This is a genomic window from Campylobacter concisus (assembly GCF_002165785.1).
GTDB classification, from domain to species: Bacteria; Campylobacterota; Campylobacteria; order Campylobacterales; family Campylobacteraceae; genus Campylobacter_A; species Campylobacter_A concisus_W.
In genome coordinates this window covers 230,686-288,356 of sequence record NZ_NDYO01000006.1, presented here as the reverse complement: position 1 = coordinate 288,356, position 57,671 = coordinate 230,686, and the positions used below count along the sequence as shown (strand labels likewise).

Genomic DNA, 57,671 nt, shown 5'->3' with positions numbered 1-57,671 from the left:
GTTAAGCCCCAAAAATAGGGGCTTGAAGTATTAGTTTTCTTTGATTTTTACTTTTTTATCCTTATAAAAACCAGTTCCAACTGGGATCATACGTCCAAGGATGACGTTCTCTTTTAGATCCTCAAGATAGTCAAATTTAGCAGCAATCGATGCTTCTGTTAAGACTTTAGTTGTCTCTTGGAACGATGCAGCAGAGATCACGCTATCACTTCCGATAGCTGCTCTTGTAACACCAAGGAGGATCGGTTCAGCGATAGCTGGTTCGCCACCCATGTTCATGATGCGCTCGTTCTCTTCTTTAAATTTATTTCTTGATACCATATCGCCAACGATGAAATTTGTATTTCCGCTATCAACGATTTTAACTTGGCGAAGCATTTGAGAGACGATGATCTCGATATGTTTATCTGCGATCGCAACACCTTGGCGACGATAAACTTGCTGAATTTCACTGATCAAATAGTAGTGAAGTGCCTTTTCACCAAGAATTCTTAAGATATCGTGGCTTGAGATAAGTCCGTCTGTTAGTTTTTCACCAGCATGAACAAATTCGCCGTCTCTTACTTGGATCTGGCGGCTCTTTTCGATCAAATACTCAGCTGTCATGCCATCTTCTGCTTGGATGATGATGCGCTCTTTTGAGCGAAGTGGCTTGTCAAATCTAACAACGCCATCGATCTCTGCAACGATAGCTGTATTTTTAGGGCGTCTTGCTTCAAATAGCTCACTAACTCTTGGAAGACCGCCAGTAATGTCTTTTGACTTAGCAACAGCTTTTGGAGTCTTAGCCAAAATGTCAGCTTGAGCTACTTCGTCGCCACTTGACACAAAGATCGCAGTTTTTGGATCAAGCGGATACTTGATCAAATGTCCGCTCTTTGTAGTGATAATAATCGCTGGTTTTACGCCACTTGGCAAATACTCGTTGATAACAAGACGTCTTTGACCAGTTGCCTCGTCAACTTGCTCAGTCGCGCTATATCCTGGCTCAACATCCTCAAAGCTAACCACACCAGCCTCTTCTGCGATAGTTGGAGTTGAGTATGGATCCCACTCAGCGATTATTAGCTTGTCATCTTTTTCAGGTAGTGAGACCACTGTCGCTCTTTCTACCGCATCATTATCTGATACTTGGATGATAGAATTTCTTGGGATATAATGGCGAACTGCTTCACGTCCATCTTTATCAGAAACAACTACAAAGAAACCTTTTTCAGTTACCTTGTGACCTTTTTTGATATCTTTAACCCTATCAAGATAATCACCCTTTAATATGAAAAATTTAACCACACCATTTGCGTCAGCTAAAATTTTACGAGTTACAGGGTCTCCGTCTGAAATTTTAAGTTCACTAGCGTATGGGATACGATTTGGGATATTCCAACCCTCTTTTATGATCTCAACGATACTTTCATTCTCTTTTACTTTATCGCCACTTACATAAGGTATATACATCTTTCCTTCGATCTTTCCGCTAACACCAGCTAATTCATTTGGCTTAGCAAGATCGTTTCTTCTAATTGTATATTTAACCTCTTCTTTTTTACCTTTTATCACGATATTTACATCTTCGTGGGCATATTCGATCTCTATTTTACCGTCAATCGTTGATTTAATCTTTGGTTCAACAAGTAGTACAGCCGCACTTCTTCTATTTGCAACGATCTTCTTATCACCGTTATCATAAGTATTAAGGTTGTAATATCTGATAAAACCTTCTTTTTGGGCGATTACTTGACGATCTTGTTGCTCAGTAGAAGCCGTACCACCGATGTGGAATGTTCTTAGCGTTAGCTGAGTACCTGGCTCACCGATAGACTGAGCTGAGATAATACCAACTGCTTCACCTGGCTTTACAAGTTTGCCCTCGCCCAAGTTTAAGCCATAGCATTTTGCACAAACGCCTTTAGGTGCTTTGCACGTAATAGGTGTTCTAATACTCACTGATTTTATACCAGCCTCAGTTATAGCTCTAGCTTTTTCTTCATCAAGGAGCGTGCCTTCGCTAAATAAAATTTCATTTGTTATAGGATCGATCACATCATCTGCTAAAACACGGCCTAATACTCTTTCTTCAAGGCTTTCTATTAGCTCGCCACTCTCTGTAATATCTGTGATTTCAACACCCTCGTGCGTACCGCAGTCATGCATTGTAACCTTAACGTTTTGAGCTACGTCGATTAGCTTTCTTGTTAAGTAACCAGCGTTAGCTGTTTTTAGCGCGGTATCTGCAAGTCCTTTTCTAGCTCCGTGGGTAGAGTTAAAGTACTCCATTATATTTAGACCTTCACGGAAGTTTGAAATGATCGGCGTTTCAATGATCGAACCATCAGGTTTTGCCATAAGACCACGCATACCAGCTAGCTGACGAATTTGTGCTGCACTACCTCTCGCACCTGAGTCCGCCATCATATAAATTGAGTTAAATCCGCCTTTATCATTTTGGATAAGCTTCATCATCTCGCTTGCAACGCTGTTGTTTGTGTCTGTCCAGATATCAATGATCTTGTTGTATCTCTCACTATCTGTTAAAAGACCAGCGCCGTATTGCTTTTGAATTTCACGAACTTTTTTCTTAGCTTCGTCGATATATTTTTGCTTGCTATCTGGTACGATGATATCTGCGATAGAGATAGAAATTCCCGCTTTTGTCGCATATCTAAAGCCTAAATTTTTAAGCTTATCAAGGAAGTCAGCCGTTACTTCAAGACCGCCATTTCTATAAACATAATCAACCAAATTTGCAATATCTTTTTTCTTCATGATCTTATTCCACATATTATCAGGAACAAAATCAGGTAGTATTGCTCTTAGTATCAAACGACCAGCCGTCGTAAAGATGATCTTGTTATCAACCATTGTTTTGATTTTAGCGTGAAGGCCAAGAGTGTTAGCCTCTTCAGCAATCATTACTTCATCAACGCTTGAGAAAATTTTATTTGCACCTTTTTCGTCATTTCTCTCTAGGCTTAAATAATAAATTCCTAAAACCATATCTTGTGAAGGGACTGTAATAGCCTTACCGCTTGCAGGAAGCAAAATATTCATTGAGCTAAGCATTAAAATTTTGCACTCAGCGATAGCCTCTTGTGATAGTGGCACATGAACAGCCATTTGGTCACCGTCAAAGTCTGCGTTGAACGCCGCACAAACTAGTGGGTGAAGTTGGATAGCCTTGCCCTCAACAAGCACTGGGTGAAACGCTTGGATAGAAAGCTTGTGAAGTGTCGGAGCACGGTTTAGCATAACTGGATAGTCTTTAACGACCTCTTCTAGACACTCCCAAACCTCATTTGTCTTATCCTCTATCATCTTTTTAGCTTGCTTAACAGTTGTCGCATAGCCCTTTTCTTCAAGGCGAGCAAGCAAATGTGGCTTAAATAGCTCTAGAGCCATCTTCTTTGGAAGACCGCACTGATCCATTTTTAGCTTTGGACCAACGACGATAACAGAACGTCCAGAGAAGTCAACACGCTTACCTAGCAAATTCTGACGGAATCGGCCTTGCTTACCTTTGATGATCTCACTTAGTGATTTTAGTGGACGCTTATTTGCGCCTTTTACTGCATTTGCTCTGCGGCCATTGTCAAATAGTGCATCAACAGCCTCTTGAAGCATTCTCTTTTCGTTTCTGATAATGATTTCAGGCGCATCAAGCTCAAGTAGACGTTTTAGACGGCTGTTTCTGTTTATTACACGGCGATATAAGTCGTTTACGTCCGAAACAGCAAATTTACCACCATCAAGGCTGACTAGCGGCCTAAGATCAGGCGGAAGAACTGGTAAATTTGTTATCATCATCCACTCTGGGCGGTTACCTGAATTTAAAAAGCTCTCAATAACTTTTAGGCGTTTTACGATAGTCTTTTTCTTAGCCTCAGAGTTTGTAGCCTCCATCTCTTCTTTTAGTTGATTTAGGATTTGCATCAAATCAAGTTCAGCTAGCATATCATAGATGACCTCGCCACCCATTCTAGCCGTAAAGCCAGTCTCTTCATATCTTGAAGCTAGACTTTGATATTGCTCTTCATTTAAAACGTCGTATTTTTCAACTTTTTTAGAATTTTCATTGTCGTAATAAGCCTCACCAGCATTATCAACAATGTATGCCTCATAATAAAGTACGCGCTCAAGATCTTTCATCTTAATACCAAGAAGTGCGCCAATACGGCTTGGTAAGAAATTTACATACCAGATATGAGCCACTGGAGTTACAAGCTCAATGTGACCCATGCGAGAGCGGCGAACTTTAGATGTTGTTACTTCAACACCGCACTTTTCGCACTTGATGCCTTTATAACGCATCTTTTTATATTTGCCACAAAGGCACTCGTAATCACGGATCGGTCCAAAAATTTTCGCACAAAATAAGCCGTCACGCTCAGGTTTTAGCGTACGGTAGTTGATAGTCTCTGGTTTTTTAACCTCGCCATAACTCCAAGATTTTATCTTCTCAGGACTTGCTAAACGAAGTTGAAAAGCTTCAAAATCACGAGGTCTATGCTCTTCTTTTATCTCAACTGGTTTTAAATTAGTTAGTTTCATTTGTCTCATCCTCATCATATACTTCTACATCAAGAGCTAGTGATTTTAGCTCGTTTGTTAGAACAAAGAACGTCTCAGGGATACCAGTCTCAGGAACGTTTTCACCTCTTGTTAAAGCTTTATAAGCAGATAGTCTTCCCTCAACATCATCTGATTTTACAGTTAGCATCTCTCTTAGTGTATGAGCGGCACCATAAGCCTCAAGTGCCCAAACCTCCATCTCACCAAACCTTTGACCACCAAATAGCGCCTTACCGCCAACTGGTTGCTGCGTAACAAGGCTGTATGGTCCAGTACTTCTTGCGTGAACTTTCTCATCAACCAAATGGTGAAGTTTTAGCATATACATACAACCAACATTAACGCGCTCTCTTATCTTTGAGCCTGTACGTCCGTCATATAGCTCAGTTTTACCATCGCTATCTATCTTTGCCATCTCAAATAGCTTTGCAAATTCGTCAGCCTTAACGCCTTCAAAAATCGGAGTTGCAAATCTTACACCATTGCTCCAATCTTTTGCATACTCAAGAAGCTTCTCATCACTCATCTTGCCAAGAGCTTTTTTAGCATCCATTAGCTTAGCAACGCCTGCTATCTCTATCATCTTGGCTCTTAGCTCTTTTATCCACTCGCCTTTTTTGGTCTCAAAAATTTCATTGATCTGCTCGCCTAAGCGGTAACCAACAAGACCAAGGTGGCTCTCTAAAATTTGACCGATGTTCATACGGCTTGGAACGCCAAGTGGGTTTAGCACGATGTCTACGATCTGGCCGCTTGGAAGGTAAGGCATATCGACTTCTCTTACTATATTTGAAACAATACCTTTGTTACCGTGACGTCCAGCCATCTTATCGCCAACTTTTAGTTTGCGTTTTGTAGCTATATAAACTTTTACAAGTTTTACAACACCGCTTGGTAAAATATCATCTTTTTCTAAAATTTCTATCTTAGCATCGTGCTCTTCTTTGAACTTTTTCTTCTCATTTTGGAAGTAATTTTTTAACTCGTCATATTTCTTTTGGATATCTTTTGAAAAGCTTTTAACGATAGCATTTAGGGTAAATCTATTTATATTTTCAAGATCAGCCTTATTGATCTTTGAGCCCTTCTTATACTCTTTTTTATTTACCTCTTGATCGCTCGCTAGCGGGTTCTTAGAAAGAAGCGCTGTAACTTTTAGCATCTCTTCACGGTCAAGCATAAGCAGTCTATCATGATGCTCTTTTTCTAAAAGCGTCTTCTCCTCTTCATAAGCCTTGTTTGTTCTGCTATCTTTTTCATAACCTTTTTTAGTGAAAATTTTAACATCAACAACCACGCCTTCCATCGAAGCTGAAGCGTATAGCGATTTATTTACCACGTGACCAGCTTTTTCGCCAAAGATCGCACGCAAAAGTCTTTCTTCTGGGGTTGGTTTAACTTCGCCTTTTGGAGATACTTTACCAACAAGGATCATGCCGGGCTTGATCTCTGTACCAATTTTGACAATACCACTTTCATCAAGGTGTATAAGCTCCTCTTCTTTGACGTTTGGTATATCTTTTGTTATCTCCTCAACCCCGTCTTTTAACTCACGAGCTTCGATCTCTTTTTCATAGATATGGACACTTGTAAAAGCATCTTCACGTATCATTTTTTCACTAATGACGATCGCGTCTTCGTAGTTGTAGCCATTCCAAGGCATAAATGCGATTAGTGCGTTTTTACCGATAGCTAGCTCGCCTTTTTCCATACTTGGACCGTCAGCGATTATTTGACCAGCAACAATCTCATCGCCTTTTTTAACGATCGGATGTTGTGAAAAAGTCGTATTTTGGTTTGTTCTTAAATTTTTCTCTAATGAGTAGTGATCGATATATGGACCAGCTTCATCTTCACCTAAAATAAATATATTTTTATTATCAACCTTCTCAACCACACCACTACGTCTTGCCTTTACGCTTTCCCATGCATCTCTTGCAATAACGCTTTCCATACCTGTTCCAACAATAGGAGCAGTTGAGCGAAGTAGTGGTACTGCCTGACGTTGCATGTTTGAACCCATGAGAGCACGGTTAGCATCATCATGTTCTAGGAATGGAATAAGTGAAGCCGCAACACCAGCTATCATACCAGAACAAAGGTCGATCAAAGTAACATCTTCTCTACGGGCAAGCATCATCTCGCCATCTTTTCTAACCTCAATCAAGTCCTCAACGATGTGTCCATTTTCATCAAGTTTAGTTGATGCTGGAGCTATAACATTGCCCTCTTCTTGAGTTGCGGTTAAATAAACTATCTCATCAGTCACTTTGCCATCTATAACTTTTTTGTAAGGAGCTTCAACAAAGCCAAGATCATTTACTTTTGCATAGGTTGAAAGCGTATTGATAAGACCAATATTTTGACCTTCTGGAGTCTCAACCGGACAAATTCTGCCGTAGTGGGTTGGGTGAACGTCACGCACCTCAAAGCCAGCACGCTCTTTTACTAAGCCACCCTCGCCAAGCGCAGATAGACGGCGCTTGTGAGTAACTTCGCTAAGTGGGTTTGTCTGATCCATAAACTGGCTTAACTGTCCGCCTGTGAAAAATTCCATAATTGTGGCAGTAATCATTTTTGGATTAATGAGATCGTATGGCATAATCTCTTCGGTATTATTACTTAAACTTGTAAATTTATCGCGGATAGCCTTTTGCATCTTTACAAAACCGAGGTGAAGTTCGCTAGCAAGTAGCTCGCCGATTGACCTTATACGGCGGTTGCCAAGGTGATCTCGGTCATCAATGTGACCTTGTCCATTTTTAACTTTTATAAGATATTTTGCAGTTTTTATGATATCTTCACTTGTTAGTAAAGTAACATATTCTGGTACATCAAGTGAGAGCTTATGATTCATTTTCATACGACCAACTTTTGTTAAATCGTATCTCTCAGGGTTAAATAGCATATCATTTACAAAACTCTTTGCGGCCTCTTTTACAACTGGCTCTCCTGGTCTCATAACCTTATAAATTCTAATAGCCGCAAGATCATTTTCATCATCAATGCCCTCAGTTTGTTTTAAAACCTTAAGCATATCGTTGTCAGCTATGAAAGAATTTATAATCGCATCATCAACACCAGCAGCAGAGTTATTTATAATCTCAATACTTTCATACTCAGCTAAAATCTTCGCAAGTTTATTCTCGTCAAGAGCAGATAGTGTATCATATAAAATTTCTCCACTCTCTGTATTTATTACAGGGTTTGCCAAATATCTACCAATAAGTGCTTCAACTGGGTATTCAACAAATTTTACTCCATCCTCGATCAACTTGTCAGCTTTTTTCTTAGTAAGACGCTTGCCCGCTTGGTGAAGAATTTCTCCATCTTCGTTTTTTATATCATATTCAACTCTTCCCAAATAATCTTCAGGATTAAAAAGAGTTAAGAATTTGTTATTTTTAATAACTAAATTTTGTATTGGATAAAACAACTTAATAATGTCTTGTTTTTTATATCCAAGCGCCCTAAATAATATAGTTACTGGCACTTTTCTACGTTTATTTATTCTAACATATAAAATATCTTTTGTGTCATATTCAAAATGTAGCCAAGAGCCACGATCAGGTATTATTTGAGCTGTATAAATTAATTTATTTGCAACAGTCGCGCTCTCTTCTTGTTTAAAAATAACACCTGGGCTTCTATGGAGTTGATTTACAACAACGCGCTCAACACCATTTATAATAAATGAAATTCTATCAGTCATTAGTGGAATTTCGCGTATAAAAATTTCTTGTTCTTTTATATCTTTAACACCGACTTTATCACCTGTCTTATCATCTTTCTCATGAACGATAAGACGTATTTTCATCTTTAAATTTACAGAGTATGTAAGACCTCTTTCTATACACTCTCTGATCGTATATTTTGGTTTTCCAATTTCTGAGCCAACATACTCTAAAGTCAAACGATTTTGCGGATCATGTATAGGGAAAATCGACTTAAAAACTTTTTCGATACCGCTTTCAGTTTGATTGTTATTTAGATTTAAAAAATTATCAAAGCTCTTTTTTTGTAGTTGTAGTAGGTTCGGAACGTCTATCTCTTTAACGACATTAGAGAAGTCAACCCTAAGACGATTTCCTGAGTATAAGCTATTTAACATTGCATCTACCTCGTGGTAATTTTGAAAGAAAAGTATAGCCTTTTAACAAGGCATCTAAAATTTAAAAAAGAGAGAGCCTGTGCCCTCTCTTGAAATATTAAGCTCAAATAATAAAAAATTATTTAAGTTCAACCTTAGCACCAGCTTCTTCAAGCTCTTTTTTAGCTGCCTCAGCCTCATCTTTGCTAACACCTTCTTTAAGAACAGATGGTGTTCCCTCAACTGCGTCTTTGGCTTCTTTAAGACCAAGACCAGTAAGCGCTCTAACAACTTTAATAACGTTGATTTTCTTATCACCAGAATCAACCAAGACAATGTTAAATTCTGTTTTTTCCTCTGCTGCAGCTGCTGCACCGCCTGCTGCAACAGCACCACCAGCTACCATTACAGGAGCTGCGCTAACACCAAATTTCTCTTCGAACTCTTTTACAAGTTCACTAAGTTCAAGTACAGAAAGATTAGATATAAACTCTAATACATCTTCTTTAGTAATTGCCATTTTTAATCCTTATTATTTTTTTTAATTTAAATTAAGCTGATTGTTCTTTTTTCTCTTTAAGCGCATTCAAACCAATTGTGAAATTTTGAATTGGCGCATTCCAAACTTGTAAAAGCATCGCAATAAGTTCATCACGGCTAGGCATTTTAGATAGAGCTTTAACTTTATCAACGCTAGCAACTTCGCCATCAATATAAGCTGTTTTTATTTTGAAAAGATCAGCATTAGACTCTTCAAATTTTGCGGCCACTTTAGTTACTGCCAATTGATCTTCGCTCCAAAGATAGATATTTGTATCTTTGAGTTCCATTCCGACTTTATCAGAATTTTTAAGAGCAATATTTGCAAGAGTATTTTTAATAACTTGAACTTTTACATTTTGTTCTTTAGCAGAATTTCTTAAAACTTCAAGTTTCTTTACTGAAAGGCCACGATAGTCACAAACTACAATAGCTTCAGCAGTTTTAAATTCACTCTCTAATTTTGCAACAACTTCAGTTTTTTCGTTACGTGTCACTTTTTCTCCTTTCCGACCGGTAATTTCAAGCAGAGCGGGTCGAATCAATTAAGCCCAATGGCCTCGGCTATCTCCAATCTAAGATATAAATTTTAATTTTTAGTTTTATTTTAAGTCCATAACTTCTTGAGTATCAAGAGCTATAGATGGGCTCATTGTCAAAGACAACGAAGCATTTTTAACATATCTACCCTTTGCGGTTGCAGGCTTATGTTTATTGATCGCTTTAATAAATGTTGAAATATTTTCATTTAATTGTTCTTTAGTAAAATTAACTTTACCAAGACCTGCATGTATATTTCCTTGCTTATCAACACGAAAATTTACTTGACCGCTTTTTGCATTATTAACAGCTTGTGCAACATCCATTGTAACTGTGCCAGTTTTTGGGTTTGGCATTAATCCTTTTGGTCCTAAAATTCTACCGACCTTACCTACAAGACCCATTAAATTTGGAGTAGCTATAAGAACATCAAAATTCATTATACCTTTTTGAATATCTTCGACCAAATCATCTGCGCCAACAATATCAGCACCAGCTGCTTTTGCCTCATCAGCTTTAGTATCTTTAGCAATAACAGCAACTCTTACAGTTTTACCTGTACCAGCTGGTAAAACAACTGAGCCACGGACCATTTGATCAGCATGTCTTGGATCAACATTTAATTTTAATGCAATCTCAACTGTTTCATTAAATTTAGCAGAAGCTAAAGTTTTGACCGTATCAATAGCCTCACTAAGATTATAAATTTTATCTTGCTCTACTTTTTTGAGCAATTCTTGAAATCTCTTGCTAGTTTTTCCCATAAATTTCTCCGCATATATATTGCTTCCGTCTTTTGCTAATCAACCTGACGGTAAAGGCTTTAGTCTACTACTTCGACACCCATTGAGCGAGCTGAGCCAGCAATAATCTTGGCTGCTTGCTCTTTATCGTTTGTATTTAAATCAATAAGTTTTTTCTCAACTATTTCTAGAACTTGAGCTTTTGTTAATTTGCCTACTTTATTTTTTAAAGGATTATCAGTTCCTTTTGTTATACCTGCAGCCTTTTTAATAAGATCTGTAGCAGGAGGCTGTTTTGTGATAAATGTAAAACTCTTATCAGCATAAACAGTTATAACAACTGGAATATTAAACCCAACCATGTCTTTTGTTCTTTCATTAAAGGCTTTACAAAATTCCATAATATTAACACCTTTTTGTCCAAGAGCTGGACCAACTGGTGGACTAGGATTTGCTTTTGTTGCAGCAATTTGTAATTTTATTTCACCTATAACTTTTTTAGCCATTTCTTGCTCCTTAAATTATCTTCTCAACTTGTGAATACAAAATATCAACAGGGGTGCTTCTACCAAAAATAGAAACATTAAGCCTAAGTTTGCCATGTATCATGTCATATTCTTCAACAATACCTGTAAAGTTAGCAAAAGGACCTTCTGTTATACGAACACTCTCACCATCCTCAAAGAATATCTTAGGTTTTGGTGCAGCCCTTTTTTGAACTTTTTCCAAAATAGTATTTATATCTTTTTCAGATAATGGCGTAGGTTTTTTGGCCTCGCCAATAAAACGTCCAACTTTTGGTAAAGATTGAATCCTGTGCCAAAGAGCTGTATCAAGGTCTAAGCATGCAAAAGCATAACCTGGATAAAGAGTTCTTTCGTTGATTTTTTGCTTACCATTTTTTATTTCTATTACGTCTTCTGTAGGAACTATAATTTCTTTTAGTTGATCTTCTATTCCATGATCTTTTACTAAATTTTCAATTCCTCTCTTTACTGCCATTTCGCTTCCAGCGTAAGTCTGTATAGCATACCATTTATGTGACATTACTTTTTCCTTATATTATATAACTTTAGATAAAACAAAGGACATAATAACATCAACAAGAGCTAAAAAAAGTGATACAACAGCAACTACGATAAAAACTGCAAAAAAAGCATTTCTAATTTGTTCTTTTGTAGGATAAATAACCTTCATTATTTCCAATTTAGAAAGCCTAATATAATTTATAATTTTTTCCATAATCTTAACCTTAGTCGTGGCAGGGCAAGAGGGATTCGAACCCCCAACCATTGGATTTGGAATCCAGCGCTCTACCGTTGGAGCTATTGCCCTAATAGCTTCTTAATTAACTTTTTAATTTAACTTCTTTATGAATAGTATGTTTTTTTAATCTTGGGCAATACTTTTTAAGTTCAACTTTATCCGTAGTAGTTTTACTATTTTTAGTTGTTGTATAATTTATATCACCACTTTCGGAGCATTTTAAACCAATTTTAATTCTCATATAAGTCCTTATTAAGATATCAAAGGGATATCCTCCCTTTGACAAATTTTTATAAATTAACCAAGTATTTTTGAAACAACACCTGAACCAACAGTCCTACCACCTTCACGGATAGCAAAACGAGTGCCTTCTTCAAGTGCTACTGGAGCAATCAATTCAACAGAAATTCTTACATTATCACCTGGCATAACCATCTCTGTTCCTTCTGGGAGCGTAATTGAGCCAGTAACATCAGTTGTTCTTACGTAGAATTGTGGTCTATAGTTATTAAAGAAAGGAGTATGGCGACCACCTTCTTCTTTTGTCAAAATATAGACTTCGCCTTCAAATTTTGTATGAGGGGTAATTGATTTAGGTTTGCAAAGAACCATACCACGCTCGACATCCTCTTTCTTGGTACCACGGAGAAGAACGCCGACATTATCACCAGCTTCGCCTTGATCCATCTCTTTTCTAAACATTTCAACACCAGTAACTGTTGTTGTTTGAGTTGGCTTAATACCAACAATTTCAATTGTGTCACCGACTTTTATAACACCTTTTTCAATTCTACCAGTTACAACTGTACCACGACCTGAAATCGAAAAAACATCTTCGATTGGCATAAGAAGATCTTTATCTGTTGCACGAACTGGAGTTGGAATATAGCTATCAACTGCGTCCATTAATTCCATAATTTTTGCTGACCATTCGCCATCTTGACCAGCTTTTGCCTCTTCAAGAGCTTTAAGTGCTGAACCAGAAACAATAGGTGTATCATCGCCTGGAAAATTATACTCATTAAGTAATTCGCGGATTTCCATTTCAACCAATTCAAGTAGCTCAGCATCATCAACCATATCAGCTTTGTTCATGAAAACAACAATGTATGGAACACCAACTTGGCGTGATAACAAAATATGCTCTCTAGTTTGTGGCATTGGACCATCAGCTGCAGAAACGACTAGAATAGCTCCATCCATTTGCGCAGCACCTGTAATCATATTTTTTACATAGTCGGCGTGACCAGGGCAGTCAACGTGGGCATAGTGGCGTTTCTCTGTCTCGTACTCAATATGTGAAGTAGCAATTGTAATACCACGCTCTTTTTCTTCTGGAGCATTATCAATATTATCATAATCTTTTAGCTCAGCAAGTCCTTTGCGTGAAAGAACAGCAGATATTGCAGCTGTTAATGTAGTTTTACCATGATCTACGTGACCAATAGTACCTATGTTTACGTGCGGCTTGTTACGTGAAAATTTTTCTTTAGCCATCTTTTCCTCCGTATGTGATATATGTCTTTTTTACCAAATTTGTATAATCATAATAAAATCATATTAACCAGTGGAGCTCATAGCGGGACTTGAACCCGCGACCTCTTCCTTACCAAGGAAGTGCTCTACCTCTGAGCCATATGAGCGAAAAACGCTTGGCAGAGATGATTCCAATTAAATAATACAAACAACTAAAAATTTTGAAAATAAAGTAAGGAATAACTGTGTTTAGTAAAATCTAGATACAGCTCCCAGTTTATTTTCCCAAATTTTGGAGCGGGAAACGGGGCTCGAACCCGCGACCCTCAGCTTGGAAGGCTGATGCTCTAGCCAACTGAGCTACTCCCGCATAACAATGGTGGTGAGACGTGGATTCGAACCACGGAAGACATAGTCAGCAGATTTACAGTCTGCCCTCGTTGGCCGCTTGAGTATCTCACCTTAAACATTAATAAACTATTTTGGTATTTTCTGGTCAAACACTGTTACAAAAATGGAGCTGGTGAACGGACTTGAACCGCCGACCCACTGCTTACAAGGCAGTAGCTCTACCAACTGAGCTACACCAGCACCTGTTTTGTGAAGTGGCAATTATATATCAAAACAAGGTAAAAGTCAAGGGAAATTTAAAAAATTTTCATAAAAATTAAAATCATAAAATATAACCATTTAAGAATACAAATTTTTATTACATTTAAATCCGTAATGCATTATTAAGTATTTATAAAATATGTATAATTTTTATGGTTTTATTTTTTTTAAAAGCTAAAATTTCTATAATTACAAAAAATATATAAGGATTTAATATGCAATTTTTACCTTGGGCGATAATTTTATTACTAATTTACGTAATTTATTTTTTAATGATACGTTATGAGAAAAGAATATCAACTCTTAGCAAATTAATTGAACAAAATAGCGATGGCATTAAAGAAAATAGGGATTTGATTGGACAAAATAGATCACTTATTGAAAAAAATAAACACGATATCGAAAAAAATACAAAAGACATCATAACAAATGTTGAAAAAGTAGATATCGATTTGGAAGACTAAAGTTTCTGATTTCTTATCTCGGCTATTAATAAATTTGCTAGAATTTTTTATTTGAGATTTTAGCAAATTATTTTTTATTTGAAAATTTTATATTTATTGTATTCTTCAGCTAGTAAAAGTTGTATATGTATTTCTTTATGGGCGCATGTATAAAAATTTATAGTTTTTGACGAAGAATCTTATTTTTTCAAAAAACAAGTCAAGATTTTATGCGTCAAGCTGCTTCATCAAAAGCACAAGCCCTATTCTATCCTTTACATTTAGCTTACTATAAATCGAGCTTGTATGTGCTTTGACTGTTCTTAGTGTAATACCTGTTTTTTCTGAAATTTCATTATTTGTTAGACCCTGATAGATTAAATCTACAACTTCTCTTTCCCTTGAACTAAGTTCAGAGAGGTCAGTCCTTTTATCTGCCTTTTCACTTTCACTATTAATATATGAGCCGGTTAGCTCACTAATCATTGCCTGAACAAATTCTTGGTAAAGCCATATATTTCCATTAAAAATAGCTTCAAAAGCATCTTCAAAGTGTGTCTTTCTCATGTGAGAATTTGCATAGCCCTTGATTCCAAGCGTAAGCAGATGCTTGCCTTCGTTTATCGTTGGTCTATTTGAGAGTATGAGTATTTTTATATTTGGGGAATTTTCAATTATATTTTTTATAACATCATCAATATTATCTTTAAAAACATCAATATCAATGCCTATAATATCAACATCATCATTTATATGAGAAAAAAACTCTTTTCTATTATGTATAAATTTCACATCGCTATTGCCAGTAAAATAGCTTCTCCAAATATTGTTTAATGCACTATTTTGTGTAAATAAAATGACTTGCATTACCTTTCCTTGGATTATTTATATGATTCTTTCATAAATTTTTTTACTATTTATAAAAAATTCTATATGACGACTTTCGCCGTTTTTGTATATCTTGTAATCTATTGATGAGAAAAATTTAGTAACCACAGAAGGTTTTTCTTCTAAAAAAATAGTCATTTCAAAAAAATATTGTGATATAGCATATTTATAAGGAGTGTTTAAATTTAAAATTCCAGGATCAAAGTCAAATTTATCCAAACTCTGGTCATAGCCTTTTATTAAAATTTTAATATTTCTTACTATATCATCTTGAATTTTTATATTTTCAAATAGTTTTTTATGTCTACTAGCAACATCTACTAATTGTAAAAAATCCATTTCACAATCACTAAATTTAAATCGTTCAATTTCATCATTAACTATATCGCAGCAATGATCATCTTTTATGAGATAGAAATTTTGTAAATCTTGAAATTTTTCAATCTCATATTCACCAAATTTCTTATCATAAAAAGCGATCTTGCCCATTACCTCTCCGTTAAGGCATTTTGTTTTGCCTTTAAAATAGGCTTTAATAAATAATCAAGTATTGTCTTTTTGCCGGTAATGATATCAGCTGAGACTATCATACCAACTTTTATTCTAAGCGGTTTTTCTTCGCTACCAAGATAATTTTTCTCAGTTTCTATCCTGACTAAATAATAGCTCTCGCCAGTTTTTTCATTAGTCTCCGTATCGGCACTAATCTGCGTTACTTTGCCTTTTAAACCACCGTAAATACTAAAATCATAAGCCGTAAATTTAACCATCGTATCAAGTCCAGGCCTCAAAAATGCAACATCAGCTGGTTTTACTTTTACTTCAGCAACCAATTTATCCTCAAGAGGAACGATCTCGGCAATATTTTCGCCAGGCTTTATAACTCCCGATACGGTATGAACCATCATTTTGCTGACGATACCATTTACTGGAGATCTTACATATGTTCTTTCCACTCTATCACTTAGGCTGATTTGTGATTCATTTATCCTTGCGATCTCTGCTGAAACTTCATTTAGCTCTTTTTTGCATTGTTTTTAAATGCGAGTTTTGCTTCTTCGATCTTATTTTTAGCTTCTTTTATAGTTGATTCAACTCTTGGTACAGCAAGAACGGCAGCATCGAGCTCACCTCTTAGATCATTTACGCGTCTTTGAAGCTGGATGTATTCAACCTCACTAACAAGACCTTTTTTAAAGATTGGCTCCATAATGGCCTTTTCTTTTAGAACAAGATTATAGCTATTCTGAGTTTGAGAAATTTTATTTTTTAGTTCGACCAACTCACTCTGGCGTTGATGAATTTGCTCTGTTAAAATTCCTATTTGTTCATTTAAATGATCAATATTTGAATTATGCAGACTTAGCTCATATCTTATGGCCTTGCTATTGTTTGCATCTCTAGCTTCGTCATAGTCAAATTCCTTATCATTCGCCTCAGCATCAAGTCTCATAAATTTTGCTTGAAGTTCATCAAGTCTTAGTTTTGACTCACCATAACTACTCGTAAAATTTTTATTATCTAGCCTTATTAGAATTTGATCTTTCTTGACTTCATCGCCCTCTTTTACAAAAATTTGATCGACTATACCGCCTTCAAGATTTTGTATCGCTTGGTTTTTTCCAGACGGGATGATCTTACCACTACCTCTTGTGATCTCATCTATTTGTGCCCAAGAGGCCCAAATAAGAAGCCAAAACATAGTTATAGCAACTGTATAGAGTATCTTTTTAGATGTTGATGGGGCTTTAGCCAAAACAGCCTCAGAAAGACTTGACATAAATTTCAAATCATAAGCATCATAATTTTTTGTTTGAAGATTAGACTTTATATCATCTACACTATTTAAAATTTTATTACTAGTTTCCTCTTGTTCTTTTATGTTATTTTCAGAAATTAATCTTTTTTCAGTTTTTGGATTTTCATTTTGTTTATTCTTGATATCTTCTTGCATGATCACTTCCCACTAAGTCTTGCTAAAACTTCATCTCTTGGTCCGTCCAATAAAATTTTGCCATTGTCCATAACTATAAGTCTATCAACAAGATCTAGCATTGACGTCCTATGCGTGACAAGCAGCATCGTTTTATTTGCTGTATTTGTCTTTAAATTTATTTTTAACTTATTTTCAACTGTATTATCAAGAGAATTTGTTGGCTCATCAAGCAAAATAATAGGACTATCTAGCAAAAATGCCCTAGCCACAGCTATACTTTGACGCTGTCCGCCACTTATGCCGTCACCTCTTTCAAAAACTGGCATGTCAAATCCAAGTGGATGAGCATTTACATATTCATCAACTCCACTTATTTTGGCTGCTTTTATAATCTGAATATCATCAACATATGGTGCTTTTTGAACAATATTTTCTCTAACCGTTCCTTTAAAAAGCACAACATCTTGCGGAACGTAGCCGATGTTTCGCCTAAGATCGGCTGGATCGATTTGGTTAATATCAATACCATCAATTAGCACTGAGCCTTCAGTTGGTGAGTAAAGTCCCAAAATGAGCTTTTGTAAGGTAGTTTTTCCAGAGCCATTTTTGCCTATAATGCCAACTTTTTCACCTGGCTGAATAACAAAATTTATCCTATCAAGCGAACCTTTTGTGGTATCTGGATAAGTAAAGCTTACATTTTTAAACTCGATCTTTCCATCAAAAGAATTTCTTCTAACAAATTTTTTACCTTCTGGCCTTTCAACAGGCATTTGCATAATCTTACTAAGACTTTGATAGGCTGTTTTTGTCTGCTCAAAATTTGCAGCTAGTGAAGCTACCTGCCCCATAGGAGCGATAGCACGAGAGCTAAGCATAACCGCAGCAATAAGACCACCCATTGTAAGATGCGTATCTTGTATCATATAGACGCCAAGAACGATGATGGCAATAGTGTTTAATTGCACTAAAAAAGATGTAACAGTGGTTATCGAAGTTGTGATAATTTTTGATTTAATGCTTCTATTTGCTATTTCACCGGTTGCCTCTTCCCAGTTCCACTGTATATGTCCGCTAGCACCAAGAGTTTTGATGGTCTCAAGACTACTAAGGCTCTCTATTAAAATTCCATTTTTTATAGCCGAAGCCTCAAATGTACTTTTAATAGCATTTTGAAGTGGATCTTTTATAAAAAATGTGTAACATAAAATAGCTATCATAATAACAATTGGTACGAGTACGATATAACTTCCTATAAAATAAGTAACTATCAAGAAAATGATCGCAAATGGAAGATCCACAATAGCTGCCAATGAGGCTGACGAGAAGAAATTTCTAACTGTATCAAACTCTTTTAGATTACTGGCGAATGAGCCAACAGATTTTGGTTTATTGCTAAATTTCATATCCATAACGCGCTCAAATAAAATAGAACTCATTATGATGTCACTCTTTTTGCCAGCAATCTCAAGAAAATATGATCTTACAAATTTTAAGAAAAGATCTATGCCATAAACTACACTTACGCCAAGCGCCAAGACCCAAAGTGTCTCAACTGCATTATTTGGCACGACACGGTCATATACGTTCATCGTAAAAAGCGGACTAGCAAGAACAAATAAATTTATAATAAAACTTGCAAGAACAACATCAAAATAAATCTTTTTTGAACGTTTTAGAGTTCCCCAAAACCAATGATCATTGCCCGCATCAATTAGCTTTGTTGAGCTAGTATCCTCTGGAACAAACTCGCGCTTTAAATAGTACGCATAGCCCAAATATTCTTCTTTTAATTTACTTATTTCTATCGCGCTAGTACCAGTTGAAAGTTCTGGTGTTATGATATTTGCTGTCTTTTTATCTTTACTAAAAGATTGCAAGATGCAAGCTTTTTTTCCTCTAAGCATTAAAATGCAAGGTAAAACTAAAGGAGAGATTTGTTCAAGATCTTTTCTTACAAGGGTAGAAGCAAAGCCGGCACGAGAAGCAGCACGAGAAAATAAAGACCTTGAGCTTTTAAGTGAAAAAAGCTCAATCTCATCGCCATCTTTTACTGGCAAGCCAATAGTTAAAGCATCGGCACTGTATGGATTATTATGAAGCTTGGTAAAAATAACCAAACATTGAAGCAGCTCATCTTTTATCTTATCACTATGCATCTATCATCCAATGTTCTTGATTTCATCTATATAAATTCCTTGCATATTTTTAATGCCAAGATCGATTAACTTTTTCTTCTGCTCTTCGCCTTCAACACCGATTGCGATCAAAATAATATCTTTTGAGCTTAAAACAACATCAAGTGATTGTTTTGTATTTACTCCTGACTTATCACTTAAGAAGTCAATCAAGACATTTGACTGAATTTTTACATAATCAGGGTTAAATTCTTTTAGTTTCTCGATACCTTTTGCATTAAGCTCGAAGTGGTCAAAACCAAATCCAAAGCCAAGTTCTTTTAATTTTTTAGTAAGCTTAACTATACTTTCTATGCTAATATCGTCTTTATTTGGAATTTCTATATAGTTTTTATATTTCGAAATTTGACTTATCTTTTTAAGTGTAGCTTCAAGTTTTGAAAAATTTTCATCTGAATTTAATATCTCTTTTCCTAAATTTATGGCCAAGTTGCCACTTGGTAAGATATTCTCCGGTAAAATTCTGGCTACCCTATTTAAGATATGAAGATCAAGCATTGCACCTAAATTTAGCTCATTTACCATCGGCATGAAATATGAGGCCATACGCCATACGCCATCTTTATCAACAAGCCTCAAATAAAGCTCATACTGTTCAAAATTTGAATTAAGATCAATCACTTTTTGAGCTGCAAATTTAAATTCATCTTCTTTTATTGAGTCAAAAATAAGCTCTTTATACTTCTCTTTACCAATCACTAAAGTATTTTGATTTTCATTAAATACCTTATATGTAAAGCTACCAGCAAGTCTTGAGCTAGCCAATGTAACGTCAGCTGAAGTAAGAAGTGTCTTGATATCAGTATTTGGTGAATACTCTACTATCGCAGCATTTACTGGATACTCGCTATCATTTAGTGCAAAATTTGCATAAAGCTTTTTAAACTCGTTCATAATTTCATCACATAGAGCCAAGAAATTTGACGAATTTCTACCATACGAAAGTACGATGAAATCATTATCGTTAAGTCTTGTAACAATCGCATTTTTATCATTATGAATTGATTTTTCTTGTAAAATTTGAGCTATTTTCATTATAACACTTTGCCATTTTTCAAAGCCAAGCGTACTTTTTAAATTTATTAGATCTTTAAAACTAACAAGTAAAGCAACACCACTTGAATATTCTTCACTTGCTAGATACTCACTAAATTTAGTTTGAAAAAATCTTCTATTATTAGCACCACTCATTGTATCTTTATATAAAAGTTCTTGATACTTACTAAGTGTGGCTGCCTCTCTCTCAAAAATGTCTTTTACCTTACTAACCATAGAGTTCATAGCTAGAACCATTTTTTTAAGATCAGCTGTAAATGGAATTCTTTTCTGAATAATAAATTTATTATCAAGTATGGCCTCAGCCTGATCTTGAACCTTCATAAGCGGTCTAAAAATAGCTTTTAGAGCAAAATATGCCACCACAAGAGTGACAATTACCATTAGAAGAAGAAAATTAAAAATATTTTTTGAGTTAGTATAAAGCTCATTGTAGGCAAGTGCAGTGCTGCCTTGAACATAAAGCGTGCCAAATTTTGCCCAACCAGTCATAATCTCGCTATCTGCTATTGGTGCTTCAAACTTGGCTATTTTGTAAAACCACTCAGGAATATCTTTAACAACAGTTTGTTGAGAATTTTCAATAAGAACCTTGCCATCAACATCTTCAAGTTTGATAAGCTTGTATCTGCCGCTGTCAAACATAGAATTTATCATTGTTTGAGCCAAGGACATGTCATCTGGATCGATAATAGGCTTTAAAGCGAGTCCAAGCGAATTTGCTGTATGTCTTGCGTTTTCACCAAGCTGGTCATTAATATATCCATTTAGGCTCTTAAAATTTAAGTAGCCAACAGCCATAAAAATCATGATACCAAAAGTTATCACGGCGATCATAATTTGTTTAAATAGCGTCATAAATCCTCTTTTCCTATCCTATCTATTAGTTCCATCCACTTAGGATTTTGTTTTTTATTTCCACCTGGTATTGCTTGACCAAGACCTTCTTGTTTTGCCAAGTATAGCGAATCACCATTAAAACTATAAACCGGAACAAGGTCTGTTCTTTGAGTTGCGATTTTTATTTTACCATTTATGTTATCTAAAATTAATGGAATAGATTTTGGTGTATCGTAGTATGCTAAAACCATATGAGCTTGATTGTATCTTAAGGCTTTAACATATGTGAAGTATAATTTTTGAGTTGGAATTCCTAGCTGCTTTAGTGTAAAATATTTTGCAATAACGTAGTCTTCGCAGTCACCAGCACCTTTTCCTATAAATTCCATTCTAGTAGCCCAATAATCCTTTTTGTGCCAAAGCTGCATATCATCAACCCATCTAAAAGAGTTAAAAAAGTCATTTACTTTTATTAATTTCTCTTGTTCAGTTGCATCTTGCAATGAAGTCATTAAAGAATTTAGAGCAGAAGCCCTTCTTCTTGCATCTTCTCCATAAATTTTAGCTACCTTTGCTATGGTTGTTGATTTTATAAAATCTCCAATAGCACTTGCTAATAATAAAAAAAAGACGCTTACAATAAGCGTCCAAAAATTTATCTTGACCCTCATGGTCATTACTTTTTACATTTTTATCTTAAATCGTTTTGAATGCTGCAAGCACCTTGAATGTATCTCTTTGCAAAACCTGGTTCAAAGCTATCTGAGATCATTCCCATATTATCTAACAGTCTGTATTTTGCATAAGATAGTGCTGTCTCAGTTGTAGCAATCTCTTTTAACGCAGAGTTATATTCATTTTCAGCATCAAGCAAGTTTATAAGATCGCGACGACCGATTCTAAATTCATCCTGATAAGCATCAAGTGTAGCTTTAGCATATTCAACGTGTTGATTTAGATATCCCATTTTTTCTTGGTTAAGAACATAATTTTGCCATGAAAATTCCAAAGATTCTTTAAGCTCTCTTACAAGATTATCCAAAGTTTGTTGCTCTTGTTGAACGGCAAGTTGGCTTTTTTCTTTATCTAGTTTATCATTGCCTTTATTGTAAAGATTATAGTTTAGTCTTAAAAGTGCGTCAAATGTTTGTTCTTCATAATTGTCATATAAAACATTTGAATGATCATACGCACCAGATACAACAAGATCTAATTTTGGTAAGAATAGCGCATTTTTCTCTTTTACAACTGACTCTGCCATAGCAATATTTGATTTTTGAACCAAAAGTGACGGATTGCAAAGAATAGCTTTGTTGTAAACAGCTTCTTTCGTGCTAGGCAAAGGAAGGCTAAACTCAGGCATTACTAAATTTTTAGCTGCAACTTTTTTTCCATATAATTTCTCAAATGTAGAAAGTGCATCTTCATAGTTATTTTTAGCAGCTGTATAGTTTGATTGAGCTAGAGTATAGCGTGATCCAGCTTGTCTCTCTTCAGAAGCTACGCCATAACCTGATCTTGCTCTATCTTTAATTTGACTATAAATTTCCTCATGACTCTTTACGTTTTCTTCTTCAATGTCTAAAATTCTCTTAGTTTGAAGAACTTGCAAGTAAGCATTTGCAGCATTTAATGTAAGTCTATCTGCAGCTTGTGCTACTGAATAAGCAGCTGAATCAAGCCTTGCACTTTGAGAATTTATTCTATTTTTATCAGCACCACCATTGTATAAATTTTCAACCAAGGTTAGAGATGTACCAGAAATTCTTCCATCTCCTCTTCTTGTAGAAACTCCATCATCAAGGCGTTTTTTCTCATATCCCACTCTAGCAGCAGCGTCAAGTGTTGGATAATAGGCATTTTTTGCTATTTTTAGATCTTTGCCAACTTGTAGATAGTTAAATTCTGTAGCTTTTAAACTTGGATTTTCATTTAAAATAGTCTTTATAACTTGATCTAAAGTCAAAACTCCATCATCAACTTGTGCTACTGGTTTTACTTCAGTTGATATAGCTTGTTCTATATTAGATTTTTTTGTTGTTTGAGTATCAGCCACAGGTGCTTTTGCTCTCATTAAAGCATCTTTATAGCCTGATTCGTTTTGAACTTTAACTAATAGACTATTAGCTTCATCCTCAGAGATCGGAGTCGTGTCAACATATAAAAATTTTCGTCCACCAACCTCATAGATACCTGTGGTCAGCCTACTATCAGAAATTTTACTATTAACTTTATTAATAGCACTGTCGATTCTAGCCTGATTATCATCTTGTGCAAATGAAGCTAGAAAAATCCTATAAGAAACATCTTGAGCTGACAGTAAAGTTGCTGCCAAAACACTAATTGCTAACATCTTTTTCATAACTAAGATCCTTATTACTTTATTACCTTATTTTATTATTAAGTCTATACTTAAATTTTGATACGAATTATACACCAAGAAATATTAAATGCATTTTAAATATCTAATGACAAAAAAATAATTTTTATATAGTTTTAGAAAATCGCCTTAAATTCTCGGGAATTTTCTTTAGATATTCATCAAAACACATTGCAATATTTCGTATTATCAGTGTTCCAGTTTCATTTACACTGATTTTATCTGCTGTAACATTGACAAATTCACTTAAATTTTTAAGCTCCTCAAGCTCTTCCTTAAAGTGTTCAAAGAAATTTATATGGAATTCATTCTCGATGGCTTTGATATCAAGCCCAAAATTACTCATTAAGTTCATAATCACACTCTTTCTAAGTAGATCTTCATCACTTAGATAAATTCCCTTTGCATATGGCAACTTTCCACTATAGATCGCCTTTTCATACTCGTCCATATCTTTATGATTTTGTGCGTAGTGTCTTTTACACTCACCGATACTTGTCACGCCTATACCAATAAGATCAGCACCACCTTTTGTTGTGTAACCTTGAAAATTTCTATGCAAAGTACCATTTGCAAGAGCACCAAAAAGCTCATCGTTTGGCTTTGCAAAATGATCCATTCCGATCATTTTATAGCTATTTTTAGTTAAAAACTCAGCTGTAAATTTTAAAATTTCAAGCTTCACTTCTGGATTTGGCAATGTGGTTTCATCAAATTTGCGCATTGATTTTTTTATCCAAGGTATATGAGCGTAGTTAAATACCGCAAGTCTATCAGGATCAAGTGTAAGAGCAAGCTCAAGCGTCTTTTTAAAGCTCTCTAGGCTTTGATACGGCAGGCCATAGATCAGGTCCATATTGATTGATTTTATGCCCTTCTCTCTAGCCATTTTTACAGCATTTTGAGTGATCTCATAGGGCTGAATTCTATGAATTTCTTTTTGTACCTTTTCATCAAAATCTTGCACGCCGTAGCTTATGCGGTTAAAGCCATGAGATATGAGCACGTCAAGCTGCTCGTTTGTTAAAAATCTTGGATCTATCTCGCAACTTATCTCAGCCTCTTTTGAGAAATTTTTAAATTTAGCTTTGATTAGTTTTATGATCTCATCAAGCTGAGCGGCATTATAAAATGTTGGTGTGCCGCCGCCAAAGTGCATCTGTAAGACCTCAGCGCTAGTATCCAGGTGGCGAGTTAAAATTTCAAGCTCTTTTTCTATATATCTTATATATTTCTCTTTGCGATCCTCTTTGCTAGTGTAAATGACATTACAGCCACAAAAATAACAAGCACTCCTGCAAAATGGCAGGTGCAGATAAAGCGAAAGTGGTCTTTTTTTATCGCGATTTTCAAGCTCTTTTATATAAGCCTCGTAGCTAAATTTATCACTAAACTCCGGTGCCGTCGGATAGCTCGTATATCTTGGCCCTGGTCTTGAATACTTCACATAAGCACTAAAATCAATCATCTGCCCTACTCCTTGCCATTTGAATCACCTCTTTTATGTCTACAAATAAATTTGGGTGCTCTTTTTTGATATTTTTTACCAGTTTGTCAAGATCAATATTAAATTGTCTACTTTTTTTATCGCTTGCGATCTTTTTTATCTCATCCATAGCAACCACCCAAACATCGCTAAAATCAACCGGTATGTTTTGCCAGATCGTCTTTTCAAGCCTTAGATCAAAATTCTCTTTTTGCGACTCTTTTAAGACCTCGATCAAAGCCGAAAGCGATTTTACAGAGATTACCGTGTGTAAATTTTGATTTTCATCAATACCAAACCACGGCTCTTTTGAGTCCCAAGAGCCACTTTTTAAATTTAAAATATGCTCATTTGGATTTTTGGTTGAAACTATCTCAAAGATCGTCTTTTCAGGGCTACTCAGCCCAAGGTTATTGCCGATCTCATCTATCTCATCATATATATTTTTCTCTTTGCTCATCTTCTTCTCTCATCCAGCCAGACCATCACGCCTTTTTGGGCATGAAGTCTGTTTTCAGCCTCGCTAAAAATTTCATCTGCGTGCTTCTCAAAAACTGCCTCGCTCACCTCGTAGCCCCTATAAGCTGGCAAGCAGTGCAAAAATATCGCGTCTTTTTTAGCTAAGCTCATCAAATTTTCATCCACGCAGTATCCAGCAAAGTCTTTTAACCTCTTTTCTTTCTCGGCCTCTTGACCCATCGATACCCAAGTGTCCGTAGTCACTACATCGGCACCATTTACCGCTTCTTTTATATCACTTGTGATAAAAATTTTCGCCCCTGAAATTTTTGCGTTTTCATTAGCCATTTTTAAAATTTCAGCGTCCACTTCGTAGCCTTTTGGCGTAGCTACTCTTAGCTCAAGTCCTAGCTTACTTGCTAGCATGAGCCACGAGCGAGTCATGTTGTTGCCATCTCCTACGTATGCGACCTTCTCGCCTGCGCTAAATTCAAGCATCGTAAGATAGTCTGCCATGAGCTGCACTGGGTGAAATTTATCGCTTAAGCCGTTTATCACTGGCACACTTGAAAATTTAGCAAATTCTTCTAACGTCTCGTGCCTATCGACCCTTAGCATAGCCATGTCGCACATCCTGCTTATCACTCTAGCGGTGTCGCGGATTGGCTCGCCACGGCCTATTTGTATATCATTTTTGCTTAAAAATAGTGCATATCCGCCAAGCTCATGCATACCCACATCAAAGCTCACTCTAGTTCTAGTCGAGCTTTTTTCAAATATCATCGCAAGCTTTTGATCTTTAAGATATGGCTTAAATTCTCTAGCCTTCGCCTCTTTTTTGATCTTGCGGGCTAAATTTATCATCTGCTCGATTTCGTCTTTGCTAAAGTCATTTAACGTCAAAAAGTGCCTCATCTTAGCCCCTTAAAATTTTAGCCGCTTCTTTTGCGTGATAGGTGATGATCAAATTTGCTCCCGCTCTTTTAAAGCCGATTAATGTCTCCATCATAACGCGCTCATAGTCGATGATGCCAGCTTTTGCGCCAGCCTTTAGCAGTGCGTACTCGCCGCTTACGTTATAGACGCAAAGTGGCAGAAGTGTCAAATTTCTTAGCTCTCTAACGATGTCAAGATAGGCAAGCGCTGGCTTTACCATCAAGATATCAGCGCCTTGCGCCTCGTCTTGCAAGCTCTCGTTGATCGCCTCCAAGCGGTTTGCGCTGTCCATTTGGTAGCTCTTTCTATCGCCAAAGCTTGGTGCGCTTTGCGCTACGTCACGAAATGGCCCGTAGTATGCTGAGGCAAATTTGGTTGAGTACGCCATCACTGGTAAATTTTCATAGCCATTGCTATCAAGCGCCTCTCTTAGCGTTGCGATGATACCATCCATCATACCGCTTGGTGCGATCATATCAGTGCCATTTTGAGCGTGTATCAAGGCTTGTTTGGCTGAAATTTCAAGCGTTGCGTCGTTGTCGATGGTGTTGTGCACGTGATCGATTATACCGCAGTGGCCATGGTCTGTGTACTCGCAAAAGCAAAGATCTGTGATGACAAATAAATTTGGAAATTTATCCTTTATAGCTCGAAGCGCTGTTGCGATGATGCCATCATTACTTAGTGCGTCGCTGCCAACACTATCTTTTAGGCTTGGGATACCAAATAAAATGATAGATTTTATCCCCAAATTTACTATCTCTTCGCACTCTTTTAAAATTTCATCGATACTCATTTGATAAACGCCTGGCATCGAAGAAATTTCATTTTTAATACCCCTGCCCTCGACTACAAATAGCGGATAGATAAAGTCATTTACACTAAGGCTCGTCTCTCTTACCATATCTCTTAGGGCTGGATTTATTCTCAATCTTCTAAAACGTTTAAACATATTTTTGCCTTTTCTTTGTTAAAATGCTTGATTTTTAGCTAGTTTAGCATAGTTGGAGTAAATTTAAAATGAAAATAGAAATTTCAAATGTAGCAAATCTACCTTCAAGATTTGGGGCCTACAAGGTTCAAGCTTTCAAAGAAGGAGCAAAAGAACATTTAGCTATCTTCAAAGAACCACTAAATGAAGTCGTAAACCTTAGAATTCACTCCGAATGCCTAACTGGCGATGCGATCGGAAGCCTAAAATGTGACTGCCGTGACCAGCTTGAAGCGAGCCTAAAATATATCGAAGAAAATGGCGGCATGGTCATCTACCTTCGTCAAGAGGGCAGAAATATCGGACTTTTAAACAAGATAAACGCTTATAGCCTTCAAGATAAGGGCCTTGACACGATAGAAGCCAATCACCAGCTAGGTTTTAAGGCTGATGAGAGAACATACGAAGTGGTTGATTTTATCCTAAATCACTACGGCATAAAAGAGATAAATTTACTCACAAACAACCCACTGAAACTTCATGGTTTAAAGTTAGCAAAGATCGTAAAACGCGTGCCTATCGTCATCAAGCCAAATAAATTTAATGAAGGCTACTTGAAGATCAAAAAAGAGCAAATGGGACACATCCTGTGATGAAAAATGAGCTTTGTTTGCCAGCTGAATTTGACGAAAAAGTAAAGGCTTACGCTCAAATTTTTGCTAAATTTAACAAAGTTCATAGCTTAAGCAATTATAAAGACATAAGCGAGCAGGTGCTTGATAGCATTAGACCGCTTGAAATTTTTGATCTAAGTGCCAAAACGGCGATAGATGTAGGCAGTGGGGCTGGCTTTCCAGCGATATTTTTAGCGCTTGCGATGCCACGTACTAAGTGGTACCTTTTTGAGCCGATATCCAAAAAGTCATCATTTCTAAGCTTCGTTAAAATCGAGCTTGGCATAGAAAATTTAGAAGTTCATAGCCAAAAGATCGAGCTTGCAGATAAATTTATAGCTGATCTCATCACCTCAAGGGCGCTTAGTAAGACAAAAGAGCTTATAAAAATTTGCGATGGTTTTTACGATGAGAATACTAAATTTCTCATCTATAAAGGCTCTAGTGTCATGGATGAAATTTCAGGCATAGACGCGCAAATTTACAATGAAAAAAACAGAAACTACATATATTTTAATCTCAAAAATCAAGGGGAGAAACGTTGAAATACTTGCTTTTTGTAGCGATTTTGGTTGCGATTTACATCATATTTTTTAAAAATAGAAAAAAAAGCGACAAGATAAGCACCAGTAACTTCGAAGAGTGCAGCAAATGCGGTGTCTTTAGCGACATCGATCAAATGGTATTAAGAGACGGAAAATACATCTGCAAAGAGTGCATAAAGGGTGAGAGATGAAAATTTTGGGTGATGAGCTGATCAAATTTGAGCCATTATATCTTTGCAAAAGCGAAGATGAAATTTCAAGCAGTAGGCAAAATCTCTTTAAATTTGATAGAAATTTGATAAAAAGAGCACTAGAAGTTGGAGCAAACTTTAGCGTTTTTGTGACGAATATAAACGAAGCTATCATCGCAAACGCCGCTGGAGCAAAATTTATTATCGCAGATATTGATACTGCAAAAGATTTAGCAAAGATTGCTGAGAGTTATCTATTTGACGCACTTATAGCTGTTTTGATAAAAGATGAAAGCGAGCTAGCACAGCTTGCAAAATTTAACATAGACGCTGCGATCTTGCCAAACGCTATAAAAAAATAAGGACAAAAAATGGAAATTTTTAAAACTGCTTTTTTAATGGTTACTTTAATGCTGATTTTCATCGCTGTTGGCGGATATATTGGAGGCGAGCATGGCATGATGATCGCCTTTTTGATAGCGGCTGGCACAAATATCTTTTCATATTTTTTTAGTGATACTCTGGTGCTTAAAAGATATAACGCTATCCCAGTTGATGAGAGTAACGCTCACGGGCTTTATGAGATCGTATCTCGCCTCACACAAAAGGCAAATTTACCTATGCCAAAAATTTACATCATCCCAGAAGAGGCACCAAATGCCTTTGCCACAGGCAGAAATCCAAGCCACGCAGCCGTCGCAGTAACCGAGGGGCTTTTAAAAATTTTAAATGAAAACGAGATCGAGGGCGTGCTAGCTCACGAGCTAAGCCATGTAAGGCACTACGACATCCTAACTGGCTCAATCGCTGCCATACTAGCTGGGGCTATCGCGATGGTCGCAAATTTTGCTAAAGTTGGTAGTATTGCTGGGCAGAGTAGCAGTTCAAGAAGAGGTGGCGGTAATGCCATCGTTATGCTAGCACTTGCTATACTCATGCCAATAGCTGCCACAATCATCCAAATGGCGATCTCAAGAGAGCGCGAGTATAAGGCGGACAAGGGTGCAGCCTATCTAACAGGACATCCAGAGTGGCTTGCAAGCGCTCTAAGAAAGCTTGAGAGCTACTCAAATTCTTACATCATGCAAAACGCAAGCGAGCAAAGTGCTCATATGTTTATCGTAAATCCATTTGGCTCGCTAACTAACAAGCTTGGCGTACTTTTTAGAACGCATCCAAGTACCAGTGACAGGATCGCTGAGCTTGAAAGACTTGAGCAAGAGATAAAAAGAGGCATGTAGAAAATTTAGTTCTAGTAAAATTTGGGCTAAATTTCTTCTTTTTACCATCTTTTTTGGCTTTAAATTTATAAATTTACAAAAATTTTAAATTTCATGAGTGAGTAATTTAGGCTCTGATTTTAGTGGCAAGCTTTGCGAGGCTTAAAATCAGTAGTAGATTCTTGTGAGTAAATGAAATTTTAAATTTTACAAAAAGATCAAATTTACAACCAAAAACTGAAATTTAGCCCCAAATTTCACTGCAATTTCTTGCAGTCGCGATCTTCTATAGTGTACTCAAAAATAAGCTCACCATTTTCTGAATAAAAAAGCTCATCCAAGGTGACACCGATGCTTAGCATATTTAAGATCTCTTTATCTTTGCAAGCGGTTCGTAAATTTTCCTTTTTGATAGCTTCGATAAATTCTAAAAGCTCTTTTTCTTCAAGCTTTTTGATCTCTTGCTTTCTTGCGTGTTTGATGGCGTATCTATAAATGAGCGTGTCGCCGACATTTAAGATATCATTAAGCGTCAGTGTTGGCGTACAGATAAATGGGAGCTTTTTTTTGTAGTAAGTTGCGTGATTTTTCGCTGCCATATCTGGCGTAAGAGCCAGGGCAAGCGAGTAAAAAAACAGTAAAAAAATGACTACTCGCAACTACTTTTATCCAAATTTATATCAAAAAAATGCCTACCCTCAAAGCCGTAACTACCACTTAGCGTGATACCACGATTTAGCACAGCTCTTGCCATACCTGAGTTGCAAAGTGCATCTTTTCCATTTTTATAAAACTCATCTTTTAAAGCTAAAATTTGAGCTTTGTTGTAGCCTTTTATCCTCTTTGTCTTGGTCTCGTTTAAGACAAACTCGCCATGTATGTTTAGCCCACTGCTACTTACATCTTTTAGCGTGATCATCTCATCGACTCTGCTTGGTAAATTTGGCTTTGCAGTTTGGACGACAAAGGCTGGGATCTGCTTAGTATCAAGCTGATTTAGTATCTGCTCATAAATTTTAAACTCACTCTCTTGTACGCCAAAAGCAAGGCTAGCAAGAGCTAATAAAACGATCTTTTTCACATATTACCTTTATATAAATTTTCTAGTGATATTTGGCGAGAGCTTTACTAAAATATCATAACTTATCGTATCAAAAAATTTCGCCCAAATATTTGCATCCTCAAAGACACAAACCCACTCGCCGCTATCTTTACAACTAAAGCTATCCATAGAAATTTTGCCTAGTATTGGCTCGTTATTGGCAAGTCTTAGCTCACCACAGCCATTGTATCTTAGCAATCCATCGCCATATCCAAGATCATAAGTGGCTACATTTATATCTTCTTTTGCGCTAAATTTAGCACCATATCCAACACCTTGACCACTTTTTAAAATACGCTTACTAACTCTTTTTGCCCATAGTGAAAGCACTGGCTTTAATCCCAAACTATCACCAAACTGAGCGTATCCATACTGAGCGATGCCAACGCGAACCATATCATCATCGATTTCACTTGCTCTTTCAAGCGCAGCTGAGTTGTGAGAGTGAAAGATCGGTTTTTTTATGCCAAACTCATCGCAAAGAGCTAAAATTTTCTCTTTTGTAGCCCTAAAATTTTCCCTTTGTACAAAATAATCAGCATTTAGCTCATCGCTTGCACGAAAATGAGTATAAGCTCCAAGAAGCTCTAAATTCCTTCTTGTTAAAATTTCAAAGGCATAATCAAGCTCGCTAATATCAAGCCCATTTCTATGCATACCAGTGTCAATTGCAAGGTTGATTTTTGAGCCATCTTTTATCTTTAAAAGCGCCTCTATATCATTTATCGCATAAATAAATTTGCTACTTTCATTTCCGGTTGGGATATGTGAGAGAATGAGAATATTTTCAAATATATCAGAAATTTCATTTGCCTCAAACTCGCTTTTTACGGCACAAATTTCTATGCCAAATTTTTTAGCTTCACCAGCAATAAGCCTTGCGCCATGACCATAAGCATTGTCTTTTAATACAACTATTACTTTCTCTTTGCCACCAGCTTTAGTACAAATTTGAGTGAGGTTATGGATGTATGAAGCTTTATTTAGGCGTATTTCAGACATTAAAATTCACATTAAAAGCAGTATAAACATCCGGTAAAAGTTTTCTTACGTTGTAGTCAAATGCATAAAATTTAGCGTAAATTTCTTTCAGATCAGCCTCTTTTACTTTGCTAAAATCAAAAACATCAGTACCATCTTTCTTTGGAACTTGGCGGTCAAGCTCAGCAAAAAAAGCAGCTCTTGCCTCTAAAATTTTTTCGATTTTTTCTTTTACTTCTTGAGATTTTTCCACTTTTACTCCTCTATAAAAATTTTCATATCATCGTTGTAAAGCTTCACATAAAGCGTCTTTTGCCCAGCAAATTTATGTGTATCTGAAACATAATCCTCATAAAAACTCACACGAAAAAGCCTATCGTTTTTAAGATTTGGATAAGGTGTGATGAGAAAATTTGAAAAACTAATGCGTTTTTTCTCTTTTTTAGAAAAAATAGCACGCTTCATACTTTTAAATTTTTCCAAGCTCATACCATCGTATCGCTCAAAGTTTTTATCATAGAATTTAAGATAGTTTTCAATGTCGCTCTCGCTCCATGTCTTTTTCCAGCCCAAAAGTCCAGAAATAATCACTGCAATATCTTTTGCACTAGCTTCTGGACGCTTATCTTCATAAATAAATGCAAGTGTTTTTTTGTGATCCACAACATCATCAAATTTCATCAAAGTATCATTTTGCATAGCCACGCAGCCTTTTGTTTTTAGCTCATCTGTCCTTTGACCATCAAGCGGATAGCCATGTATCCAAATGCCACCACCATTTCGCTTTGCAAGCTTATCAAGCAAATTTGGATATGAAAGCGAAAATGCAAGTGGACCAAGATATCTATCATTTGGCGTAAATCTACGTGTAAGCTGATACACTCCAACCGGTGTTTTTAGATCGCCTTCAAGAAGCTTATCGCCATTTTTGCCAACTATAACGCTTGAGCTAAAAAGCTTTTTTGTAATGCCACCATTATAAGAGATCACTTCAAGCTTCTTTTTAGTTTTATCAACTACACTTAGAAGTATCTCATTGTCATAATATCCATATCTTACATCCTTGCCCTCAAGCTTTTTTAGCCAGTAATCCTTACTTAAAATATTTTTTTCAATGGCGTCAATAACAGCAGCTGAGCCATTTTTTAAGTAAATTTCTTCGTAATTTTGGGCAAAAAGACAAGGCGATAACGCGATGAAGAAAAATATAATTTTTTTCAAGTGAAATATCCCAAAAAGTAAAATTTAATCCGTAATTATATCCTAAAAAATTTATATTTTTAGATTTTAAAGGTAAATTAAGTAGTTCTAAATGTATAATGTGAAAACCATTATTAATTTTATCACAAAGGAAAAATATGAAAAAAATCGTTTTTGGTGCGATGTTTGCAGCTTCTGCTCTTATGGCGGCTGATATCAGCCTAGAAAATGTTAGAGCTAGAGATACAAAACCTGGCACAAACAATAGTGCAATTTTTATGAATATAAAAAATGCTTCAAATTCTGATGTAAAGCTTATTGGTGCTCACTCAAGCGTTTGCAAAAGCACAGAAATTCATACCCACAAAATGAACGATGGTATGATGGCTATGGTTCAAATCGAAGATGCAGTGATTCCAAAAAATGGCGAAACAAAACTAGCTCCTGGCGGTTTACACATTATGCTTATGGATCTAAACAAGCCATTAAAAGATGGTGATAAAGTTGATTTAGAGCTAAAATTTAGCAATGGCGAGAGCATAAAGCTTGATAATATCGGAGTAACTAAAAACTTTAAATAATGAAAAAAATCATAATTATTTTTTCATTTATCTTTATTGTTTTAGGTGCTTTTTCGATAGGCTATAAGCTTATGACAACAAGCAAGGAAGATCCACCTGAATTTGCCGATGTAAACACATCGCTAGATCCTTTAAAATGTGATCTAAACAATAAATCTTGTGAGATGGAATTTAAAGGCGTAAAGCTAAAAATAGACATCTCGCCAAGACCTATTTATGCCATGAGGCCTTTTAGCTTTAAAATCATTAACGGTAAAAATTTAGGGCTAAAAAATCCAAGTCTTGAGATAGACGGAATAAATATGAATATGGGATCAATCAAAGCAAGACTTGAACCAAGAGGCGATAACTTAACTGCTCAAGTAGTGCTAAGTGCTTGTGTTGTTGAGCTTATGAGATATCGATTTAAAGTGCTTGATGACGAAAAAGAAACTGGTTTTTTTGTAGATCTTGATCTAAAATTATAGAGGGTAACGATGAAAAAGGCATTTTGGGGCTTAATAATAATCTTAATTTGTATAGGTGTTGCACTTTTGCTAATAAAGCCAAACAAGTATGATTTTAAGGCACTTTCACAAAATGGTGAAGTAAGTCTTAAAAATTACGACGGAAAGTACAAAGTTATATATTTTGGTTATCTTTTTTGCCCCGATGTCTGCCCTACTGCGCTCTCTTTGATTGGCGATGAGCTAAATAAACTAAAAAGAGATGACTTTGAGTTACTTTTTATTACACTTGATCCTGAACGCGATACTCCTGAAAATTTAACTCTAATGGCAAAAAATTTCTATAAAGATGCTGATGGATTAAAACTAAATGCCTTAAAAGAAGTGGCAAAAACCTATGGTGTAAAATTTCAAAAAGTCCGTCTTGAAAACTCAGCCATGGGCTACTCTGTTGCCCACAGCTCTTCAATATACTTAATAGACAAAAAAGGAAATTTTTATAAAGAAATTTCAAATCTAACAAATGAAAACATTGGAGAAAATTTATTAAATTTGATCAAAGATAGACCTTAGGCGAGAAAATTTAGTAAGCCAAAACTGACCTACTAAAATTCTTTATGCAAATATCATCTCAAGATCTTCTAAACTAAAATTAATTCACTTGTTATGTTTTTGATTTTAATGCTCGCTGAGTGATTTTTTCACCCAAAATCTATTAACCCTTGAACATAAATTTAATCTACAAGCCAAATAAAGTTGTGATTAAGTGAAAGCAGTACTAGCAATGAATTTATTAAGAAGATTTGTACGAAAAGTAGGCTTTTGCACTATAAATTTTAATGATAATGCAAAAGCTAAAAATTTAAGTTTTTCTATTTCACTCTATGATGCACGCTGCCACCATAAGTAATATCCTCAGCTTTTACCTCATCACTTGTTAAAATTTCACTTATCTTGCCATTTTCTTCTAGTTTTTTCCTATTTTCTTCGGCATCTTCTTGATAGCTGTAAACCATCGCAACGCTCACTACTCCACTGATAGCTTCTATCTTTTTAAAATTTTTTATCTCATCTTCAATACTATCTGAGCTAACTACCACTACGATTCTATCGTCTGCGTCGGTTATTATTTCACACTCTTTTAGCTTTTTTATCTCATTTTTTACACTTTCATTTTTATTGTCCGTATAAACTATCAAACTTGAAATATTCATTTAATTCTCCAAAACAAAATTTTATTCTCATAGGCTGAAGTTACGACTTCATTGTCGCTTATAAAAACTATGCTATTTATCGTACTTTGCCCAGTTTTTAGCATTGCGATATTTTCTAAGCTTTTGCTATCAACTAAATTTACATCACTCATCTCATCACTCATATAGGCCGCTACTCTACCATCATCGCTAAGTCCAACACCATAGACCAAAAAGCCGGTATTTATCTTTTTTAGGCTTCCAGCTGAAAATATCCCCACGATCCTGTCGGTGCCTCCGCTGATCATGACGCCATTTTTATATGAGATGTCGTAGATATTGTCTGTATGAATATCTAAAATTTGATCCATTTTTTTAGCTTTTATGTTATAAAAGTAGACCTTCCCACTCTCGCAAGCGATAGCTAGCGTGCTTCTATCTTCGCTTATCTCCATATCTGAAAGCATCGCAATTGAAATTTTAAAGCTATCATAAATTTCGCCATTTTTTAGGTTTAAAAAGTAAATTTCATTACTAATTGAAGCAAGCGCAACATGCTCATTATCTAAAAATAATGCCTTTTTTATCGCTTGATTATCCATTTTTATGCTTCTCATCTGCCCATTTTCTCTTAGATGAAGCGCCTTTGTAGCATAGTCACCTTCGCTAAGTATAAGAGTTTTGCCATTAATTTCATCAATGCTTAAAATTTTTGGTCTTTCATGATCACTAACGTAGGTTTTTATATCATCCATCTTAATGATCTCTTCAAATTTAGACTCTTTAGGATCATAAATTTCAACCGTCCCTCCATCAGTCGCGATAAAGAGTTTGCCATTTATTAGCGTTGTGCTTAGCACATTTGCACTAGCCTCTATTTGCTTGTATGGAGTGGTGATCTCGCTTGCAAAGATAAAATTTAATAGACAAAAAATAAAAAACAAAGCTCTCATAAGGCCTCCATTTGAAGTGAATTTTTAAAGCAAACATCAAAGCACTCGCCGCAACTTACGCAGTTTTGATTAACAATAGGACGAAAAACGCCAAGAAATTCGACTGCTTTAAATTTGCAAGCATCAAGGCAGTTGTAGCAGATCGTATCGTTCCATGCTAGACAGCTAGAAACATCGATGCTAACTTTTGCATTTATACTCTTTGGTGAGTTTAAGCTTAATGTCTTCTTACCAAGACTCTCGCAAGCCTTTGCGCACTCTTCGCAAAAGTCACAGCCCAGCTTTTTAACTTTAAAAACTACCCTTTCATTTTCAAAGCTAAGAAGCTCTTTTTCACAAGCGTTTACGCAGCTAGCATCGCATCCATCGCAGTCAAACTCACCGCTAAAAAAAGGCGGAGTTATAAATTTGGGAGCAGATTTTGCCCCCAAAATTTTACTAAAAAGCTCTCGCCTGCTTTGCATTATTTAACACCATCGTTTAAAACATCTAGCAAGTTTGACTTATGAGTGCCGTTTTTATCTCTAAAGTCAGGCTTAAATTTATTGCCAACAAGCTGCGTTACACCATTTTGTTGCTCAACGTGGCATGTTGTGCAGTTATATCTTTCATCATCAAGCTTGCCTGCAAGATCTTTTTTATTTCTGATGTCATAAAGGTGAGATGATGGTATCGGTGTTGCTCCACTATCTTTTGCAAACTCAGGCATATGGCAGGTTACGCACATATTCATATCCTTTGTGATAGGCACTAAACCCTCAGTATCGTGTGGGATAAATGGTGGTGCATTTTCAAAAGACCTATCAAATTTCTTTGACATGCCAGCTGGCTCTTTTGTGTAGTTCACATCTTTTAATACAACGTCTTTATCGTCTAGCAAATCGATATTTCTAAAGCCGATTTGCGAATCACTAATACTTGGATTATTAAAAGTACATGCCGCAAAAAACGCAGCACACAATCCTCCAAGCATCATTATTTTTATTTTCATTTTTCTCTCCTTAAATTTCTAATACTAAATTTCAATGCCCCGTCTCCACAAACATCAATGCACCTGCCACAGCTTATGCACTCGCTTGAGCTAACCGAGCGGCTCTCTTTACCGATCATGTCAAGCACTTGCATCTCTGGACAAATAAGCTTGCATTTCATACATTTTGTGCAAGCCTGGGCATCATGTTTTACTCTAATTAGGGCAAATTTTGAGATGATGGCGTAAAAGGCACCAAGCGGACAAACGTGCGAGCAAATACCACGCCTTAACACAAACATATCAAAAGCAATGATCGCAACCACTATGCCTAAAGCACTAGCTGAGCCGTAAATAATGCCACGCTGAATAATGCCAATATAGCTAACGCTCTCAAATACTGGATAAGATAAAGCAAGGCTTAATATAAGAGCAAGAGCCAGCAAGTAATAACGTAAATTTTTACTCACATTTAAGACTTTTTCGCCCTTAAAGCCAAATTTTTCTCTTAGTTTAAAAGCGATATCAGTTAGCAAATTTATCGGGCATATCCACGAACAAAACGCTCTTGGAGCAACCAGTGCGTAAAATGCAAAGATAATGCCAGCTCCAATAATTGCATTTATGCCAGCACTAAAGCTTGCAAGTAAAATTTGAACCAAAGCAAATGGATCGCTTAGTGGAATTTTTCCAAAAAGCAAAGATGAGCTTAAATTTCCGCTAAGTATCTTAACTCCATAAAAATTTCCTAGGATAAATAGCGCTAGGATAGAAATTTGAGTTATTCGTCTTAAGATTAAAAATTTCATAGCTCACCACCATTTAGATAATCAGTCGCTTTTTTAATGTCAAGTTTTATTTTGCTGTCTGCATCATCTATGCGTCTTTCATCTTCTTTTATCCAGCCTTTAACGTAGTTATCGCCTACTTTGCCAAGCACCGCATCGCGGTTTAGCACGGTAATGGCCGCTTTTTTAGTGATACAGGCTCGCTCACATAGGCCACATCCAGTGCAAATGTCGCTATCGACCACTGGAAGTAAAAACGCATGCTTTTGCGTCCTTTCGTTGCGGCGATACTCAAGACACAAGGCCTTATCTATGAGCGGACAGGATCTATAGCAAGCATCGCACTGTATGCCCCAGTATGCCACACAGTTTTTCATATCGACCACTGCAACGCCCATTTTGGCCTTATTTATATCAAGCTTGCCTTTTGTGCTTACTAAATTTACGTCCAAAGCTCCAGTCGGACAGGCTGGCACACAAGGGATATTTTCACACATATAGCAAGGAATTTTTCTAGGCTCAAAATAAGGCGTTCCAATGCTTATGCCATCTTCTAGCGATGAGAGCTTTAGCGTATCAAATGGACAAGCCTCTACGCAAAGCCCACACCTAATGCAGCTTTGTAAAAATTGCTTCTCTTCTTTTGCACCAGGAGGCCTAAGAAGCATAAGTGGCGAAGCTTTGGCACTAAGCGACCAAACAAAGCCTCCGCCAAGAGCCAAAAGCGCTACTTTTGCTCCAAATTTTAAAGCCTCTCGCCTACTTGAAAATCCCATATCGCTCACCTATGCTTTGTAAATTTTAACCGCACACTTTTTATAATCAGTCTCTTTTGAAATTGGGCAAGTAGCGTCAAGACATACTTTGTTTATATATACGTTTTCGTCAAAGAAAGGCACATAAACAAGACCTACTGGCGGCTTATTTCTACCTTTTAGATCTACTCTTGCTTTTACCTTGCCACGGCGTGATTCGACCCAAACGATCTCATTTTGCATTACGCCAAGATTTTTAGCATCATCTTCATGCATATAGCAAAGCGCCTCTGGAACAGCTCTATAAAGCTCAGGAACACGCATAGTCATCGTACCTGTATGCCAGTGCTCTAGCACACGACCAGTACATAACCAGAATGGATAGTCTTTGCTTGGCATCTCGCATGGATCCATGTAAGGGCGGAAGAAAATTTTTGCTTTGTTTGCAAGAGGAGTTTTCTCTTGATTTTTCACGCCTTTTAGATCGCCTGTTGGAAGGGCTGCGTTTTTGTTGCCGTAGAATGCAAATTTATCATTTGGAGCAGCTTTTTTAGCGTATGGGTCAAATTTAGTGTTAAATCTCCACTGAGTCTCTTTACCATCAACAACTGGCCATCTAAGACCTCTTACTCTGTGGTAAGTGTCAAAGTCAGCTAGGTCGTGACCGTGGCCAACGCCAAATTTTCTATACTCTTCCCAAAGATACTTATGGATGAAAAATCCATATCCTTTAAATTCTTTACCATCTGAGCCGATCACTTTTCTGCTGTCGCCAAAGACTTCTGTGTTGTCGTAGTTTTCCATGATCGGATCGTTTGCACTAAATTTCTTAGCCTCTTCATTTGCAAAAAGCACGTCAAATAGCGTATCTTCTTCGCTATATCCCATAGCTTTTGCCTCTTCAAGCACATTTGGGAGCGTCACTTTGTCGTTTAGTTTTTTCTCACCCCAAACGTCTTTTAGCTTAAAGCGCTTGCTAAATTCCATCATTTGCCAAATATCAGGCATCGCTTCACCAACTGGAAGCACTTGCTGTCTCCAGTGCTGTGTTCTTCTCTCAGCATTACCGTATGCGCCCCATTTTTCATAGATCATCGCAGTTGGTAGGATAAGGTCAGCCACTTTTGCAGAAATTCCTGGATAAGGGTCGCTTACGACGATGAAGTTATCCATCTCACGAGCTGCTTTGATCCAGTGGTTTGCATTTGCAGTATTTTGCCATGGGTTATTTACCTGAACCCAGATAAATTTAACCTTGCCATCTTCAACATCACGCATCATTTTTACGTAGTGTGAGCCTGGAACGGCATTTAGTGTGCCAGCAGGTAGTTTCCAAATTTTTTCAGTCGTCTCTCTGTGTTTTGGATTGGCGACAACCATATCAGCTGGCAAGCGGTGAACAAATGTTCCAACCTCTCTTGCAGTGCCACATGCACTTGGTTGGCCAGTTAGAGAAAATGCTCCTGAGCCTGGAAGTGCTTGCTTGCCAAGTAAGAAGTGAACCATATAAGCTTGCTCATTTACCCATGTACCGCGCTGGTGTTGGTTAAAGCCCATAGTCCAGAAACTTACAACTTTGCGATTTTTCTCGATATAAAGATCAGCAAGTGCTTTTAGTTTTTTCTTAAATTCTTCTATATCTTCGTTTGGATCGCCCTTGGCCACCTTTGCAGTAAAGTCAAGCGTGTAAGGATCAAGAGCTTTTTTAAACTCTTCAAATGTTATTTGCCAGTGATCGCCAGCCTTTGCAGCATTTTTATTTTCAAGTGTATCGCCAGCTTTTAGGCCAAGATAAGAAAGCGTAACGCCCTCAGCCTCGCTTAGTACCTTTGACTTCTCAGTCGCAGCGGTGTCTAGCTCGCTTGGAGCATATTTTTTGTGATGAATGTCTGGACGAAGGCCATATCCGATATCAACTGGGCCAGCTGTGAAGACACAGTGCTTTTTAACAAATTCTTCGTCGATCATCTCTGGGTGGTTATAAACTATCTCGCGAGCGATGTAGTTCCAGATAGCAAGGTCAGATGACGGAGCAAAGATGATCTCTATATCAGCTAAATTTGATGTTCTAGTTGAGTAGGTGCTTAAATTTACGACCTTTACTCTATCAGGATCGCTAAGCTTTCTATCGCTTACGCGTGCCCAAAGGATCGGGTGCATCTCAGCCATATTTGCGCCCCAAGCTACGATAGTATCAGTTAGCTCGATATCATCAAAACAGCCTGATGGCTCATCTATACCAAAAACTTGCATAAAGCCAAGAACCGCACTTGCCATACAGTGTCTTGCGTTTGGATCAATGCTATTACTTCTAAAACCACCTTTTATAAGCTTAACGGCAGCGTAACCTTCTGGAATAGTATATTGACCAGAACCTAAAACTCCGATACCGTGAGGTCCTAGTTCATCATATGCTTTTCTAAACTGAGCCTCCATGACATCAAATGCTTGTTTCCAGCTTACTTGCTTAAATTTGCCTTTTTTGTCAAATTCTCCTTTTTCGTTTACACGTAAAAGTGGATGAGTTATTCTATCTTCGCCGTACATGATCTTAGCATTAAAGTAGCCTTTGATACAGTTTAGACCACGGTTTACTGGCGCTTCTGGGTCACCTTTTACAGCTACTATCTTGCCCTCTTTGGTTGCAACCATGATGCCACATCCAGTTCCGCAAAATCTACAGGCAGCTTTGTCCCAACGCCAGCCTTTTTCTGCTTCGCTTGCTGCACTTAGCGAGCTTGGCACAGCTATACCAGCACTAGCACAAGCAGCACTAGCCGCAGCACTTTTTATGAATTCTCGTCGATTCATTCTTTCTCCTTTAAAGATTTAAAACAAATTTAATTGATATTAACCTTGCAAAACTTATTTACAACTGATTTACATTTACAAAAATTTCAAAAAACTTAAGCTAAAAATGTAAATATTTTTCTACATAAAAATATTAATTTTCTCACAAAGTACGATTTTAAAAGAAAATACTATTTAATAAAATTTAAAAATTTTAGAGTAGTTATCAAAAAGCTAAAGAAAACAAAGTAAAATTGTTTTTAAATATTTGAGTAAAAAAGTAACATAAAGTATTATTAAAAATTTTATCTCCTTACTGAAATATCAATAATTGCAAGGATAAATTCTAATAATTTTCATTACATTGCGGCAAATATAATCTATAAAAATTTAACTAGCAATATCACTATAAAGCTATAAATATTAGATTATTTTTAAAAACTTTATTATATTTATAAAACAAAAAATAATTTTAAGATTAGAGATAAAAAGGAGTTATTTTCATCCTCAAATTTTGAGGATGAAATATTAATGAAATTTTAAATATCAAGCCGCAAGGTTAAAATTTATTCTTTTTAACATCAGCTACTATTGTCTTAGCCATTTCATCGATTTGGGCGGTGATTTTATTTGTTGAACTCACGATATCAACATTTTGCTTTGTAATGCTATCAATCTGACTTACGCTTTGATTTATCATATTTATGCCTTCGCTTTGTTCTCTGATGCTCTCACTCATCTCATTGATACTTTGAGTAAGTATATTTGCATTAGTTTCGATCTCACCAAGTGATTTTTGAGTTCGCTCAGCTAGTTTTCTAACCTCATCGGCAACTACGGCAAAGCCTCGTCCATGCTCACCAGCACGCGCTGCCTCGATAGCAGCGTTTAGAGCAAGTAGGTTGGTTTGATCTGCAATATCTCTAATAATAACGATGATGTTTTTAATCTCTTCAGATTGTTTTATAACATCTACAGTCTTTTGACTAATTGCGCTCATTGAGCTACTCATTTGTTCGATCGCAGCAGCACTTTCTTGGAGAGAATTTGCTTGTGTGCTAGCACCTTGAGTTACTTGCTTCATTGATGCATCTAAATTTTTAGCTTTTTCTTCTAAAAATTGTGCTTGTTTTAGGTTAAATGCAAGCATATTAGCTATCTCTTCGCCAAGCTCGTTTGTTACTAGTTCGACATTGCCTTTGGCATCCAAAATTCTTGAAGTAAAATCAGAATTTCTAAAATCATTAAAAGTTTTTTGGATCATATTTAAATCGCTACCGACTCTTTTTTCCAAAACATCTAGCATTTTATTTAAGACATCTTTTAATTCGATTAGCTTTGGATTAGCTGGAACATCTACTATTCTTACTTTTAGATTTCCATTTTCTATCGCCTTTGCAGTCTCAACAGATTGAGATACCACTCTAGAGTCTTGATCGGCATTGTCAAAAATTTTAGCAATATTATCATTTATTAGTTTACTCATTACGCCAAATTCATCTTTTGTTGCTACCTTTGAAACAACTGGCTCTTTTATCTCAAAATTTAAAAATCTAAAGAAACTAACCAAAGCATCTGTAATAGTTTTAATCGGATTAAGCGATCTTTTTAGCAAGAAATATACAAACGCAGACAAGACAACTATAAATATAAAGGCTAAAATAATTTGAACTTTTAAAATAGGCAAAGTATGCGAGCTAAAGATATTTTGATCCATTGCTGTTATTGCCAACCAACCTTTATCATTTAACTCTAGCATATAGGCATAGACATCTTCGCCTTTTGTATTTTTATATGCTATTAATCCATTTTCATCAAATTTCTTTTCATTATATTGTTTTATCAGGCTTTTAGCGATCTCGTGAGGTTTGCCGACTAATTCTTTATTTGGGTGCATTATAATGTTGCCATTTTGATCTGCAACAAAAGCATAGCTGTATTCAGTCTTACTGATTTGCGATATATTATTGCTCAACTCCTCAATAGATGCATCTATACCAGTAACTCCAATATTTTTAATAGGTGCAGCAAAAGTTATAACCATCGCATTTAATGAAGCTGCCATGTATGGATCAGTATATATTGGTTTATTCTCGGCTTTAGCTTGTTTATACCATCCTCTAACTCTTGGATCATATCCAGCTTTATTTTGCCCATTTGATCTAAACATAGCCCCATCCTCATATCCAGCGTAAACAAGAGTGATCTCTTTTCCAGATATAGCTTTTGCTTGAGATAAAGCTAAATTTATACCATCAGCATTCATCGAGCCATCACTTTTCTCGCTTATTTTACTAAGAGTATCAGCCATTTTCTCTATAGCATACTGATTGTTATCAAAAAAGCTATTTAGTGTGATTTTCACATCTTTTAAGATTTGCTTTTGAGTTTGTATTACTAACTCAATGGCTTTATCATGAGCTGTGTTATAGCTAGCTAAAGATATTAGCGAGAATGATATGAATAATGCCAGTATAAGCATTAAAGATATTTTGTTTGCAATTGATCGCATTTACTTTCCTTTTACAAAAATTTTTAAGATGCGATTGTATATTTTTTTATATAAAATAGTATTTAATAATATTAATTACAAAATAGTGATGTATACATTAAATAATAATTTTAAATTATTTTTTCATTTTAGGTAGTTAAAATCAGCGAGATAAAATTAGAATTTAGGGGAAACAGACCCCTAAATTCGGTCTAAGATTAAAATTTATTCTTTCTAACGTCGGCTACTATCGTCTTGGCCATGTCGTCTATTTGGTCAGTAATCTCGTTTGTTGTACTAACAATATTAATATTTTGTTTTGTAATACTGTCGATCTGACTTACACTTTGGTTTATCATATTTATGCCTTCGCTTTGCTCTCTGATGCTCTCACTCATCTCGTTGATGCTTTGAGCTAGAACATTTGCGTTAGCTTCGATCTCGCCAAGTGATTTTTGAGTTCGCTCTGCTAGTTTTCTAACCTCGTCGGCAACTACGGCAAAGCCTCTGCCGTGTTCACCAGCACGTGCCGCTTCGATAGCCGCATTTAGAGCAAGTAGGTTAGTTTGATCTGCTATATCTCTAATAATAACGATGATGTTTTTAATCTCTTCGCTTTGTCTTGTTACGTCGCTAGCTTTTTGGCTAATGGCGTTCATAGAACTACTCATCTCTTCTATAGCAGCTGCGCTTTCTTGGATAGAGTCGGCTTGTTTATGAGCTCCATCGGTTAGGGTTCTCATAGATTCTGCTAGGATTTTAGCTTTTTCTTCTAGAACCTGAGCTTCTTTTAAATTTTCCCTTAGCATATTGCTTACTGCGTCGCCCGCGCTTTGAAGGCCTACTATCATATCTCTTAGATCGCTTTCAAGCTCCGGTTTTAGTTCTAGTCTAGGAGTGTAGTCGTTTTTATTGTAAGAAGCTAAAACTACCGCTATTCCTTTTAAATTCTCGGAAATAGAAGTAAAGAATTTATTTAGTAGATCTTTTAACTGAACTAAAGCCGGATTATTAGGTACGGAGTTAATCTTGGCCCCCATGTGTCCTTTTATCATGAGATTTGCTATACCGTTCATCTCGTCTATTAAAGCGCTGTCTTTTTTAACGCCGTTAAGGACTTTTTCTATATTCTCGTTAATAGATTCGCTCATTCTGCCGAATTCGTCTTGCGTAGTTACTACTAGCTTTTCCGGAACGTTAGGGGTTTCGTAGGTGATAAATTTAAACGCGTCTTCAAGCTTGGTTTGAATAGTTCTAATAGGGCTAAGGGATTTTTTAAGAAGAGTAAATACGATAGCCGAAAGTATGACTATAAAAGCTACGGCTAGGATTATTTGAGCTTTTAATAAAGGCAAGGTATTAGACGAAAAAGTATCTGCTCCGATAGCGGCTACGGCTAGCCAGCCTTGATCGTTTATAGAAAGAACTTTAGCGGTTACGTTTTCGCCTTTATAGTTTGTATAAGGGATAAGTCCATTTTCATCAAATTTTTTAGCTGCAAAAGCCTCAGCAATATATTTGCTAGCAGGAACGGTTTTACCAACATTGTTTGGGTCATTGTGCATTAGCATTAAGCCGTCTTTGTTCATTAAAAAGACGTAACCGTATTTCGTTTTACCCATTTCGAGAATCTTTTTACTTAAAGCATCTATATTTAAATCAAGCCCCAAAACACCATCAAAATTTCCATTTTTATTTACTGGAGCGGCAAAGCTAATTACTAAAGCATTAGACAAGGCAGCTTTGTAAGGTTCGGTATATATAGCACCATTTGCACTCTTTGCTGCTTTATACCAGCCTCTAGTTCTAGGATCGTAGTTATCGGCTGGAGTTGTTCTAGTGCCGTCAGACTGGAAAAAATGTCCATCACTCTCGCGACCATAAAAAATATCAGTAACTAAATGACTAACGTTTTCTTTTTGCCTTTTAGTTTTTTCCATATACAAGTCATCATTATTTGGTGTATTTTCTATGTCTGAAGCAAACTTTTTGGCTACACCTAAATATTCTTCAAAAAAAGAATCCGTAGTAGCTTTGATGTCACTTAGAATCTGATCCTGGGTCTGGCTGACCAACTCTACTACCTTACTTTCCGCTGTATAGTAGCTGACTGCCGAAATAGCAGCAAACGAAATAACTAGCAATGAGATGATAATCATCGCTATCTTTGAAGTTATGGACTTCATCTTTCCTCCTTTAAAAAGTTAAAATCGTTTTAATTTATCGAAAAAGAATTAAAATTAGTATTAAATTTACCCTCTATTTAATGCTTTTTAAAAATTAATAAAGACATCTTGATAATTAAAAATTTTTGAATAAATTTTAGATCAAAAAATACCATTAAATAAGATAGTTTTGTTTTTTGGTTTTTAGCCAGATATAGAGTATAAATTTTTACTTGAAAATCAATAAAATAACGCCTGAAATAATAAGGCAAATGGCTAAAATTTCTTTGTAATTTAGTCTCTCACCAAGAAAAATAACAGCCAAAATGATAGCCAGCACAACGCTAAATTTATCAACCAATGCCACTTGATAGGCATTACTTGTTTGTATCTCTTTAAAACACACAGGACAAAATAACACAGTGGTGATATCCTTTACGCCAAGCTTTACAAATATAATTGCAAAATAAAAAATTTATAAAGCTATAGGGCTTTAAATATAAATTTAAGCTTTTTGTGAATAGAAGATTTGTTTTAAATTTTAAGTTCAAAAGCAGGAGAAGACTCCCCTGCTTTTAATATTATTTAGAAATTTTTGGCTCAGCAAAAGCTGTAAGCTTTAATGCCTCGCCACCTTTATATTTCTCGATATTTACAAGAGCTGTGTGGCTGATGTTGCCGTTTGCTAGCTTACTTGTTGGGATATCTATGGTTAGCACGTTTGCACCGCCGTTTTTGCAAATTCCACTATCAAAGCCGTCATACCAAGCGCCCTCAGCTAGTTTTACAACGCCCTCTTTGATGTTTTTAGTCACGTGAGCACCTGCTAAAACCTCACCACGTGCATTAAATACACGCACCAAGTCGCCACTTTGTACGCCAAGCTCTTTTGCGTCTTTTTCGTTGATCCAGATAGGCTCGCGATTTGCGATAGCGTATTTGTCACGAAGTGAAGTTTGACTTAGTTGTGAGTGCAAGCGGTCAGTTGGGTGAGCACTTATCATGTGGAATTTAGCTGGCTTATCTTTCATGCCTAGCCACTCGATCGGCTCAAACCACATTGGGTGCGCCTTGCAGTCGTCATAGCCCATTTTCTCGATAGTCTCTGAGTAAATTTCTATAAGACCGCTTGGGGTTCCAAGAGCATTTAGTACAGGATCTTCTCTAAATTCGCCAAATCTCACCCAGCTATCGCTATCTTGAGATGAGGCAAATGTAACTGGCTTATTCTCGTTCCAAAACTCTTCAAATGGCTTCATATCAGTAGTTAGCTCTGGCACAGCCTTGACCTGAGCGTAGGCTGCGTCATAGTACTCTTTGATCCAGTCAAACTCATCCTTGCCGTTATCTGTGTAGGCAATGACCAAATTTTTAGCATAAGCCTTGCAAAGATCGATGAAAATTTGGTAGTCGTCTCTTGCCTCGTGGTATTTTTCAACGACTTGCTTCATTGGCACGATGTTCATATTTGAGTAGTCACCGGTCATGGTGATATCGTTTCTCTCATACTCTGTAGTGACTGGAAATACTATATCAGCCATTTTTGCTGTCGGTGTCCAGTATGATTCATGTACGACAACCGTTCTTGGCTTTCTCCACGCTTTTAAATTTGTATTTGTATCTTGGTGGTGTACAAGTGGGTTGCCGCCGACCCAGTAGATAAAGTCAATGTCTGGATAGGTGATCTTTTTGCCGTCGTGGTCGATCACTTTACCAGGATGTAGCAACGCATCTGCAATCCTTGCGACCGGGAAGGCATAGTTGGTTGCTTTTTGTAGCCAACTTTGGCCTGTGCCTGCTGCTGCAGCTGCCTTTGCGACGAAGCGACCTCGTTTATCAAACTCGCCTGTGTCTGTGCCGATAAACTCACCTTTTTCGTTAAATTTACCCACACTTGCGCTATTTATGCCGCCGATGACTGCACCCTTGCAAGTCGGAGCGCCGCCGTTTGAGTAGTGATAGCTAAGGCCAAATCCCCCACCTGGAAGTCCGATCTGACCGATCATAGCTGCTAGTGTCACCATCGCCCAATGCGGTTGCTCACCGTGGTGAGCGCGCTGCATACCCCAACCGCTCATTATCATCGTGCGGTTTGCGACAAATATATCAGCTAGCTCTTTTAAAGTATCTTTATCGATGCCACAAATTTTGCTCGCCCACTTTAAATTTTTAGGAGTGTTGTCTGTCTTGCCAAGTAGATATGGGAGAAATTTATCAAAGCCAGTTGTGTAGGTCTCGATAAAATTTTTATCATACTTGCCGCTTTCATATAGGTAGTGCATCATACCAAGCATCATCGCTGTGTCGGTGTTTGGCACTGGGGCGATCCACTGAGCGTTGTCAAAGTACTGCGCTGTGTCGCTCTTGATAGGGTCGATAATGATCACTTTGATATCTTTTTTGTTTTTAAGCTCTTCAAAGTATTTAAAGCCCTGCTCATCAGTCGATGTCCAAGCTATGCGAAGTGTCGCAAGTGGGTTTGCACCCCATATGACTACGACTTTTGAGTTTTCAAGTACGACTGGCCAGCTGGTTTGCTGCTCATAGACCTCGATACTACCAACGACGTGAGGCATGATGATCTGGCTAGCACCTGTTGAGTAGTCCCCTAGAGAGCCAACAAAGCCACCACTAAGATTCATAAATCTATGAAGCAAAATTCTTGAGTTATGTACATTGCCGCTTGACTTCCAACCGTAACTGCCTGCAAATACACTTTGCAAACCTTTTTGCGCTCTTGTCTTTTTAAGCTCTCTTGCAACTAGCTTGATCGCCTCTTCGTAAGGCACCTCAACCCACTCATCCTTGCCGCGAAGCTCTGGCTTTGGATTATCTGGATTTTCAAGGTAGCTCTTTCTTACTGCTGGACGTTTGATGCGACTTTTGTAGATCATATCTGGTGTGTAGTACTGAAGTGGGTTGTAAATTTCACTTGTTTTTTGGATAGGCTCTGACTTTACTGCAACGCCGTTTTTGGTTGTTACTTTTAACATACCCCAGTGAGCGGCTGTGATAACCTCGCTATCTCTTAAAACACTCTTTTTTATGCTATCAGCAAATAAATTTGATGCTGTCACGCTTGAAAGCAAAGGTGTTGCTGCAATTGCTGTAGCACCTTTTTTTAGAAATTCTCGCCTGTTCTCGTTCATCTTATCTCCCTTTCATTTTAAGTTTTCTTTTTAATAAGCTAAACTTTAATATTTGTTTTTTCTTGCCGCTACAAAAGTTTTGCTTATTTACCTAGGTTTATGTCAGATGAGTGTTTTTGAAGGTATTCAATAACCAACCACTCGTCTTTTTTCTCTATTGTGGTTCTGCCGATCATTGATTTTAGAAGTGACGGCCACTGATTTGCGTTAAAATGCGTAGTTTGAGGCAACGCATGGCAAACACCACAACTCTCTTTGTACATCTTGTCAGCCTTTGCAAACATCGCGTTTACATCAGTGCTAAAGCCATCTTTTTGAACAAAAACTGTTGTTTCTACCTCGTTCCATTTGCCGTTTTTGCCCTCTTTGATCACTTTAATATCAAAAGGTGCAGTTTTTGCAAATGCCACCGAGATAATCCTCGCGCCATCAGCAAAATAAACTACGTTGCTAACAGCTGGGTTTTGATAGCCTTTTACTTTAATTTGCGCTCTGTCACCGCTTGTTTGTAAAATTTCAACTGCGTTGGTTGGTAGCAGTCTGCCTATACTTTTTGTTGAGCTAGCATCACCGTAAACATCTTTTACAACATCTGTGTAGTTTACACTAGCACCAAATGCCGCACAGGCCACGATGGCCGAAAAAATGATTTCTTTCATATTTCTCCCTTCAAAATGAAATTGTTCAAATTTTAGGAGCTTTTTAATTAATTACAAATTAAAATTAAAAATATAATTTAAGAATAATGCAGAAAATTTTATTTAAAAATAAGTAAAAATACGCCAGACACGATAAGACAGATGGCTAAAATTTCTTTTAAATTTAGCCTCTCGCCAAGAAAGATGACAGCCAAAATAATAGCAAGCACAACGCTAAATTTATCAACCAAAGCCACTTGATAAACATTGCCTGCCTGCATCGCTTTAAAATACATGAGCCAAGATAGCCCAGTAGCTATGCCACTAAGTATGAGAAAGAGCCAGTTTTTTGGACTTAGAGAGCTTAGTGGCTGCCATTTTTTAGCCACGCTTAGAAGCAAAACGAGCATAAAAATGACAACGATCGTTCTTATAAATGTTGCAAAATCGCTGTCGATGTCCTTTACACCAAGCTTTGCAAAGATCGCTGTAAGTGCAGCAAAAACGGCTGAAAGAGCTGCGTAAATAAACCACTCTGGCATTTTTATTTAAAATTTAAAAGGGCAAGTTGCCTCACCCATTTAAATTTAGCCCTCATAATCGCTTAACATATCAACTGTTGGCACAAAATATAGGGCACCAGTTACTGGAGTACTAAAATCAAGCAGTCTATCTGAGTTGCCCTTTGGCTCGCCGATAAACATCTTTTTAAGCATAAGCTCAACCGTTGAAAATGTGCTCGCATAAGCGATGAAGTAGGTGCCAGTTTTACTACCTTCAGTAAAAGGCATATTGCCACGCACGACCTTTTTATCATCTCCTACGTTTGCAGCAGCTGAGTGTGAATTTGTAGGTTTTACATCCTCGCTCATCTCGATGTCAAGCTCTTTTGAACGGCCTATTACCTTTTCTTGCTCACTTACGCTTGTAGCGTTCCACTCTTTCATATTATGCAAATATTTTTGTACAAAAACGTAGCTGCCGCCTTTAAATTTAGCGTCCTCATCGCCAACTTTAGCAAAGAAGTCTCTCTCCTCGCCCTCAGGATTTTCAGTGCCATCAACAAAGCCTATTATCGCCCTACCGTCATGATACTTAAAGCCTTGCGTCTCATCTGTAAGCTCTGCAAATTTAAAAAGCACAGCCTTTATCGCTTGAGCCATATCGAAGCAATCAGGTGCATTTAAGGCGCGGATATGGATGTGGATGTCGCCCTTTGTGCTAACAGCTTCGTGCTTATCGCCTTTTATCGCTTTAAAATTTACAAGCTCTTTTGGTAGATCTTTTGAAATTTCAAGCTTTTTCCAAGCATCATGACCCACGCCAAGGACGCAGTTTACATTTTCATTTGCGCCAAATCTAATCTTGGCAGTTTTGTTTAAATTTATAACCAAAGCACAAAGTCTAGCAAAACCCTCTTTGCACGCCTTTTTATCATCTTCTAAAACCCAAGTTTGAAAGACGGTATTGTTGCCTGGAGTTTGTGTGACCTCTTGAGAACTAAAACTCATTTTTTCTCCTTTTTAAAATTTTATGCAATATTTTCTAAATTTAGTTGCGAGCTTATCTGCTCATCATTATCGTCAAAGACAAATTCAACCTTGTTTGCGCCAAAGCTCTTAGCGATTGCTTCAAGCGTATCGCGAGCTGATTTATGTATCTTACCTTGAAGCTGTGAGATAAGACGAACGCTCATCTTTTTGACTTCGTTTCTAGCTTCTTCTATTAGCCTATTTTTATCTTCTTCTGTAAAAGTGCTACCAAAAAAGCCATTTAGCGAGTCAGGCAGTAAAAATGGTATAAATTTGCCGTTTTTCTCATCGTAAAATTTCATATCGGCGATTGAGAATTTATACTTGCAAGGAGGCATTTTTATCTTATAGCTAGAGTTTGCGATCTGCGTGATCTCGAGCTTTGGGCTAGTTAGATCATAGATGAAATTTATCTCAAACTCAAATATCATCGAAAGCTTCTTCTCACTTATTAGCCATCTTAGATACTCTTTGCCAAAATTTCCAAACGCATGATCTGTCTTTGTGACGATCTCTTTGCTATATACTTGAAAAACTGAAAGCTCGCCGATGCTTTTTAGCTGCGAAATTTCGGTGTTGACTGAGAGATTTTCGCTATCATCTTTTGCCTTTTTTAACGCCTTATTTGACCTATAAAATGCAAATGCCAAAACAGCTAATAAGATAGCTAATATCAAATTTGCATATTCGCTCATTTTTTCTCCTTTAAAGCTTGCTATTTTAGCTTAAATTTGTAAAGCAAAAGGAATTTTAGCTTGTTTTTGCTATCTTGAAATCCACAAAATAGCAAAAAATTTTTAAAACAATTGAGTAAAAGAAAAACCGTTTTTGGTAAGAACTTCTTTGATCTTTTCTTGATGCTCAAGACCCTTTGTCTCAAGCGTGATCGTAATACTTGCATCGCCATAATCAAGCCTTGTTGAGAAGCGATCGTAGTCGATCTTCACAATGTTTGCATTTGCTGATTTTAAGCTATCAGTTAGGCTCATGAGCGCTCCTGGCTTATCTACAAGTGTGATTTGCAAGGTCATCTTGCGGTGAGACTTGATAAGACCCTTTTCTATGATGATAGAAAGCACCTGAACATCGATATTTCCACCACTTAGCACCACGCCTATCTTTGCACCTTTTTTAAATTTGATCTTATCGTGCATAAGTGCTGCCACGCCAGCTGCGCCAGCTCCTTCTACAACGATCTTTTGAGTCTCTAGCAAAAACAAAATCGCAGTTGCGATCTCCTCGTCATCAACTTGCACAAACTCATCAACACACTCAATAATATTTGCTAGCGTGATCTCACTCGCATCACGCACAGCGATACCATCTGCTATGGTGCGGACTGATTTTGAGTTTATGCTCTTTTTAGCGCCATAGCTATTAAACATCGCTGGAGCGCCTTTTGCACCGACACAGATTACTTTCGTCTTTGGATTGACCTGCTTTATACAGCTTGCCACACCGCTAGCTAATCCGCCACCGCCAACTGGGACAATGACTATATCAAGGTCACTTATCTCATCAAGCATCTCAAGCCCCACAGTGCCCTGTCCTGCCATGACATACTCGTCGTTAAATGGGTGAACAAAGGTCATACCCTTATCTTTAGCGTAATTAACCGCAAAAGCGTACGCCTCATCGAAATTATCACCTTTTAAAATAACCTCTGCGCCAAGGTCTTTCGTACCAGCAACCTTTAGAAGCGGGGTTGATTCTGGCATGATGATGCAAGCGTGTACGCCAAATTCTTTTGCGCTTATAGCTACACCTTGAGCGTGGTTGCCAGCACTTGCAGCCACGACACCACGCCTTCTCTCCTCATCACTTAGGCTAGCTATTTTATTGTAAGCGCCTCTTATTTTATAAGCTCCGGTTCGTTGTAAATTTTCCTCTTTTAGATAGATGCTTGCTCCCAAATTTTTACTAAGTTTTGCACTCAGAGCAAATGGAGTTTTATTTACGAAATGACCGATCGTGATCTTTGCTTGGATAATTTTATTTAGTGAAACCATTTTTATTTTTCCTTTTTTAAATTATTCTTTTGCCCTTAGTAGCACGCCACACTCGATGTGATGAGTATTTGCAAACTGATCAAAAATGGCAAATTTTATCACTTTATGGCTTTTACAAAGCTCATTTAAATTTTCTTTTAGAGTCTCTGGATTACACGAGATATAGATGATGTTTTTAAAATTTTTGATGAAATTTACGACACTTTCGCTTAGTCCTGCACGAGGCGGATCGACAAGAATATGAGAGAAGTTAAAGCCGCTTAAATTTATATCCTTTAGTCTATTAAATTCCCTAACGCCAGTAAATGCGCTCATAAGCTCATCAGCATCCATTCGTAAAAATTTGATGTTTTTAGCCTTATTTAGCTCGCAGTTTTTAAGGGCATTTGAGATCGAGCTCTTTGAAATTTCAGTAGCAAGTACATTATTAAATTTAAACGAAAGCGGAATAGTAAAATTTCCATGTCCGCAGTAGAGCTCAAGGAGGTCAGCACCGCCTTGCACGCACTCTTTTGCCCAAGCTATCATCTTTTCATTTACAGCTCTATTTGGCTGGATAAAGGCATTTTCACTTAGGCTAAATTTATAAATTTCACCGCCAACGTCTAGCTCATCGATCAAATTTAGCTCACCACTTAGTAGCTTTTGCCCACGAGATCTTGCAAGTATGATAACATCAAGCTTACTGGCTAGAATTTTCATAGCCGTTTCAAACTCGCCATCAAGCCTTTTATGGTAAAGAAGTGTGACCAAAATACCACTTTTACAAGAAATAAATTCCACTCCAAAAAGCTTTGCGCGCAGTATTTCGTTCTCTTGTAAGTTATAAAGCAAACTTGGCATGAGAGTAGAAATTTGCTCGCAAACCTTTGGACAATCATCTATAAAGACCTTTTTACCCTTTTCGCTTGCATGCATCGTATAGCAAAGCTTTGTGCCTTCATGCCAAATGCCAAATTCAGCCCTTGTGCGGTAGTGCTTTGGTGTTGAGCTAAAAACATCAAACTCACCATCATAAAACTCTAAAAATTTTTGTTTTATAAGATCAGTTTTAAATAAAATTTGCTCATCATAAGGAGTAAAAAGAGTGCAAGAGCCGCACTCTTTTAAATAATTGCAATCCAAATTTATGCTTCTACTTTCTTTCCAACAAATCTAACTAATGCCCAAATCGCTAAAAATCCGCAAGGAAGCGCGATCCAAACGCTAAGACCAAGTGCAACCGGCAAGTAACCAACTAGCACACAAACCGCACAAACGCTAAGCGCATAGACCATTTGAGTCGATACGTGATCGATATGGTTACATCCTGCGCCCATTGATGAAAGGATCGTAGTATCCGATATCGGTGAGCAGTGATCGCCAAAGATCGCACCTGTAAGCACGCCTGAAATATTTACGATCATATAAGCGTGCATTGCATCGCCCTCTAGGCCGTAGTTTTTGCCGACAGCATAAGCTAGTGGGATAGCAAGAGGCATTAAAATACCCATTGTGCCATAGCTCGTTCCAGTCGAGAAGCTAATAAACGAACCAAGGATAAAAACAGCAACTGGCAATATAAATTTAGGTGTTGAAGAGCTTAATAGATCAACCAAATATCTTGATGTGCCAAGCTCTTTGATAACAGCACTAAGACTCCACGCAAGGAGCAAAATCACAACCGTAATTATCATAGTCTTCCAGCCCTTTACCCATGTGCTAATAGCCTCTTTTACGTCAAAAATTTTACGCCAAACGCCCATTGTGATAGCTACGATACTAGCAAGTAATGCTGCTTGAAATAGTGATGTAGCTGAGTCTGCTGCGCCAAAAGTATCTTTAAATGTAGAAAATGAAAGTGGATTAGCGAGTGCATTTTTAAGAGCATCGCCCTCAAGTGCAGCAAGACCACTAAAGTAAAAACTAGTAAATGCGCCAATGACCAGCACAAGAAGTGGCACAACAGCATTTGCAGCACTTAATTTTACGCCCTCTTTTGGCTCTAGAGTTTTATCTTCAAGATCTTGGATTTGAGTTTTACCTGAGTGAAGCTCGCCTCTTCTAGCACGTCTTTCAGCTAATAGCATTGGTCCGTATTCACGCTGCATCAAGGCTGTACAGACTATAAAAAATAAGATGAAGAGGTTGTAAAATCTATATGGAATTGTCTCGATAAATATAGAATAAGCGTTAATTCCAGTCTCTCCAACTAGCTCATAGCCCTTTTCAATGAGTGAAACCTCAAGGCCAACCCATGTCGAGATGATAGCTATGCCAGCGATCGGTGCCGCAGTAGCATCTATGATAAAAGCTAGTTTTTCGCGGCTTATTTTAAATTTATCGCTTATTGGTCTCATAATAGGGCCTACTATTAAGGCATTTGCGTAGTCATCGAAAAATACAAAAATTCCCATCAGCCATGTTGAAATTTGAGCTGAAATGCCGCTTTTTGCCTTTTTGCTAAGCCAAAGAGCAACCGCCTTTGTACCACCCATCTTTGTGATGAGTGCAACCACACCACCGATACAAAGCACTTGAAGCAAAATACCTGAATCAGTCTTATCAGCCATTGATTCAACGACTCTTGAAACGATGCCGGTAAAGCCTTTTACGATACCCATAAAGATGTTTTCATTGATGATATTTATAAGAAATGTTCCGCTAAAAACACCTATAAATAGCGACAAGATGACGTCTTTTGTGATAAAAGCAAGTGCTATTGCCACAACAGGCGGTATAAGCGTAAATACGCCATAAATTTCAGCGTTTCTCTTTGCCACTTCTGGATCGACACCAAAAAGCGCAACGCTAAAAAAAAGTAATAATAAAATTTGTCTCACAAGAACTCCTTAAAATTTTTCTATCGCAAGTCCAGCCCAAGTCTGCGTATTTGCCATGACTTCGACCCTATTTATATTGACACTTCCGGGCATATTTAGACAATTTACCAAAATCGTCGCGATATCCTCAGATGTGATGAAATTTGTATTTTCATAAAGGCTATCTGCCTTTGCCTTATCTCCCCTAAATCTAACCTCGCTAAATTCAGTCTTACAAAGCCCTGGCTCGATGTTTGTCACCCTGATATTAGTGCCAACTAGATCGTTTCTTAAATTTAAACTAAACTGCTTTACAAAGGCCTTTGTAGCGCCATAAACGTTACTGCCAGGATATGGCCACGAGCCAGCTGTCGAGCCTAGGTTAAAGATATAGCCCTTTTCTTGCTTATAAAGTAGCGGCAAAACCGCCTTTGTCGAGTAGATGAGACCCTTGACGTTGGTATCTATCATCGCCTCAAAGTCCTCTACCCTCGCATCTATCGTCTTTTCAAGTCCAAGCGCCATACCAGCGTTGTTTACAAGCACTTCAATGTCCTTAAATTTATCAGGCAGGCTCTCTACGGCCTTAAAAACAGCCTCTTTATCGCGTATGTCAGCTACGATGATATGCGTATCGCCAAGCTCGTTTGCAAGCTTTTTTAGCCTATCTTCGCGCCTTGCAAGAGCGACTATCTTGTAGCCCTCTTTTGAGAGTCTTCTGGCGATCGCCTCGCCAAATCCAGATGTTGCACCGGTTACAAAAGCTGTCTTTTTCATGGTTTTTCCTAATTGAAATTTGGTTTTAAACCCAAATTTTCTAAAAATTTGATCGTCTTTTCGTTTTGTTCTTTCATGGCATAGTCAAGCGCGTTAAATCCAGCGTCATCAGTCGCGTTTATATCAGCGCCGTTATCTATCAAAAGTTTTAAAATTTCTGGCGTTGCATGAGCTGCTGCATGCATAAAAACACTTCTATTTGTGTGCTCTAGGCCGCATGTATCTTCAACTTGCATCATACCCAAATTTATCATATCCATCTTGGCATTTTCATCTATGTAGCTCTCATTGGCATTGGCACCATTTTTTAGAAAGAGCTCACAAAGTGGCTTAT

54 protein-coding genes, 5 tRNA genes and 3 pseudogenes (1 of these 62 running past the window's edge) are annotated in these 57,671 nt (G+C 37.0%); 9 read left to right on the top strand and 53 right to left on the bottom strand.

What is annotated here, in order from left to right:
- Positions 1–30: 30 nt before the first annotated feature.
- From rpoC to B9N62_RS06160, 15 genes are all read right to left on the bottom strand, one after another.
- A complete protein-coding gene (gene rpoC, locus B9N62_RS06230; RefSeq protein ID WP_087584810.1) occupies positions 31–4,545 on the bottom strand; it encodes a DNA-directed RNA polymerase subunit beta' in 4,515 nt (1,504 codons plus the stop codon).
- Positions 4,532–8,677 (bottom strand): DNA-directed RNA polymerase subunit beta, encoded by a 4,146-nt coding sequence (gene rpoB, locus B9N62_RS06225; RefSeq protein ID WP_087584809.1) that lies wholly within the window; start codon positions 8,675–8,677, stop codon positions 4,532–4,534. Before rpoB ends, rpoC begins: the two co-directional genes overlap by 14 nt.
- 118 nt (positions 8,678–8,795) lie before the next feature.
- Positions 8,796–9,176 carry a 50S ribosomal protein L7/L12 gene (rplL, locus tag B9N62_RS06220; RefSeq protein ID WP_021090592.1) on the bottom strand — a complete coding sequence of 127 codons (381 nt, stop codon included), beginning with the start codon at positions 9,174–9,176 and terminating at the stop codon, positions 8,796–8,798.
- Positions 9,177–9,207: 31 nt separating this feature from the next.
- Positions 9,208–9,693 (bottom strand): 50S ribosomal protein L10, encoded by a 486-nt coding sequence (gene rplJ, locus B9N62_RS06215; RefSeq protein WP_021090459.1) that lies wholly within the window; start codon positions 9,691–9,693, stop codon positions 9,208–9,210.
- 105 nt (positions 9,694–9,798) lie between these two features.
- Positions 9,799–10,500: a 50S ribosomal protein L1 gene (gene rplA / locus B9N62_RS06210; protein WP_087576838.1), complete on the bottom strand. Its 702-nt coding sequence runs from the start codon at positions 10,498–10,500 to the stop codon at positions 9,799–9,801.
- Positions 10,501–10,559: 59 nt separating this feature from the next.
- A complete protein-coding gene (gene rplK, locus B9N62_RS06205; RefSeq protein ID WP_087584808.1) occupies positions 10,560–10,985 on the bottom strand; it encodes a 50S ribosomal protein L11 in 426 nt (141 codons plus the stop codon).
- A 10-nt stretch (positions 10,986–10,995) separates the two neighbouring features.
- Positions 10,996–11,526: a transcription termination/antitermination protein NusG gene (gene nusG, locus B9N62_RS06200; RefSeq protein WP_021090793.1), complete on the bottom strand. Its 531-nt coding sequence runs from the start codon at positions 11,524–11,526 to the stop codon at positions 10,996–10,998.
- Positions 11,527–11,541: 15 nt separating this feature from the next.
- On the bottom strand, positions 11,542–11,721 hold the full coding sequence (secE, locus tag B9N62_RS06195) for a preprotein translocase subunit SecE (protein ID WP_035167317.1): 180 nt from the start codon (positions 11,719–11,721) through the stop codon (positions 11,542–11,544).
- A gap of 17 nt (positions 11,722–11,738) precedes the next feature.
- Positions 11,739–11,814: transfer RNA gene (locus tag B9N62_RS06190), tRNA-Trp, on the bottom strand.
- 13 nt (positions 11,815–11,827) lie between these two features.
- Positions 11,828–11,986, bottom strand: a complete 159-nt coding sequence (gene rpmG / locus B9N62_RS06185; protein WP_035167196.1) for a 50S ribosomal protein L33 — start codon at positions 11,984–11,986, stop codon at positions 11,828–11,830.
- Positions 11,987–12,042: 56 nt separating this feature from the next.
- Positions 12,043–13,242, bottom strand: coding sequence for an elongation factor Tu (gene tuf, locus B9N62_RS06180; protein ID WP_021090663.1), 1,200 nt, complete (start codon positions 13,240–13,242; stop codon positions 12,043–12,045).
- A 71-nt stretch (positions 13,243–13,313) separates the two neighbouring features.
- A tRNA-Thr gene (locus B9N62_RS06175) sits at positions 13,314–13,388 on the bottom strand.
- A 126-nt stretch (positions 13,389–13,514) separates the two neighbouring features.
- A tRNA-Gly gene (locus B9N62_RS06170) sits at positions 13,515–13,591 on the bottom strand.
- A 7-nt stretch (positions 13,592–13,598) separates the two neighbouring features.
- Positions 13,599–13,683: transfer RNA gene (locus B9N62_RS06165), tRNA-Tyr, on the bottom strand.
- Between the two features lie 53 nt (positions 13,684–13,736).
- Positions 13,737–13,812, bottom strand: a tRNA-Thr gene (locus B9N62_RS06160).
- A 236-nt stretch (positions 13,813–14,048) separates the two neighbouring features.
- Here B9N62_RS06160 and B9N62_RS06155 point away from each other — a divergent pair.
- Positions 14,049–14,297, top strand: a complete 249-nt coding sequence (locus tag B9N62_RS06155) for a hypothetical protein (RefSeq protein ID WP_021090800.1) — start codon at positions 14,049–14,051, stop codon at positions 14,295–14,297.
- A 207-nt stretch (positions 14,298–14,504) separates the two neighbouring features.
- On the opposite strand, the gene B9N62_RS06150 is transcribed toward B9N62_RS06155, so the two are convergent.
- The 11 genes and pseudogenes from B9N62_RS06150 to hemB all read right to left on the bottom strand — a co-directional run bounded on the left by B9N62_RS06150 (position 14,505) and on the right by hemB (position 27,407).
- Complete coding sequence (locus B9N62_RS06150; protein WP_087584807.1) at positions 14,505–15,143, bottom strand: response regulator transcription factor; 639 nt, start codon at positions 15,141–15,143, stop codon at positions 14,505–14,507.
- Positions 15,144–15,161: 18 nt separating this feature from the next.
- Positions 15,162–15,653, bottom strand: coding sequence for a DUF5416 family protein (locus B9N62_RS06145; protein WP_087584806.1), 492 nt, complete (start codon positions 15,651–15,653; stop codon positions 15,162–15,164).
- Positions 15,653–17,118: pseudogene (locus tag B9N62_RS10950) on the bottom strand (HlyD family type I secretion periplasmic adaptor subunit). The gene B9N62_RS06145 and the pseudogene B9N62_RS10950 overlap by 1 nt, the downstream one beginning before the upstream one ends.
- Positions 17,119–17,120: 2 nt before the next feature.
- Complete coding sequence (locus B9N62_RS06135) at positions 17,121–19,259, bottom strand: type I secretion system permease/ATPase (protein ID WP_087584805.1); 2,139 nt, start codon at positions 19,257–19,259, stop codon at positions 17,121–17,123.
- A 3-nt stretch (positions 19,260–19,262) separates the two neighbouring features.
- Complete coding sequence (locus B9N62_RS06130; RefSeq protein WP_087584804.1) at positions 19,263–21,212, bottom strand: bifunctional diguanylate cyclase/phosphodiesterase; 1,950 nt, start codon at positions 21,210–21,212, stop codon at positions 19,263–19,265.
- The gene (locus B9N62_RS06125) at positions 21,209–21,865 is read right to left on the bottom strand and encodes a transglutaminase-like cysteine peptidase (protein WP_103577489.1); all 657 of its coding nucleotides are present in this window, start codon (positions 21,863–21,865) and stop codon (positions 21,209–21,211) included. Before B9N62_RS06125 ends, B9N62_RS06130 begins: the two co-directional genes overlap by 4 nt.
- 20 nt (positions 21,866–21,885) lie before the next feature.
- Entirely contained in the window at positions 21,886–23,556 is a 1,671-nt protein-coding gene (locus B9N62_RS06120; RefSeq protein WP_087584803.1) for a TolC family protein, read from the bottom strand.
- Positions 23,557–23,680: 124 nt separating this feature from the next.
- Positions 23,681–25,042 (bottom strand): oxygen-independent coproporphyrinogen III oxidase, encoded by a 1,362-nt coding sequence (gene hemN / locus B9N62_RS06115; protein WP_087584802.1) that lies wholly within the window; start codon positions 25,040–25,042, stop codon positions 23,681–23,683.
- Positions 25,035–25,520: a DUF2603 domain-containing protein gene (locus tag B9N62_RS06110; RefSeq protein ID WP_087584801.1), complete on the bottom strand. Its 486-nt coding sequence runs from the start codon at positions 25,518–25,520 to the stop codon at positions 25,035–25,037. The genes hemN and B9N62_RS06110 overlap by 8 nt, the downstream gene beginning before the upstream one ends.
- Positions 25,517–26,434, bottom strand: coding sequence for an ornithine carbamoyltransferase (argF, locus tag B9N62_RS06105; RefSeq protein ID WP_087584800.1), 918 nt, complete (start codon positions 26,432–26,434; stop codon positions 25,517–25,519). Before argF ends, B9N62_RS06110 begins: the two co-directional genes overlap by 4 nt.
- A 1-nt stretch (position 26,435) precedes the next feature.
- Complete coding sequence (hemB, locus tag B9N62_RS06100; RefSeq protein ID WP_087584799.1) at positions 26,436–27,407, bottom strand: porphobilinogen synthase; 972 nt, start codon at positions 27,405–27,407, stop codon at positions 26,436–26,438.
- 68 nt (positions 27,408–27,475) lie between these two features.
- On the opposite strand from hemB, the gene ribA reads away from it, so the two are divergent.
- The 5 genes from ribA to htpX are packed head-to-tail and all read left to right on the top strand — an operon-like array spanning position 27,476 to position 30,037.
- The gene (ribA, locus tag B9N62_RS06095) at positions 27,476–28,039 is read left to right on the top strand and encodes a GTP cyclohydrolase II (RefSeq protein WP_087584798.1); all 564 of its coding nucleotides are present in this window, start codon (positions 27,476–27,478) and stop codon (positions 28,037–28,039) included.
- Positions 28,039–28,605 (top strand): 16S rRNA (guanine(527)-N(7))-methyltransferase RsmG, encoded by a 567-nt coding sequence (gene rsmG, locus B9N62_RS06090; protein WP_087584797.1) that lies wholly within the window; start codon positions 28,039–28,041, stop codon positions 28,603–28,605. Before ribA ends, rsmG begins: the two co-directional genes overlap by 1 nt.
- On the top strand, positions 28,602–28,796 hold the full coding sequence (locus tag B9N62_RS06085) for a hypothetical protein (protein WP_009294554.1): 195 nt from the start codon (positions 28,602–28,604) through the stop codon (positions 28,794–28,796). The genes rsmG and B9N62_RS06085 overlap by 4 nt, the downstream gene beginning before the upstream one ends.
- Positions 28,793–29,158: a hypothetical protein gene (locus B9N62_RS06080; protein WP_087584796.1), complete on the top strand. Its 366-nt coding sequence runs from the start codon at positions 28,793–28,795 to the stop codon at positions 29,156–29,158. The genes B9N62_RS06085 and B9N62_RS06080 overlap by 4 nt, the downstream gene beginning before the upstream one ends.
- A gap of 9 nt (positions 29,159–29,167) precedes the next feature.
- Positions 29,168–30,037, top strand: coding sequence for a zinc metalloprotease HtpX (gene htpX, locus B9N62_RS06075; RefSeq protein WP_087584795.1), 870 nt, complete (start codon positions 29,168–29,170; stop codon positions 30,035–30,037).
- A 236-nt stretch (positions 30,038–30,273) separates the two neighbouring features.
- Here htpX and B9N62_RS06070 read toward each other — a convergent pair whose 3' ends face one another.
- Genes B9N62_RS06070 through B9N62_RS06050 form a run of 5 tightly spaced genes read right to left on the bottom strand, consistent with a single transcriptional unit; the run spans position 30,274 to position 33,320 of the window.
- Positions 30,274–30,675 (bottom strand): flagellar protein FlaH, encoded by a 402-nt coding sequence (locus B9N62_RS06070; protein WP_087584794.1) that lies wholly within the window; start codon positions 30,673–30,675, stop codon positions 30,274–30,276.
- The gene (locus B9N62_RS06065; protein ID WP_087584793.1) at positions 30,666–31,097 is read right to left on the bottom strand and encodes a peptide deformylase; all 432 of its coding nucleotides are present in this window, start codon (positions 31,095–31,097) and stop codon (positions 30,666–30,668) included. Before B9N62_RS06065 ends, B9N62_RS06070 begins: the two co-directional genes overlap by 10 nt.
- A 9-nt stretch (positions 31,098–31,106) precedes the next feature.
- Positions 31,107–32,120, bottom strand: coding sequence for an alanine racemase (locus B9N62_RS06060; RefSeq protein ID WP_087584792.1), 1,014 nt, complete (start codon positions 32,118–32,120; stop codon positions 31,107–31,109).
- Positions 32,113–32,352 carry a CmeU family protein gene (gene cmeU / locus B9N62_RS06055; protein ID WP_021091016.1) on the bottom strand — a complete coding sequence of 80 codons (240 nt, stop codon included), beginning with the start codon at positions 32,350–32,352 and terminating at the stop codon, positions 32,113–32,115. The genes B9N62_RS06060 and cmeU overlap by 8 nt, the downstream gene beginning before the upstream one ends.
- Before the next feature lie 2 nt (positions 32,353–32,354).
- A complete protein-coding gene (locus B9N62_RS06050; RefSeq protein WP_021090919.1) occupies positions 32,355–33,320 on the bottom strand; it encodes a L,D-transpeptidase family protein in 966 nt (321 codons plus the stop codon).
- 137 nt (positions 33,321–33,457) lie between these two features.
- On the opposite strand from B9N62_RS06050, the gene B9N62_RS06045 reads away from it, so the two are divergent.
- From B9N62_RS06045 to B9N62_RS06035, 3 genes are all read left to right on the top strand, one after another.
- Complete coding sequence (locus B9N62_RS06045; RefSeq protein WP_087584791.1) at positions 33,458–33,880, top strand: copper chaperone PCu(A)C; 423 nt, start codon at positions 33,458–33,460, stop codon at positions 33,878–33,880.
- 71 nt (positions 33,881–33,951) lie between these two features.
- On the top strand, positions 33,952–34,347 hold the full coding sequence (locus B9N62_RS06040; RefSeq protein WP_021090968.1) for a hypothetical protein: 396 nt from the start codon (positions 33,952–33,954) through the stop codon (positions 34,345–34,347).
- A gap of 9 nt (positions 34,348–34,356) precedes the next feature.
- Positions 34,357–34,899 carry an SCO family protein gene (locus B9N62_RS06035; protein WP_054196383.1) on the top strand — a complete coding sequence of 181 codons (543 nt, stop codon included), beginning with the start codon at positions 34,357–34,359 and terminating at the stop codon, positions 34,897–34,899.
- A gap of 299 nt (positions 34,900–35,198) precedes the next feature.
- On the opposite strand, the gene B9N62_RS06030 is transcribed toward B9N62_RS06035, so the two are convergent.
- The 22 genes and pseudogenes from B9N62_RS06030 to B9N62_RS05935 form a co-directional block, all read right to left on the bottom strand.
- On the bottom strand, positions 35,199–35,540 hold the full coding sequence (locus B9N62_RS06030) for a chaperone NapD (protein ID WP_072594844.1): 342 nt from the start codon (positions 35,538–35,540) through the stop codon (positions 35,199–35,201).
- Entirely contained in the window at positions 35,537–36,472 is a 936-nt protein-coding gene (locus B9N62_RS06025) for a WD40 repeat domain-containing protein (RefSeq protein WP_087584790.1), read from the bottom strand. The genes B9N62_RS06030 and B9N62_RS06025 overlap by 4 nt, the downstream gene beginning before the upstream one ends.
- Positions 36,469–36,936 (bottom strand): 4Fe-4S ferredoxin, encoded by a 468-nt coding sequence (locus B9N62_RS06020; RefSeq protein ID WP_085657577.1) that lies wholly within the window; start codon positions 36,934–36,936, stop codon positions 36,469–36,471. Before B9N62_RS06020 ends, B9N62_RS06025 begins: the two co-directional genes overlap by 4 nt.
- On the bottom strand, positions 36,936–37,463 hold the full coding sequence (locus B9N62_RS06015) for a nitrate reductase cytochrome c-type subunit (protein WP_072594841.1): 528 nt from the start codon (positions 37,461–37,463) through the stop codon (positions 36,936–36,938). Before B9N62_RS06015 ends, B9N62_RS06020 begins: the two co-directional genes overlap by 1 nt.
- The gene (gene napH, locus B9N62_RS06010; RefSeq protein ID WP_087584789.1) at positions 37,460–38,251 is read right to left on the bottom strand and encodes a quinol dehydrogenase ferredoxin subunit NapH; all 792 of its coding nucleotides are present in this window, start codon (positions 38,249–38,251) and stop codon (positions 37,460–37,462) included. Before napH ends, B9N62_RS06015 begins: the two co-directional genes overlap by 4 nt.
- A complete protein-coding gene (gene napG / locus B9N62_RS06005) occupies positions 38,248–39,006 on the bottom strand; it encodes a ferredoxin-type protein NapG (protein WP_087584788.1) in 759 nt (252 codons plus the stop codon). The genes napH and napG overlap by 4 nt, the downstream gene beginning before the upstream one ends.
- A 9-nt stretch (positions 39,007–39,015) precedes the next feature.
- Positions 39,016–41,796: a nitrate reductase catalytic subunit NapA gene (napA, locus tag B9N62_RS06000; protein ID WP_087584787.1), complete on the bottom strand. Its 2,781-nt coding sequence runs from the start codon at positions 41,794–41,796 to the stop codon at positions 39,016–39,018.
- Between the two features lie 538 nt (positions 41,797–42,334).
- Positions 42,335–42,775, bottom strand: a complete 441-nt coding sequence (locus B9N62_RS11090; RefSeq protein WP_410002893.1) for a methyl-accepting chemotaxis protein — start codon at positions 42,773–42,775, stop codon at positions 42,335–42,337.
- A 741-nt stretch (positions 42,776–43,516) separates the two neighbouring features.
- Positions 43,517–44,257 (bottom strand): annotated as a pseudogene (locus B9N62_RS11085) (cache domain-containing protein); the annotation flags it as partial.
- Positions 44,258–44,484: 227 nt separating this feature from the next.
- Positions 44,485–44,925: a methyl-accepting chemotaxis protein gene (locus B9N62_RS11040; RefSeq protein WP_374188112.1), complete on the bottom strand. Its 441-nt coding sequence runs from the start codon at positions 44,923–44,925 to the stop codon at positions 44,485–44,487.
- A gap of 795 nt (positions 44,926–45,720) precedes the next feature.
- Positions 45,721–46,425: pseudogene (locus B9N62_RS11035) on the bottom strand (cache domain-containing protein); the annotation flags it as partial.
- A 235-nt stretch (positions 46,426–46,660) separates the two neighbouring features.
- A complete protein-coding gene (locus B9N62_RS05985; RefSeq protein WP_257640194.1) occupies positions 46,661–46,852 on the bottom strand; it encodes an EamA family transporter in 192 nt (63 codons plus the stop codon).
- Between the two features lie 160 nt (positions 46,853–47,012).
- Entirely contained in the window at positions 47,013–49,580 is a 2,568-nt protein-coding gene (locus B9N62_RS05980) for a molybdopterin-dependent oxidoreductase (RefSeq protein ID WP_087584783.1), read from the bottom strand.
- Between the two features lie 83 nt (positions 49,581–49,663).
- Complete coding sequence (locus B9N62_RS05975) at positions 49,664–50,239, bottom strand: cytochrome C (RefSeq protein ID WP_087584782.1); 576 nt, start codon at positions 50,237–50,239, stop codon at positions 49,664–49,666.
- 98 nt (positions 50,240–50,337) lie between these two features.
- Positions 50,338–50,760: an EamA family transporter gene (locus B9N62_RS05970; protein ID WP_087584781.1), complete on the bottom strand. Its 423-nt coding sequence runs from the start codon at positions 50,758–50,760 to the stop codon at positions 50,338–50,340.
- 45 nt (positions 50,761–50,805) lie between these two features.
- On the bottom strand, positions 50,806–51,729 hold the full coding sequence (locus B9N62_RS05965; protein ID WP_087584780.1) for a Dyp-type peroxidase: 924 nt from the start codon (positions 51,727–51,729) through the stop codon (positions 50,806–50,808).
- Between the two features lie 20 nt (positions 51,730–51,749).
- On the bottom strand, positions 51,750–52,445 hold the full coding sequence (locus B9N62_RS05960; protein ID WP_087584779.1) for a DUF4230 domain-containing protein: 696 nt from the start codon (positions 52,443–52,445) through the stop codon (positions 51,750–51,752).
- 102 nt (positions 52,446–52,547) lie between these two features.
- On the bottom strand, positions 52,548–53,759 hold the full coding sequence (gene ilvA / locus B9N62_RS05955; RefSeq protein ID WP_087584778.1) for a threonine ammonia-lyase: 1,212 nt from the start codon (positions 53,757–53,759) through the stop codon (positions 52,548–52,550).
- A gap of 21 nt (positions 53,760–53,780) precedes the next feature.
- Positions 53,781–54,884, bottom strand: coding sequence for a tRNA (uridine(54)-C5)-methyltransferase TrmA (gene trmA, locus B9N62_RS05950; RefSeq protein ID WP_087584777.1), 1,104 nt, complete (start codon positions 54,882–54,884; stop codon positions 53,781–53,783).
- Between the two features lie 2 nt (positions 54,885–54,886).
- Entirely contained in the window at positions 54,887–56,581 is a 1,695-nt protein-coding gene (locus tag B9N62_RS05945) for a Na+/H+ antiporter NhaC family protein (RefSeq protein WP_054196368.1), read from the bottom strand.
- 9 nt (positions 56,582–56,590) lie between these two features.
- Positions 56,591–57,337: an SDR family NAD(P)-dependent oxidoreductase gene (locus B9N62_RS05940; RefSeq protein ID WP_087584776.1), complete on the bottom strand. Its 747-nt coding sequence runs from the start codon at positions 57,335–57,337 to the stop codon at positions 56,591–56,593.
- Between the two features lie 8 nt (positions 57,338–57,345).
- Positions 57,346–57,671, bottom strand: partial view of an ankyrin repeat domain-containing protein gene (locus B9N62_RS05935; RefSeq protein WP_087584775.1) — the end only. It continues 886 nt past the right edge of the window; the window shows 326 of its 1,212 coding nt (coding positions 887–1,212); its start codon lies off the right edge, out of view; it ends in the stop codon at positions 57,346–57,348.

Coding starts and splice junctions, on each gene's coding strand:
- tuf (WP_021090663.1), bottom strand. CDS start 13,242: ATGGCTAAAGAAAAATTTTCACGTAACAAGCCGCACGTAAACATAGGT.
- nusG (WP_021090793.1), bottom strand. CDS start 11,526: ATGTCACATAAATGGTATGCTATACAGACTTACGCTGGAAGCGAAATG.
- napA (WP_087584787.1), bottom strand. CDS start 41,796: ATGAATCGACGAGAATTCATAAAAAGTGCTGCGGCTAGTGCTGCTTGT.
- B9N62_RS05975 (WP_087584782.1), bottom strand. CDS start 50,239: ATGAAAGAAATCATTTTTTCGGCCATCGTGGCCTGTGCGGCATTTGGT.
- rpoB (WP_087584809.1), bottom strand. CDS start 8,677: ATGTTAAATAGCTTATACTCAGGAAATCGTCTTAGGGTTGACTTCTCT.
- B9N62_RS05965 (WP_087584780.1), bottom strand. CDS start 51,729: ATGAGTTTTAGTTCTCAAGAGGTCACACAAACTCCAGGCAACAATACC.
- rpmG (WP_035167196.1), bottom strand. CDS start 11,986: ATGAGAATTAAAATTGGTTTAAAATGCTCCGAAAGTGGTGATATAAAT.
- secE (WP_035167317.1), bottom strand. CDS start 11,721: ATGGAAAAAATTATAAATTATATTAGGCTTTCTAAATTGGAAATAATG.
- B9N62_RS06150 (WP_087584807.1), bottom strand. CDS start 15,143: ATGCAAGTCATTTTATTTACACAAAATAGTGCATTAAACAATATTTGG.
- B9N62_RS06155 (WP_021090800.1), top strand. CDS start 14,049: ATGCAATTTTTACCTTGGGCGATAATTTTATTACTAATTTACGTAATT.
- B9N62_RS05970 (WP_087584781.1), bottom strand. CDS start 50,760: ATGCCAGAGTGGTTTATTTACGCAGCTCTTTCAGCCGTTTTTGCTGCA.
- napH (WP_087584789.1), bottom strand. CDS start 38,251: ATGAAATTTTTAATCTTAAGACGAATAACTCAAATTTCTATCCTAGCG.
- B9N62_RS11090 (WP_410002893.1), bottom strand. CDS start 42,775: ATGAGCGCAATTAGTCAAAAGACTGTAGATGTTATAAAACAATCTGAA.
- B9N62_RS06015 (WP_072594841.1), bottom strand. CDS start 37,463: ATGAAAATAAAAATAATGATGCTTGGAGGATTGTGTGCTGCGTTTTTT.
- B9N62_RS11040 (WP_374188112.1), bottom strand. CDS start 44,925: ATGAACGCCATTAGCCAAAAAGCTAGCGACGTAACAAGACAAAGCGAA.
- B9N62_RS06130 (WP_087584804.1), bottom strand. CDS start 21,212: ATGACGCTATTTAAACAAATTATGATCGCCGTGATAACTTTTGGTATC.
- B9N62_RS06145 (WP_087584806.1), bottom strand. CDS start 15,653: ATGGGCAAGATCGCTTTTTATGATAAGAAATTTGGTGAATATGAGATT.
- napG (WP_087584788.1), bottom strand. CDS start 39,006: ATGGGATTTTCAAGTAGGCGAGAGGCTTTAAAATTTGGAGCAAAAGTA.
- B9N62_RS05960 (WP_087584779.1), bottom strand. CDS start 52,445: ATGAGCGAATATGCAAATTTGATATTAGCTATCTTATTAGCTGTTTTG.
- B9N62_RS06125 (WP_103577489.1), bottom strand. CDS start 21,865: ATGAGGGTCAAGATAAATTTTTGGACGCTTATTGTAAGCGTCTTTTTT.
- hemN (WP_087584802.1), bottom strand. CDS start 25,042: ATGATTGATTTTAGTGCTTATGTGAAGTATTCAAGACCAGGGCCAAGA.
- ilvA (WP_087584778.1), bottom strand. CDS start 53,759: ATGGTTTCACTAAATAAAATTATCCAAGCAAAGATCACGATCGGTCAT.
- rplK (WP_087584808.1), bottom strand. CDS start 10,985: ATGGCTAAAAAAGTTATAGGTGAAATAAAATTACAAATTGCTGCAACA.
- B9N62_RS06110 (WP_087584801.1), bottom strand. CDS start 25,520: ATGAGCAAAGAGAAAAATATATATGATGAGATAGATGAGATCGGCAAT.
- B9N62_RS06040 (WP_021090968.1), top strand. CDS start 33,952: ATGACAACAAGCAAGGAAGATCCACCTGAATTTGCCGATGTAAACACA.
- B9N62_RS06120 (WP_087584803.1), bottom strand. CDS start 23,556: ATGAAAAAGATGTTAGCAATTAGTGTTTTGGCAGCAACTTTACTGTCA.
- rsmG (WP_087584797.1), top strand. CDS start 28,039: ATGAAAAATGAGCTTTGTTTGCCAGCTGAATTTGACGAAAAAGTAAAG.
- rplL (WP_021090592.1), bottom strand. CDS start 9,176: ATGGCAATTACTAAAGAAGATGTATTAGAGTTTATATCTAATCTTTCT.
- B9N62_RS06025 (WP_087584790.1), bottom strand. CDS start 36,472: ATGAGAGCTTTGTTTTTTATTTTTTGTCTATTAAATTTTATCTTTGCA.
- ribA (WP_087584798.1), top strand. CDS start 27,476: ATGAAAATAGAAATTTCAAATGTAGCAAATCTACCTTCAAGATTTGGG.
- B9N62_RS06080 (WP_087584796.1), top strand. CDS start 28,793: ATGAAAATTTTGGGTGATGAGCTGATCAAATTTGAGCCATTATATCTT.
- rplA (WP_087576838.1), bottom strand. CDS start 10,500: ATGGGAAAAACTAGCAAGAGATTTCAAGAATTGCTCAAAAAAGTAGAG.
- hemB (WP_087584799.1), bottom strand. CDS start 27,407: ATGTTTAAACGTTTTAGAAGATTGAGAATAAATCCAGCCCTAAGAGAT.
- B9N62_RS05940 (WP_087584776.1), bottom strand. CDS start 57,337: ATGAAAAAGACAGCTTTTGTAACCGGTGCAACATCTGGATTTGGCGAG.
- B9N62_RS06045 (WP_087584791.1), top strand. CDS start 33,458: ATGAAAAAAATCGTTTTTGGTGCGATGTTTGCAGCTTCTGCTCTTATG.
- B9N62_RS05980 (WP_087584783.1), bottom strand. CDS start 49,580: ATGAACGAGAACAGGCGAGAATTTCTAAAAAAAGGTGCTACAGCAATT.
- B9N62_RS06035 (WP_054196383.1), top strand. CDS start 34,357: ATGAAAAAGGCATTTTGGGGCTTAATAATAATCTTAATTTGTATAGGT.
- B9N62_RS06020 (WP_085657577.1), bottom strand. CDS start 36,936: ATGCAAAGCAGGCGAGAGCTTTTTAGTAAAATTTTGGGGGCAAAATCT.
- argF (WP_087584800.1), bottom strand. CDS start 26,434: ATGAGGCACTTTTTGACGTTAAATGACTTTAGCAAAGACGAAATCGAG.
- B9N62_RS06030 (WP_072594844.1), bottom strand. CDS start 35,540: ATGAATATTTCAAGTTTGATAGTTTATACGGACAATAAAAATGAAAGT.
- htpX (WP_087584795.1), top strand. CDS start 29,168: ATGGAAATTTTTAAAACTGCTTTTTTAATGGTTACTTTAATGCTGATT.
- B9N62_RS06135 (WP_087584805.1), bottom strand. CDS start 19,259: ATGCATAGTGATAAGATAAAAGATGAGCTGCTTCAATGTTTGGTTATT.
- B9N62_RS06060 (WP_087584792.1), bottom strand. CDS start 32,120: ATGTCTGAAATACGCCTAAATAAAGCTTCATACATCCATAACCTCACT.
- rpoC (WP_087584810.1), bottom strand. CDS start 4,545: ATGAAACTAACTAATTTAAAACCAGTTGAGATAAAAGAAGAGCATAGA.